The sequence below is a fragment of the Klebsiella scottii genome (assembly GCF_036561945.1).
In the GTDB taxonomy this organism is placed as follows: domain Bacteria; phylum Pseudomonadota; class Gammaproteobacteria; order Enterobacterales; family Enterobacteriaceae; genus Klebsiella; species Klebsiella scottii.
On the sequence record NZ_JARXNI010000017.1, the window covers coordinates 230,687 to 286,189 of the forward strand.

The following is a 55,503-nucleotide window of genomic DNA, read 5'->3' on the forward strand; positions in this document are numbered from 1 at the left end:
CGAAAAATGCCCGCCAGGCAATTCTGGCCTTTAAGGGTGACGTCTACACCGGGCTGCAGGCGGAAACCTTCGGCGAGGCGGATTTCGATTTCGCTCAGCAGCATTTGCGCATGCTCTCCGGCCTGTACGGCGTGCTGCGCCCGCTGGATCTGATGCAGCCCTATCGTCTGGAGATGGGAATTAAGCTGGAAAACGCCAAAGGCAAGGATCTCTATCAGTTCTGGGGGGAGACGATTACCGATACGCTGAATCAGGCGCTGAAGGCGCAGGGTGACGATGTGGTGATTAACCTCGCCTCCGACGAATACTTCCGGTCGGTCAAAACAAAACGGCTGCAGGGTCAGATTATTAAGCCGGTGTTCCTCGATGAGAAAAACGGCCAGTTTAAGGTGATCAGCTTCTACGCCAAGAAAGCGCGCGGCTTGATGAGCCGCTATATCATTGAGAACCGCTTAACCCAGCCGGAGCAGCTCGCGCGTTTCGACAGCGACGGGTACTTCTTTGACGCCGACGCTTCCGATAAAGGCGAGATGGTCTTTAAACGTCACGAGCGCTAACCCGCTTCCCGGCCGCCAGCCTGCCGGCCGGGAACGTCGCTTAGCGGTGGTGCCAGTCGCGATCCGGACCGTGGTCGCGATCGTCGCGATCGCGCTGGTGATAACGGCGATCGTCATGCGGATGCCAGCGATCGTCGCGCCAGTCGTAATGGCGTCCCCACCACTCACGATCGCGCCAGTGGCCACCGTCCCAATAGTTGCCGGAGTTATCGCGATCGCCGATCTGCAGTTTTACGGCCGGAATCAGCGTAATTTCAGCGGCGTGGACGGCCGCAGGAGCCACCAGCAGCATCGAAAGCGCAAGGATCACAGATTTCAGCTTTGACATAGGTTTCCCCTTTGTTAACAGTGCCCGTGATGGGTCGATAGCCAAAGGTTAACCCTGCGCAACGGCGCTTGTTATTCTCCGCAATCCTATTCTTCAGCCCCCGGCATTTATTGATAATTCATGCATAATTTCTCCTTTTTTGGCCGTAAAAAAACCGGGCGCCCTGGCCCGGTTTGAGAAATAAACAACGTCTGTAGCCGCCGTTACGCTTTCGCCATCATCAGCTCGCGCAGCGCCGCATAGTCCGCAGGCAGGTTATGCGACAGCAGCGGCAGATCGGCGCGATCGGCCAGCTCTTTCGGCAGCGGCAGCGTCTCCTGCAGGATCTCTTCGACGCTCTCCTTGAACTTCGCCGGATGCGCGGTACCGAGGAACAGGCCATATTCGCCCGGCTGCAGCTGGTCGCGCAGCGCGCGCCAGGCGATTGCCGCATGCGGCTCCGAGGTGTAGCCGATGGCTTTCAGCTCACGCATCGCCTCTTTGGTCGTCTCGTCGTCCACGGTCGCATAGCCCAGCTCGTTCAGGCGCCAGGTTTTGCGGCGGAACAGCTCTTCGACGCGCGGCCAGTTGTTAGGCTGGCTGACGTCCATAGCGTTGGACAGCGTCGCCTGAGTGACCTTCGGCGCCCAGTTGCCATCCTGCAGGAAGCGAGGAACGGTATCGTTGGCGTTGGTGGCCGCGATAAAGCGTTTAACCGGCAGGCCCAAAGACTTCGCCAGCAGGCCGGCGGTCAGGTCGCCGAAGTTGCCGCTGGGGACCGAAATCACCAGCTGATTACGCGCTTCCTGAGGCAGCTGCGCGACCGCTTCGAAGTAGTAGCAAATCTGCGCCAGAAGACGGCTGATGTTAATCGAGTTGGCGGAGTTCAGGCCCAGCGCAGCTTTCAGCTCTTCGTCGTCAAAGGCCTGTTTAACCAGCGCCTGGCAGGCGTCAAAGTCGCCGTCGATGGCCACGGTTTCAATGTTGCCGCCCAGGGTGCAGAACAGCTTCTCCTGCAGCGGGCTAATCTTGCCGCGCGGATAGAGAATCACCACCTTCACGTTTGGCAGACCGTAGAACGCGTGGGCTACCGCCGCGCCGGTATCGCCGGACGTCGCCGTCAGGATAGTCACCGGTTTGTCGCCTGCGATATGGGTCAGCATCTGGGCCATGAAACGGCCGCCGAAGTCTTTAAACGCCAGCGTCGGGCCGTGGAACAGCTCAAGGCAGCCGATGTCATCCTGCACCTTGCTGACCGGCGCCGGAAAGGTGAAGGCCGCGCCGATACGCTCCTGCAGGACCGCCTGCGGGATCTCATCGGCAATAAATGCCGACAGGATCTTAGCGCTGCGGGTGACAAAATCCAGCGCCAGCATGTCATCGATTTCCGTCAGGCTAAATTCCGGCAGATCGTGCGGGAAGAACAGCCCCTGATGCTTGCCAAGCCCCTGCGTTACGGCCTGCGCAAAGCTGACCTGTTCGTTATGATCTTTTAAGTTATAGAGTTTCATTGGTTATCCCACTACTCGTGCGCCCGCCGTGTCCAGCCGGCAAATATGAACAAAGCCTTCGTGATTCTGCAGATAATGCGTACCCAGCCAGTCGGCGACGCGCTGCGCGGTTTCCGGCTTATCGCACAACGCAAACAGCGTCGGACCAGAGCCGGAGATCCCACAGGCCTGCGCGCCAATCTCCATTGCCGCCTGCCGCGCTTCGCTGAAGCCTGGCAGCAGTTTGGTGCGATAGGGTTCGGCAATCACATCTTTCATTAGTTTCGCTGCCAGCTGCGGCTGGCGGGTATAGCAGGCGTGAATAAAGCCCGCCAGATGACGGCCGTGAGCAATACAGTCCTGCCGGCGATACTGGGCCGGCAGGATGGCGCGCGCTTCCGCCGTCGAGACTTTAATACCAGGGTAGGCCAGTACCCACAGCCACTCGTCAAAACCGGGCACCTGCTGGCTGATGATGTCGTTTTCTTCGATCATCAGCTGCATTCCGCCCAGATAGCACGGCGCGACGTTGTCATAGTGAATGCTGCCGGAGATGCGCCCTTCCATCTCCCCCATTAGCGCCAGCATCCGCGTTTCGTTCAGCGGCTTGCCGCAGAATTCATTCATCGCCACCAGCGCCGCCACCACCGAACAGGCGCTGGAGCCGAGGCCGGAGCCAATCGGCATATTTTTTTCCAGCACCATCGCCACCGGAACCTTCCGGCCAATTTCTTCGCAGAAACGCTCCCAGCACTGATAAACGATATTTTCCTGCGCCGCCGCCGGCAGTTTGCTGGCAAAGCGACCCACGTTTTGCAGGCTGAAGCTTGCGGCAGCCTCAACCGAGACGTTGTCCCCCAGCAGCGTACCGTCAACCGGCGTGACCGCCGCGCCCAGGACATCAAACCCGACGCTCATATTGGCACTGGAAGCCGGGGCATATACTTTGACCATCTTAAACTCCTAACTTCCATGACAGGGTACGCAGCAGGTCGGCAAATACGCCGGCAGCCGTCACATCGTTACCCGCGCCATAGCCGCGCAGCACCAGCGGCAGCGGCTGATAATAGTGGCTGTAAAAAGCCAGCGCGTTCTCACCGTTTTTCACTTTAAACAGCGGATCGTTCCCGTCAACCGCGGCGATTTTCACGCGGCAGGTTCCATCCTCTTCGATATTGCCGACGTAACGCAAGACTTTACCTTCATCGCGCGCTTTCGCCACCCGGGAAGCAAATTCGTTATCCAGCGTTGGCAGACGCGCCATAAAGCTCTCAACGTCGCCGCTGGCATCAAACCCTTCAGGCAGAGCCGACTCAACGATAATGTCCGACAGCTCCAGCTCACGTCCGGTCTCACGGGCCAGGATCAGCAGCTTGCGGGCAACGTCGACGCCGGAGAGATCGTCGCGCGGATCCGGTTCGGTATAGCCCATATCCCGCGCCAGCGTCGTCGCCGCAGAGAGCGTCATCCCCTCGTCCAGCTTGCCGAAGATAAACGACAGCGAACCGGAGAGGATGCCGGAGAAGTGCAGCAGTTCGTCGCCGGCATTGAGCAGGTTCTGCAGGTTCTCGATAACCGGCAGGCCGGCGCCGACGTTGGTGTCGTAGAGGAATTTACGTCTTGAGCTGCTCGCCGCGTGGCGCAGCTGGTGATAGTAATCCAGCGACGAGGTGTTCGCCTTTTTATTCGGCGTCACCACGTGGAAACCTTCGCGCAGGAAATCGGCATACTGATCGGCGACCGCCTGGCTGGAGGTACAGTCAACGATCACCGGGTTCAGCAGATGATACTCTTTCACCAGGCGGATCAGGCGGCCCAGGTTAAGCGACTCTTTCGCTTCGGCCAGCTCAGCGCGCCAGTTTTCCAGATTCAGACCGTGCACGTTGGTCAGCAGAGCCTGGGAATTTGCGACGCCGCACACCCGCAGGTCGATATGCTTGTTCTTCAGCCAGCCCTGCTGACGCTTGATTTGCTCGATCAGCGCGCCGCCAACGCCGCCAACGCCGATAACGAACACCTCGATGACCTGGTCGGTGTTGAACAGCATCTGGTGGGTTACGCGTACCCCGGTGGTGGCATCGTCATTGCTGACCACCACGGAAATGGAGCGTTCGGAAGAGCCCTGGGCAATCGCCACGATATTGATATTGGCGCGAGCCAGCGCCGCGAAGAACTTGGCTGAAATACCGCGCAGGGTGCGCATACCGTCGCCGACAACGGAAATGATAGCCAGGCGATCCATGATCGACAGCGGCTCCAGCTGCCCCTCTTTCAGCTCCAGATAAAACTCCTCCTCCATCACCCGTTTTGCCCGGGCGCAGTCGCTTTGCGGCACGCAGAAGCTGATGCTGTACTCGGAAGAGGACTGGGTGATCAGGACCACAGAAATGCCGGCGCGTGACATGGTGGCGAAGACGCGGGCGGCCATGCCGACCATCCCCTTCATCCCCGGACCGGAGACGTTGAACATCGCCATATTATTAAGGTTAGAGATCCCCTTAACCGGCAGGCCGTCTTCATCAAGGCTGGCGCCGATAAGCGTACCCGGCGCCTGCGGATTGCCGGTATTTTTAATCAGGCAGGGGATCTGGAACTGAGCGATAGGCGCAATGGTGCGCGGGTGCAGAACCTTGGCGCCGAAGTAGGAGAGCTCCATCGCTTCCTGATAAGACATCGACTTCAGCAGGCGAGCATCCGGTACCTGGCGCGGATCGCAGGTGTAAACGCCGTCGACGTCGGTCCAGATTTCACAACAGTCGGCGCGCAGGCAGGCGGCGAGTACGGCGGCAGAATAGTCGGAGCCGTTACGGCCGAGAACCACCAGCTCGCCCTTTTCGTTACCGGCAGTAAAACCGGCCATCAGCACCATATGGTCTGAAGGAATCTGGCTGGCGGTAATGCGGCGGGTAGATTCGGCGATATCGACGGTGGATTCCAGATAATGACCCACGGCCAGCAGTTTTTCGACGGGATTAATCACGCTGACCTTATGACCACGCGCTTCGAGAAGGCCGGCCATAATCGCGATGGAGAGCTTTTCTCCGCGGCAAATCAGCGCAGCGTTGACGCTATCCGGGCACTGGCCAAGCAGGCTGATGCCGTGCAGCACGTGCTTTATCTGGGCAAACTCCTGCTCGACGAAGGTTTTCAGCTGCGCCAGCGCAAAACCCGGCTGAGCATCGGCGAGACCCTGCAGCAGTTCGGCAAAAATGCGTTCAGCATCAGCGATATTGGTGAGCGCGTCCTGACCGCCGATGGTTTTTTCAATCATCGCGACCAGATGGTTGGTAATTTTCGCCGGGGCAGACAGTACGGTCGCTACCTGCCCCTGCCTGGCATTGCTCTCCAGAATATCGGCAACACGCAGAAAACGTTCTGCATTTGCCACTGATGTACCGCCGAACTTCAACACGCGCATGGTTGTTACCCCTAGATTTTTTGTCGAAAAAAAAGCCCGCACTGTTCAGGTGCGGGCTTTTTTCTGTGTTTCCTGTACGCGTCAGCCCGCACCGTTACCTGTAGTAATAGTGGTGGTGATAATCGTTGTAATCATGCCGATGCGTTTCATGGATGTTGTGTACTCTGTAATTTTTATCTGTCTGTGTCCTGTGCCTATATTGGTTAAAGTATCTGCCGGCTTAAGTCAATGAATTTCTGCTTTTCGCCGGTTTTGACGCACCTGGACAATGCGCCAAAATGCACCGGTCATTCATCCCTGTTCGCACAGTCGTGCGCCTTCAATCAGCAGAAAAAACCATATCTAAAAATTATGACAGAACTTTACTCCGGAAGGTTTTTTTCAATATCGTGCAGCAAACGATGGAGCATCGCCGTATCACGCTGCTGCAAAAGTCCAATCCGCTGCTGTAGCCAATCGGTGAGTTTTACGTCTTCTGCAACGCCAAGTCGGGTCAACAGATCCAGGGTCCGCAATCGCAGCGCCTGCAGCTGGTTTTCATCGACGCTCGCGCAAACGGCGGACGCCTGCTGAACCAGGGAGGTCAGCTGATAGCAGTAGACCATCACCGACTGGCCGAGATTGAGCGACGGGTAGTCGGCGACCATCGGCACGCCGGTCAAAACGTCGGCAAGGGCCAGCTCCTCGTTGGTCAAGCCGGAATCTTCCCGGCCAAACACCAGCGCCGCGTGGTTCATCCACTGCGCCTTTTCCTCCATCAGCGGCAGGAGCTGCTGCGGGGTGGCGTAGTAATGGAAGCGCGCCCGGCTGCGGGCCGTGGTGGCGACCGTAAAATCGACATCGTGCAGCGCCTGCTCCAGCGTTGAATAAGTGCTTATATTATCGAGAATATCTCCTGAACCATGGGCGACCCAGCGCGCCGCAGGCTGCAAATGGGCATCGCTTTCAACGATCCGCATATCGCTAAAACCCATCGTTTTCATCGCTCGCGCGGCCGCGCCAACGTTCTCTGCCCGAGCCGGGGATACTAATACAATAGATACGCGCATTGTGCTTCTCTTCTACTCTCTCAGGGGGCGAAAATGAAAGCTACCCTTCATTTTACGCGGCGAAAATTTACAAATTTGCAACAAATATCACTAAAATTGCGTTCGATCACCCATAAAAAAAACTAAACTATTTCCAACCAACCGCGACACGAGGTATGTTAACAGAACGCTTTTATCCATATGTTTGCCAATGATATTTCGCGTCGGATACCGTTTCAGGCATTGGATTCAGCATATTTATCAGTTTCTCCACGCAACCATTTGAGCTGTGTAAGATTTGTAACTATAAATAGCATTTCAATACGATGATTTCACAAGACTGTTAACGTGCTACAATTGAACTTGATATATGTCAACGAAGCGTAGTTTTATTGGGTGTTCAGCCTCTCTTAGCCTGTTATATTGCTGTTAAAATGGTTAGGATGACAGCCGTTTTTGACACCGTCGGGTCCAGAGGGAAAGTACCCACGACCAAGCTAATGATGTTGTTGACGTTGATGGAAAGTGCATCAAGAACGCAATTACGTACTTTAGTCATGTTACGCCGGACATGTTAATTTGCGACATGTACCAGGCAGGTCAGGGACTTTGGTACTTCCTGTTTCGATTTAGTTGGCAATTTAGGTAGCAAACATGCAGACCCCGCACATTCTTATCGTTGAAGACGAGTTGGTAACACGCAACACGTTAAAAAGTATTTTCGAAGCAGAAGGTTATGATGTGTTCGAAGCGACCGATGGCGCGGAAATGCATCAGATCCTGTCTGAAAATGATATCAACCTGGTAATCATGGATATTAACCTGCCGGGTAAAAATGGTCTCCTGCTGGCGCGTGAACTGCGCGAACAGGCGGACGTCGCGCTGATGTTCCTTACCGGCCGCGATAATGAAGTTGATAAGATTTTGGGCCTCGAAATTGGCGCAGATGACTATATCACCAAGCCATTCAACCCACGTGAACTGACTATTCGCGCGCGCAACCTGCTCTCCCGTACCATGAATCTGGGTACCGTAAGCGAAGAACGTCGCAGCGTAGAAAGCTACAAGTTCAACGGCTGGGAACTGGATATCAACAGCCGTTCTCTGGTTAGCCCGAACGGTGAGCAGTACAAGCTGCCGCGCAGTGAATTCCGCGCAATGCTGCACTTCTGCGAAAACCCGGGCAAAATCCAGTCGCGTGCTGAACTGCTGAAGAAAATGACCGGCCGTGAGCTTAAGCCGCACGACCGTACCGTAGACGTGACCATCCGTCGCATTCGTAAGCACTTTGAATCTACTCCGGATACGCCGGAAATCATCGCTACCATTCACGGTGAAGGTTACCGCTTCTGTGGCGATCTGCAGGAATAATTAAGTATTCCCGCAGCAATAACGTAAAACGGCGCTCAAGGCGCCGTTTTTTTATTTCCAGATCCTGAGATTATCGTCACTCTCACCGTCCGGTTGCTCCGCTTTTTTCGGCTTCTGAGACGATCGCGCCTACCGGTCAAGGCGGCGGGCCAGGAGCATCAACGCACTTCACGCCAGCAGCAATGCTGCATCTTCCATCAGCGAAATACGCGTCCAGGCTAGCGCAGCAGCGTGTTGATTCATCGCGAGTGCTAACGGCGCCATGTGGCCAGCGCCTTCCCTGCTATTTATTCCACGGCATGATCGGCACGGCGCTGAGCGCATTCTTCGGCGATCCGTCGACGACCTTATCCGAATAGCTCATGTAGATCAGGGCATTGCGCTTGCTATCGTAAAAACGGACAACCTGCAGTTTTTTAAACACCAGCGAGGTGCGTTTCTGGAACACGACCTCTCCCTGAGACTTGCCGTTTTTGATTTTATCGGTCAGTTCAATCGGCCCGACCTGCTGGCAGGAGATCGCCGCGTCAGAGGTGTCTTCAGCAAGCCCCAGACCGCCCTTAATGCCGCCGGTTTTCGCCCGGCTGATATAGCAGGTGACGTTCTGCACGTCCGGATCGTCGAAGGCTTCAACGACGATCTTATGGTCCGGGCCAAAGAATTTGAAGACGGTATCCACCGAGCCAATCTGTTCCGCCTGAGCCGCCTGGCAGCCGGCCAGTAAAAGCAGTCCGATCATTAACTTCTTGTATTTCATATTGTTACCATTTTTTAGATTTTCCCCGAGCGATGATTATTGGCTCAATGGAAAAGGTTTATAGATCACAGCTTTACAAAAATAGCAGGAGTGTTCGCTGACACATCGCATTTAAAGGCAAAAAAAACACTGAATGCTAAAACATCAAAAAATGCTATTATCCGCTACCTTAGTAGCAGGCACCTAAGTTTAAGGATGAGGACATTTTATGGATCAAGCAGGGATTATTCGCGATCTCCTTAGCTGGCTGGAAGGTCACCTGGATCAGCCGCTGTCATTGGACAATGTGGCTGCGAAGGCCGGTTATTCCAAGTGGCATTTGCAAAGAATGTTCAAAGACGTGACCGGCCATGCTATAGGTGCCTATATCCGCGCACGCCGTTTATCAAAATCGGCGGTGGCGCTGCGCCTGACCGCGCGTCCGATCCTCGACATCGCGCTACAGTACCGCTTCGACTCCCAGCAGACGTTTACCCGAGCGTTTAAAAAACAGTTCTCTGTGACGCCTGCGCTCTACCGCCGCTCCCCTGACTGGAGCGCTTACGGTATGCGTCCTCCGCTGCGTCTGGGCGAATTCACCATGCCGCAGCATGAGTTTATCACCCTGAGCAATACGCCGCTGATTGGCGTGACCCAGAGCTATACCTGTAAGCTGGAGGAGATCTCTGACTTCCGTAACCAGATGCGCGTGCAGTTCTGGCGAGACTTCCTCGGCAACTCGCCGTCGATTCCGCCCACGCTCTACGGCCTGCATGAACCGCGTCCAAGTCTTGAGAAAGATGACGAGCAGGAGGTCTTCTATACCACCGCCGTGACGCCGGAGATGGCCAACGGTCACCTGCATAATTCGCATCCAATCGCCCTGGAAGGCGGTGAATATGTGATGTTCACCTATGAAGGATTAGGGACCGGGCTGCAGGAGTTTATCCTGACGGTTTACGGCACCTGCATGCCGATGCTGAACCTCACCCGCCGCAAGGGCCTGGATATCGAACGCTTCTTCCCTGAGGATGAAAGCCGGGATCAGGATACGCCGATTCAGCTACGCTGCGAGTACCTGATCCCAATCCGCCGCTAGCGCTGCAGCTCATCCATCGCGGGGGCATCAAGATGCGAAATATCCCCCGCGGTTTCAACCACCCAGCCTGAAGCCAGCCACGGGCTTTGCTGATAATCAACGCGCGAAATTGAACAGTTACGCAGGCGCAGCCGCCGCTCGGCGTGCGCAGGCAGGCCAAGAATCGTGCTGACCAGACAGCCCAACGCCATGCCGTGACTCACCAGCAGCGGACGGCTCCCTTCAGGCAGCTCCAGGCAGGATGCCAGGGCCGCGTGCATACGCTGGCTAAGCTCCTCCATCGACTCGCCTTGCGGAATACGCCCGTCCGGGGTGCCGTTAACCAGCTGACGACGCCAGTCCTCCTCCTCCGCGCTCAGCGAATCGATATGGCGTTTCTCAAGAACCCCCATATCCAGCTCGCGCAGGCGCGAATCAAGGATGACGCTACAGCCGCAGGCTTCCGCGATAATTTCTGCCGTTCGGCGCGTACGCCCTAAATCGCTGGCAATAATATGCGTAATGTCCAGCGTTCTGGCGCGTTCGCCAACCTGCCAGGCCTGACGCTCACCGTGGGCGGTTAGCGGACTGTCGGACTGGCCCTGAATACGTCGCTCGGCGTTCCACTGCGTTTCACCGTGGCGAACAAGGTGTACCTGTAACATGCTTTTTATCCGTTCTGTGCTCTTCACAATTTCGGCTACCGGGCCGGTGCCCTGCAGCGAAAACGATTTGGAGTATACTGCGATGACGTTAATTTATTCTGAGTTGTTTGATTATGCACCATGTTGTCTCAGCTACCACTAATCCCGCCAAAATTCAGGCAATTCTGCAGGCTTTTAACGAGATCTTCGGCGAAGGATCCTGCCACATTGAGTCCGTCTCCGTCGAGAGCGGCGTGCCGGAACAGCCGTTTGGTAACGACGAAACGCGCGCTGGCGCACGAAATCGGGTCACGAATGCGCGGGCTGCGCGCCCGGATGCCGATTTCTGGGTCGCCATCGAGGCTGGAATCGATGACGGCAGTACGTTTAGCTGGGTCGTCATCGAAAATAGCCTGCAGCGCGGTGAAGCGCGATCGGCCACTCTGCCGCTGCCGGCGGCGATCCTCGAACAGGTCCGCGCCGGCGCAGCCTTAGGGCCGGTGATGTCACAGCATACCGGCATCGATGAAATTGGCCGCAAGGAGGGGGCTATCGGCATCTTTACCGCCGGTAAACTTACGCGCAGCAGCGTTTATCATCAGGCGGTAGTGCTGGCGCTTAGTCCGTTTCATAACGCTATTTATCGTTAACGTTCAGCAGCGCCTGTTCCAGCCACTGTCGCAGCTCGGCGGGCGCAGATTTCAGGCTGTTAGAGCCGCGGGTGATGGTGGCAATCCCGGCACCGAGCTCGCTTTTCAGCTCGCGCTGGCTCATCTCCCCGCGCAAAAGCTCTTCAATAATCCGCACGCGGGTGCCCAGCGCTTCGCGCTCGTCGGGCGTCAGCATCAGCTGCAGCAGCGGCAGGTGCAGATCGTCGGCGTACGCCTGCTGAAGTAAGGCCACGAAGCGAAGCCACTCCTGATGACGTTGTTCGGCCACCGCCGCTGAATAAGGGGATTGTTGGGTCATGTTGCGCCGCCATGTTAAGGCCGGCGGCCCGGGCCGCCGATCGTTTGTACTCATTAACGAGTACAAAGCATAGCATACTCCGGTCAATACTCTATGGATTTCGGGCGGCATAGCAAAATGCTATGTCGCCCGCAGACCGCTCGCGTTAGTAACGCTGCTGCCACTCCGCATCGCTGAGCATTCCCGCTTTCTCTCCCATGAAGTAGCGATAGTAAGCGTCATAGGAGAGCACGTTCTTCACGTAGCCGCGCGTTTCCGAGAACGGGATGCTCTCGATAAACGCCACCGCGTCGATCCGCCCGGCGCTATTGCTCCGCCAGGTGCGCACCCGTCCAGGCCCGGCGTTATAGGCGGCGGAAGCGTAAATACGGTTATTGCCGAACTGCTGATAAACGTACTGCAGATAGCTGGTGCCAATATTGATATTGGTTTCCGGATCCAGCAGCTGCGATGGGCCGCCGTAGCCGGCAATATTAAACATCCCAACCGTATGGGTGGCGGTGCCCGGCATAATCTGCATCAGGCCGCTGGCGCCAACCGGCGAGCGGACCTTCGGGTTCCAGGCGCTCTCCTGACGGGCAATCGCCATAGCGTAGCTTTGCGTAATATCCTTGCCGCTGATATAGCGGGAGAAAAGATCGTTGTAGGCCAACGGGAAGCGCTCTTCCAGCTGATCCCACAGCTTCCCGGCGATCGTCGCCTGAACGCTAAGATCCCACCAGTGCTGGTTGAAGGCATAGCGCGCCAGCTGGGCCTGCTGATCTTTGGTCCGGCTGGTCACCAGGTTGGCCCACTCGCTGCGCGCGGTGTTGTCCATATTCCAGTACATCAGCTCGCGTACCCTGGCCATTTCCGGCCCCGAGGTCAGCGCCGAATCGAGGGTTGCGGGCGCCTTATCGATCCGGAAGGTGAACTCTTCGCCCAGCCGCTGGGCGGCAATCATCGGGTAGAAACCGCGCTGCTGCATCAGCGAACGGAGGATGGCTTTCGCTTCATCATCACGCCCGCGCTCCAGCAGCAAATCCGCCTGCCAGTAGCGCCACTCGTCTTTCTCTTTGGCCTCCATCGGCAGGCGCGCCAGCCAGGTGTTCAGGCCGTGGCGATCGCCGGTTCCCAGCGCCATGCGCACGCGGCGCTCCACCAGCGGCGTGGACTGAGAACGCATAATTGCGTCATCACGCCAGACCGCCTGCTCGTCGGTAACGTCGGTGCCCATCAGGCGCCAGGCCACGATATCCCGCAGCGCCTGGGTTTGATCGTCATTGAGCTGCTGCGCCTGGACCAACGACGGGATCATCAGCCGGGCGTTTTCGACGTCCTGGCGCGCCACGCTCTCAAAGGCCACCGCCGCCATCTGACGGGTGAAATCGGTGGCTCCGGTGGTGCGGGCAAAATTCATCACGGTATTCGGATCGTTGGCCAGCGCCACACTCGCGGAAGAGATGGTCTGATACTCAGGCGGCATCTGCTGCGCCAGCGATCGCACCAGGCTGGTGTTGCCCGCCTTCATCGCCAGACGGATGCGTTCGAGCCAGGCCAGCGGGTCCTGCTGGCCGGAAGCGCGCCAGGCGCTAAACAGCGCATCGCACGCGTTGGGCTGACTTTTACCGGTGAGCCACAACGTTTTTGCGCCGTCCCAGGCCTCCTGCGCCTGACCCACGCTCAGCTTCGCATAGTAATAATTACACTGCGCTTCGGTGCTGGTCGGCTTGTCGGGGCTAAACGCCAGCAGCCCTTGCCAGTCGCTGCGACGGGCCAGTTCATTGACGAAGCGCGATTTCAGGGAGCGGGCGGGCGGAAGCGTGGGGTTAGCCTCAATAAAATTTTTCACCACCAGCGCCGGCTGGTTCATCAGATCATCGGTTATCTGCCGGTACTGGAGGTACGGGTATAACGGATAGGTCGACAGCGTGGGCATCAGCTCATCGACGACCGACATCTGCCGGCCGTCCCACGCCTGCTTAATTTGGGCATAGCGGCTGCGCTGTTCATCCAGTGAATCCGCATGCGCCAGCTGGCTAAGCGTCAGCAGACTTACGCCGGCAGCCAGAAGGCGCCACGCCGTAGTTTTGGCCTTTTCCACAAGCTATTCCCCTATTTAAGTCCATCAGAGCAGCATCGTGCCGCTTTTAAAATATTCCGGTATCGCTTTAGATATGCTAACCAGACAACGCCAAACGCGCCACGTCCTGAACATTTTTTTACTCTTCTGTGAATCCCATCGCCTCTCTGGGATTAAAGCGCGAAAAAGGCTACACTTCGCCTTTGAAAACTATTCACTACCCTACTCAAAATCATTCCGGCTGAGGCAGCCTGAAGGGTGAAGAGTATATAAAAGAGGCGAAGTCCAACGTGGCTCAATTCGTTTATACCATGCATCGTGTCGGCAAAGTGGTTCCGCCGAAACGTCATATTTTGAAAAATATCTCCCTGAGCTTCTTCCCTGGGGCGAAGATCGGCGTTCTCGGCCTGAACGGCGCCGGTAAGTCCACCCTGCTGCGCATTATGGCCGGTATCGATACCGATATCGAAGGCGAAGCCCGCCCGCAGCCGGGCCTTAAGATTGGCTACCTGCCGCAGGAGCCGAAGCTTAACCCGGAGCAGACCGTTCGCGAGTCCGTGGAAGAAGCGGTTGCCGAAGTGGTTAACGCGCTGAAAGGCCTCGATGAGGTGTACGCTAAGTACGCTGAGCCGGATGCCGACTTCGATAAACTCGCCGCCCAGCAGGGCAAGTTTGAGGAGATTATCCAGGCGCACGACGGCCACAACCTGAACGTGCAGCTCGAGCGTGCGGCCGACGCCCTGCGCCTGCCGGACTGGGATGCCAAAATCGCTAACCTGTCCGGTGGTGAACGCCGCCGCGTGGCTCTGTGCCGCCTGCTGCTGGAAAAGCCGGACATGCTGCTGCTCGACGAACCGACCAACCACCTGGATGCCGAATCCGTGGCCTGGCTGGAACGCTTCCTGCACGACTTCGAAGGAACCGTTGTGGCCATTACCCACGACCGTTACTTCCTTGATAACGTCGCCGGCTGGATCCTCGAGCTCGACCGCGGTGAAGGCATTCCGTGGGAAGGCAACTACTCCTCCTGGCTGGAGCAGAAAGATCAGCGCCTGGCCCAGGAAGCCTCTCAGGAAGCGGCGCGCCGCAAGTCCATTGAGAAAGAGCTGGAGTGGGTCCGCCAGGGCGCGAAAGGCCGTCAGTCTAAGGGCAAAGCCCGTCTGGCGCGCTTCGAAGAGCTTAACAGCGTTGAATACCAGAAACGTAACGAAACTAACGAACTGTTTATTCCGCCTGGAGCACGTCTGGGGGATAAAGTCGTTGAAGTCACCAACCTGCGTAAATCCTACGGCGATCGCCTGCTGATTGACGACCTGAACTTCTCGGTACCGAAAGGAGCCATCGTCGGGATCATCGGGCCAAACGGCGCGGGTAAATCCACCCTGTTCCGCATGATGTCGGGTCAGGAACAGCCTGATGCCGGTTCTATCACCCTGGGTGATACCGTTAAGCTGGCCTCCGTCGATCAGTTCCGTGACGCTATGGATAACAGCAAAACCGTTTGGGAAGAGGTTTCCGGCGGGCTGGATATCATGAAGATCGGCAACACCGAGATGCCGAGCCGCGCCTACGTTGGCCGCTTTAACTTCAAAGGTGTCGATCAGGGCAAACGCGTCGGCGAGCTGTCCGGCGGTGAGCGCGGTCGTCTGCACCTGGCGAAACTGCTGCAGGTTGGCGGTAACGTTCTGCTGCTCGATGAACCAACCAACGACCTGGATATCGAAACCCTGCGCGCGTTAGAAAACGCCCTGCTGGAGTTCCCGGGCTGCGCGATGGTTATCTCGCACGACCGCTGGTTCCTTGACCGCGTAGCGACCCACATTCTGGACTACCAGGATGAAGGTAAGGTGGAGTTCTTCGAAGGTAACTTTACCGAATACGAAGAGTACAAGAAGCGCACCCTCGGCGCCGATGCGCTGGAACCGAAGCGCATCAAGTACAAACGTATCGCCAAGTAATAAGAACAGGTAATAAAAAACGGGTGGCCAGGCCACCCGTTTTTCTATCCCACGCCATCGCGGTCGTTAGCCCGGCTCGCCCATCAGCTGTTTCACCAGCTCGACGCAGCGCAGAAAGCGCGTATCGTAGTCCGCCTCTTTCACGTGCACGAAGTTTATTTCGTTCTCTTTAAGCAACGACACCAGCAGGGTCTGGAACTCCGTACGATCCACCGAGCTTCCCAGACTGCGTAAACCGTCGGCCACCCACGGCGTATTGTTCTCCAGCAGGATAACCAGGTCGAAACGGTACTCGTCGATCAGCGCCTGGACGAAGGGATGCTCGCGGCCTTCATACTTCAGACAAAATGCCTGGGTACTGACGAAATCGGTATCGATGAACGCCACTTTATTGGCATATTTCACAGCGAAATCAATGTACTGAGCGTGTCCGAGCGCAATTTTATCATAGTCAGAATACTGCAGCGCCATCTCGTCGCCGCCCAGATGCGAGAAGACGTAGTCCCGACCGTACTCCCAGGCGCTGGTGGTATTGAAGATGTTGGCCAGCTTATTGACCAGCGTCGATTTACCGCTCGATTCGCCGCCGAGGATCGCCACCGTGCGCACGAAGAACGGCTTCACTTCGGTGGGGATATATTCCCAGTAGCGGAACGGGTTTTCACGAATCTGCCCGCCGCTGATGTTCATAAAGGTTCGCTTAGGATCGATCAGTACCGTTTCGATCCCCAGCTGCTCCAGATACTGCGGCGCGTCGGACTCTTCTGAGGAATAGATCCAGTTTGGCTGAATGCCCTTCTCGTCCATAAAGGCGCGGATCCCTCGGCTCCAGACGTCCCAGCCGTGCGGATAAGGCTCCATCCCCTCTTCATTAAAGGCGTGAATGCGGATGTTTTTCTGATACTTGAACGTTTGCAGCAGCCAGCGCAGACGGTCGGGCACCGTCGGCTGCTGCGACATGGCGCTCTCTTCAAACAGCTGGCGGTCGCGGGTATCGTCATAGCCCATGATGATATGCAGCTCGTCTACCTGACTGCAGGCGCGCTGGATCAAATAGATATGGCCGGTATGCAGCGGGTAAAACTTACCAAACACCACGCCGACGCTTTTCTGCCGACGCGGGAACTCAAGGCCGAGAAAGCGGTGCAGAGCTTCCAGCTTCTGCGCGCTTGGGCTTTTAATTTTCGCATTCAGCAACTGGCTCAGATAGCCTTTGGTCATCCCGCTGGCTTCAGCCACCTGCTGCAGCGTGCAGCCTTTTTGCTTAATCGCGGTTTTGAGATAGTCGAACGATGACACAAGAGCCTCCTGCTTTAGCAATACTGAAAAAATATCCTGTGGGTTTCTGGTGGCAGGAAGGCGGCAAGCGAACGCCGCCAACACACCTGCCGCCGGAAAGACGACGGATATTTAATTATAAGTCGTCAAAAACGCTTAGCGCATCCGCAAGCTTTTTCACGCCAAAGATTTGCATCCCTTCCGGTACTTTTTTCGGCACGTTGGCGGCCGGGACGATGGCGCGGCGGAACCCGTGCTTGGCCGCCTCGGAGATGCGCTCCTGGCCGCTGGGCACCGGGCGGATCTCGCCGGACAGGCCCACTTCGCCAAACACCACCAGATCGTGCGGCAGCGGACGATCCCGCAGGCTCGACACCATCGCCAGCAGCAGCGCGAGGTCCGCGCTGGTTTCCGCCACCTTCACCCCGCCAACGACGTTGACGAAGACGTCCTGGTCGGACATCTGCAGGCCGCCGTGACGGTGCAGCACCGCCAGCAGTATCGCCAGCCGGTTCTGCTCCAGCCCCACGGCCACCCGGCGCGGGTTGGACATCATCGAGTGATCGACCAGCGCCTGAATCTCCACCAGCAGCGGACGGGTGCCTTCCCAGACCACCATCACCGAACTACCGGAAGTGACCTCATCGCCGCGGCTGAGGAAAATAGCCGAAGGGTTGCTGATTTCGCGCAGCCCCTGCTCGGTCATCGCGAAGACCCCCAGCTCATTCACCGCACCGAAGCGGTTTTTATGGCTGCGCAGGGTGCGAAAGCGGGAATCGGCGTCGCCATCCAGCAGTACCGAGCAGTCAATACAGTGTTCGAGCACCTTCGGCCCGGCCAGCGAGCCGTCTTTGGTGACGTGACCCACCATAATAATCGCCACGTCGCGGGTTTTCGCAAACCGCGTCAGGTAAGCGGCGGTCTCACGCACCTGGGCCACGCTGCCCGGCGAGGACTGCACGTCGGCCATATGCATCACCTGGATGGAGTCGATAACCATCAGCTGCGGCTTTTCTTCGTCGGCGATCTGGCAAATTTGCTCAATGCTGGTTTCGGAGAGCATGTTGAGATTGGCCGTTGGCAGCCCCAGACGATGCGCGCGCATCGCCACCTGCTGCAGAGACTCTTCCCCGGTGACGTACAGCGTTTTCATTCCTTCCGCCAGCCGGCACAGCGTCTGGAGCAGCAGCGTCGATTTCCCCGCACCCGGGCTGCCGCCAATCAGAATCGCGCTCCCCGGCACCACGCCGCCGCCAAGCACGCGGTCAAACTCTTTAAAGCCGGTGGAAAAGCGCGGCAGCGCCTCAAGGCTGATCTCCGACAGCTTTTGCACCTTCGACACGCCGGCATTACCGGCATAGCCCGTCAGGCGCTCGTTTCTCGCCACCTGCGGCGAAGCGGCAATACGCACCTCGGTGATGGTATTCCAGGCATGACAGGCGCTGCACTGCCCCTGCCAGCGGGGGTAATCCGCACCACATTCATTACAGACAAATGCGCGTTTTGGAGCTTTCGCCACGTTAACCTCTTACTTTTGGTTCATGCTGCCCGAGAGAATACAGAATACCCCCATCAGGTCAGCGTGGCGGATCGTTACTTCCGCCAGCTCGTTCACTTTCGGTTTCGCATGATAGGCGATACCGAGGCCCGCGGCCTTGATCATCGGCAGATCGTTGGCGCCGTCGCCGATCGCCACAGTTTGCGCCGGCGGAATTTCATATTTTTCCGCCAGCTTGCGCAGCGTCGCGGCTTTGTATTTAGCATCGACGATATCACCAATCACGTTGCCGGTTAGCCTGCCGTCCATGATTTCCAGCTCATTAGCGAACACGGCGTCAAGATGCAGCTTGTCGCGCAGGTATTCCGCAAAGAACGTGAAGCCGCCGGAGGCGATAGCCACCTTCCAGCCCAGCGCTTCCAGTTTCAGCACCAGCTGAGTCAGCCCCGGCATCAGCGGCAGCGCTTCACGCACCTGCAGCAAAATATTGGCATCGGCATCTTTCAGCGTCGCCACCCGCTGGCGCAGGCTGGCGGTAAAGTCCAGCTCACCGCGCATCGCGCGTTCGGTCACTTCCGATACCAGCTCGCCGGTTCCCGCGAGCTTCGCAATTTCATCGATACACTCAATCTGAATGGCGGTGGAGTCCATATCCATCACCAGCAGCCCCGGCGAGCGCAGGTGCGGGATCTTACCCAGCGGCGCGACGTCCAGCCCGGCTTCGTGCGCCAGTCGGGTCGCGCGCAGGGTCAGAGAGCCGGCCAGACGAATAACCTGATAGTCTTCAACGACCCAGGAGGCGACGATAACCAGCGCCGCGCCCAGCTCACGCTGCCAGTCCGTTAAACGGCGCTTATCAAGGCCCCGGCCGTAAAGCAGCCAGCCGCTGCGTCCGGCATGATAATCCAGCGGCATGACCTCATCACCGCTCAGCGAAAGCGGTAATCCAGGCCACAGGGAAACATCTTCGGGCAGATCGCACCAGGTCAAACTGTTCGGCATTACGGCTCCAGATTTCTTCATTCAGGCGAGGAAAATAACGCATGAGGCTACCTTGTAACCAGCGCTTCTGGCAACATTAAGCTGCAAATATTAAAGGTGGAATATGGTACGCGCAAAACTGAAATTCCGACTGCATCGCGCCGTCATCGTTCTGATCTGTCTGGCGCTTCTCGTCGCTCTGATGCAGGGAGCCTCGTGGTTCAGCCAGAACAGCCAAAAACAGCGTAACCCGCAGCTGGAAGAACTGGCCCGCACGCTTGCCCAGCAGGTTTCGCTAAATCTTGCGCCGATGATGCGCAGCGAAACGCCCGATGAGAAGCGCATCAGTCAGCTGCTGGAGCAGCTTACGCAACGCAGCCGTATCCTGGATGCCGGCGTCTATGACGACCAGGGCGACCTGGTGGCGCGCTCCGGCGAAGGCGTCAACGTCCGCGACAGGCTCGCCCTCGACGGTAAAAAGGCCGGCGGCTACTTTAATCAGCAAATCGTCGAACCTGTCCAGGGGAAAAACGGTCCGCTCGGCTACCTGCGCCTGACGCTGGATACCCATACGTTAGCGACCGAGGCAAAACAGGTGGATAATACCACCAATATTCTCCGCCTGATGCTGCTGCTGTCGCTGGCTATTGGCGTCGTGCTGACCCGCACCCTGCTGCAGGGTAAACGCACCCGCTGGCAGCAGTCGCCATTCCTGCTTACCGCCAATAAGCCGGTGGAAGATGAAGAAGAAGATAAAAAAGGAACCCCCTGATGCCGACGCTACGCCTGCTGCTCTCCGACTCCTACGATCCGTGGTTCAACCTCGCGGTTGAGGAGTCTATTTTCCGCCAGATGCCGGCAACCCAGAGAGTGCTGTTTCTGTGGCGCAACGCCGATACGGTGGTTATTGGCCGGGCGCAAAACCCGTGGAAAGAGTGCAACACCCGCCGGATGGAGGAGGACAACGTGCGTCTGGCGCGCCGCAGCAGCGGCGGCGGCGCCGTTTTTCACGATCTGGGCAACACCTGCTTTACCTTTATGGCGGGCAAGCCCGAGTACGATAAAACCGTCTCCACGCGTATCGTCCTCGAGGCGCTCAACGCGCTGGGCGTCGCGGCGGAAGCCTCCGGGCGCAACGATCTGGTGGTGAAAACCGCCGAAGGCGATCGCAAGGTCTCCGGCTCCGCCTACCGTGAAACGATGGATCGCGGCTTTCATCACGGCACGCTGCTGCTGAACGCCGATTTAAGCCGTCTCGCCAACTACCTCAATCCGGACCCAAAAAAGCTGCAGGCCAAGGGGATAACCTCGGTACGCGGCCGGGTTGCCAATCTGGTGGAGCTGCTGCCTGGCATTACGCACCGTCAGGTTTGCGCCGCCATTGAAGAGGCTTTTTTCAAACATTACGGCGAGCGCGTGGAAGCCGAAGTCATTTCGCCGGATAACACGCCGGACCTGCCGAATTTTGCCGAAACCTTCGCTCGCCAGAGCAGCTGGGAGTGGAATTTTGGCCAGGCGCCGGCCTTCTCTCATCTGCTGGATGAGCGCTTTCGCTGGGGAGGCGTCGAGCTGCATTTCGACGTCGAGAAGGGGCATATCACCCGCACGCAGGTGTTTACCGACAGCCTGAACCCGGCGCCGCTGGAAGCGCTGGCCGCGCGGTTGCAGGGCTGTGCGTATCGCGCCGAGGCGCTGCAGCAGGCGTGCGAGGCGTTACGGGTCGATTTCCCCGAGCAGGAACAGGAGCTAGGTGAGCTGTCCGCATGGATAGCGGGTGCGGTGCGCTAATGGCCGGAGGTTGGCATCCGGCCGCGGCGTTCGTGCCTTAGCCGGAAACTGAGGCCCTCCCCGCATCGGGGGAGAGCCGCTCATCTTACTCTTGATCGCCCAGCAGAACGGATTCCAGCGCGATTTTGATCATATCGTTGAAGGTGGTCTGACGCTCGGCAGCGGTGGTCTGCTCGTGCGTACGGATATGATCGGACACGGTACAGATGGTCAGCGCTTTTGCACCGAACTCCGCCGCCACGCCGTAGATACCGGCCGCTTCCATTTCCACGCCCAGAATGCCGTATTTTTCCATCACGTCAAACATGGACGGGTCCGGCGTATAGAACAGATCGGCGGAGAAGATGTTACCGACGCGCGCGTCAACGCCCAGCGCTTTCGCGGCATCAACGGCGTTGCGCACCATGCCGAAGTCAGCAATAGCGGCAAAGTCATGGTCTTTAAAACGCAGACGGTTCACTTTGGAATCGGTGCAGGCGCCCATACCGATAACCACGTCACGCAGCTTCACGTCAGCGCGTACCGCGCCGCAGGAACCGACGCGAATGATTTTCTTCACGCCGAAATCGGTGATCAGCTCTTTGGTATAGATGGAGCAGGATGGGATACCCATTCCGTGGCCCATAACGGAGATTTTGCGGCCTTTGTAGGTCCCGGTGAAGCCCAGCATGCCGCGCACGTTGTTAACTTCACGCACATCTTCAAGGAAGGTTTCCGCAATGTGCTTCGCGCGCAGCGGGTCGCCCGGCATCAGAACAACATCAGCGAAATCACCCATCTCGGCGTTAATATGTGGAGTTGCCATCGTTTTATCCTTTTATATTTAAATGCATGAAGGGCGGGAAGTTCCCGCCCAAATCCATCAGAACATAGCTTTGCCGTAGTCCATCGCGGAAGTACCGAAGTAGCTCGCCAGCGTTTGGCCGATATCCGCGAAGGTTTCGCGGTGGCCAAGCGAACCTGGTTTAACCTTCGGACCGTAAACCAGTACCGGAATATGTTCCCGGGTATGGTCGGTGCCCTGCCAGCTTGGGTCACAGCCGTGGTCGGCGGTCAGGATCAGAATGTCATCTTCCCCGACCAGCGCCATCAGTTCAGGCAGACGGCGGTCGAACAGCTCCAGACCCGCGGCGTAGCCGGCGATATCGCGACGGTGGCCCCATGAAGAGTCGAAATCGACGAAGTTGGTGAAGACGATTGTCTTGTCGCCCGCTTCTTTCATCTCTTTGATGGTCGCGTCAAACAGCGCGTCCAGGCCGGTCGCCTTCACTTTTTTAGTGATCCCGCAGTTCGCATAGATGTCGGCGATTTTACCCACCGACACCACGTGGCCGTCTTTCTCATCCACCAGCTTCTGCAACACGGTGGCGGCAGGCGGCTCAACGGCGAGGTCATGACGGTTACCGGTGCGCTGGAAGCTACCCGCCTTGTCGCCGATAAACGGACGCGCAATCACGCGGCCGATGTTGTAACCGCCTTCAGTCAGCTCTTCGCGCGCGATTTCGCACAGCTCATACAGCTTATCGAGACCATAGGTTTCTTCATGACAGGCAATCTGGAACACCGAGTCAGCGGAGGTATAGAAAATCGGCTTGCCGGTTTTCATATGCTCTTCGCCGAGCTGATCCAGAATGACGGTACCGGAAGAGTGGCAGTTGCCGAGGTAGCCCGGCAGGTTTGCGCGTTTAACCAGCTTGTCCAGCAGCTCCTGCGGGAAGCTGTTCTCGTGTTCCGGGAAGTAGCCCCAGTCGAACAGCACCGGCACGCCGGCGATTTCCCAGTGGCCTGACGGCGTATCTTTACCGGAAGAGAGTTCGTGCGCCCACGCATAGGCGCCGACAACTTCCGCATTTCCATCCATTCCTGCCGCGATGGAACCCGTAGAACCTTCATGCGCTTTTACCAGACCGAGACGGGTCAGGTTTGGCAAATTCAGCGGGCCTTTGCGGCCGGTGTCGGCTTCCCCGTTTGCGCACGCTTGCGCAATATGTCCGAGGGTGTCTGCGCCAACGTCGCCAAAGCGAGCAGCATCTTCAGTCGCACCGATGCCGAAGGAGTCCAGCACCATAATAAATGCACGTTTCATATTATTCTCCGTACCTTTTGCGCTGCAAAAAAGCGATCAGATCAGTATACAGCTATTCAGTAATGCGACGATAGACCGTCGGCGTTTCTTTCGGTGCGGTATCGTCCAGTTTAATTGCCGCTTTCACGGCTTTGGCGGCGTCCTGCCAGCTGGATTCATCTTTCGCATGAATCACCGCCAGCGGCCGCTGCCCGTCAACGCTATCGCCCAGGCGAGCCATATCGGTAAAGCCGACGCTATAGTCAATCGGGTCGGATGCCTGGCGACGGCCGCCGCCCATCGACACCACCGCCATACCCAGCGCCCGGGTGTCCATTTCAGCGACAAAGCCTTCGCCATCAGCGTAGACCGCTTTGCTCAACATCGCGGTCGGCAGATATTTATCATAGTTTTCAACGAAATCGTTCGGGCCTTTCTGCGCCGCTACCATTCGACCAAAGACCTCGGCCGCTTTACCGTTATACAGCACCGCCTGCAGCTTCGCCCGCGCGTCGGCGTCGTCCTGGGCCAGCTTGCCGGAAATCAGCATTTCGACGCACAGCGCCATCGTCACGTCAAACAGACGCGGATTGCGGTATTCGCCGGTCAGGAACTGCACCGCTTCGCGAACCTCCACGGCGTTACCGGCGCTGGAAGCCAGCACCTGATTCATATCGGTCAGCAGCGCGGTGGTACGCACGCCCGCGCCGTTGGAGACGCCAACGATCGCTTCGGCCAGCGCCGCAGAGAGCTCGTAGGTCGGCATAAAGGCGCCGCTGCCGACTTTCACGTCCATCACCAGCGCATCCAGGCCTTCAGCCAGCTTTTTCGCCAGAATAGAGGCGGTGATCAGCGGAATCGAGTCCACCGTCGCGGTAATATCGCGGGTGGCGTAGAAGCGCTTGTCGGCAGGCGCCAGCGAGCTGGTCTGTCCGATGATAGCCACGCCGACATCCTTAATGATGTCGCGGAAACGGCCGTCATCCGGGAAAATATCGAAGCCTGGGATCGCTTCCAGCTTGTCGAGCGTTCCGCCGGTATGCCCCAGTCCACGACCGGAGATCATCGGCACATAGCCGCCGCATGCGGCGACCATCGGGCCAAGCATCAGCGACGTGACGTCGCCCACGCCGCCGGTGGAGTGCTTATCCACGATCGGCCCGTTAAGATTGAGGCTTTTCCAGTTCAGTACGGTTCCTGAATCCCGCATCGCCATCGTCAGCGAAACGCGTTCTGGCATAGTCATATCGTGGAAAAAAATGGTCATCGCCAGCGCGGCTATCTGCCCTTCGGAAACGGTATTATCGCGAATACCGTTGATGAAAAAGCGAATTTCATCATCGCTCAGCGCGTGACCATCACGTTTTTTACGAATAATTTCTTGTGCGAGAAACAAGGTAACCCCCTGAGGAATAAGGTCAAACACGACGGGCGGCGTTATCTGCGCCCGTGCTAAAATCCTGAAGCCCGGCCGCACCTCGCGGCGCCGGGGATCTCCCGGCGTCGGCGCTGCCGCGCCTCGTCCGGGATACGGTTATGTCACCGTTACGTCTTAGTAGCTGCTGGCGCTCTTACCGTCGCCGTGACCCAGCGCTTTCAGCAGGCTAGCCAGCAGGCTTGACGCGCCAAAACGGTAGTGACGTGAGTCAGCCCACTGTGCGCCGAACAGCTCATCGGCAATCGCCAGGAACTGCTGTGCGTCTTCCGCGCTGCGTACGCCGCCCGCTGGCTTAAAGCCTACGGTTTCCTGTACGCCCATATCGCGGATAACTTCCAGCATGATGCGCGCGCTTTCAGGCGTGGCGTTTACCGGCACTTTCCCCGTCGAGGTTTTGATGAAATCCGCGCCCGCTTTGATGGAAATTTCGGAGGCTTTGCGGATCAGCGCTTCTTCTTTCAGCTCACCGGTTTCGATGATCACTTTGAGCAGAACGTTAGCCGCCGCACAGGCCTCTTTGCAGGCTTTAACCAGGTCGAATCCAACCTGCTCATTGCCGGCAATCAGCGCCCGGTACGGGAATACCACGTCAACTTCATCGGCGCCGTAGGCGATCGCGGCGCGGGTTTCCGCCAGGGCGATATCGATATCGTCATTACCGTGCGGGAAGTTGGTCACCGTGGCGATATGGATATCCGGAGTGCCTTGCTCATTCAAGGTTTTACGAGCAATCGGAATAAAGCGAGGGTAGATGCAGATAGCGGCCGTGTTACCTACCGGCGTTTTTGCCTGATGACACAGCGCAATCACCTTCTCATTGGTGTCGTCGTCATTCAGGGTGGTCAGGTCCATCAGTTTCAATGCGCGCAGGCTGCTTGCAGATAAATCAGTCATTTCATACTCCGACGGCTTATTGCCGGTTGAATAGTTTGTCACCTTGCGAGTCTGTTACTATTGTAACATCACCTCGCCGCTACACTTCGACATCCATCACAGTTAATGAAAACTAATTACTAACTTGCATAACCATAATGAGATGTAAATCACATAAAAATGCCAGTACTCACCATCTCAGCGACAAGTTTTCTTTAAGCATAATCAGAATTCCTCATCGTGCGATAATGTTATTATTATAACATACCAGCGCTGAATAACTCGACCGCAGCGCGCACACATTGTGCTCAAGAAAGGTGAATTTATAGTTATCCATTGAAAAATAGATACTTTATTTAACGTTAGGGAATGATGGAATTTTCACAAAAAAGGGGCGGTAGCGTACGTTTTGCCACGGCGGCGGCGGAGAGGACAGGTTTAGGCTGTTTAGCGAGGATTTACAGCGTGCCGAACAACGCTTTGGTGTTGCTCAGAAGAGCGTGCGCGATAACATCAGCCGGCTCCTGGCGCAGCTCGCACAGCGTGGCAAAAACCCGAGCCGCCTGCTCCGGGCGATTTGGCTGTCCCTGAAAACCGTTTAGCGGCATATCCGGGGCATCCGTTTCCAGCAGCAGCGCCGATAGCGGCAGACGCGACATGACCTCGCGCGTTTTGCTGGCGCGGGGATAGGTGATGGTTCCGCCAACGCCAATTTTGTATCCTGACTGCACGAAACGCTCCGCCTGCTGAAGGCTGCCGGCAAAACCATGCACCACGCCGGTACGCGCCAGAGCATGCTTTTTCAGCAGCATCGCCAGCTTATCGTGCGTGCGTCGCGAATGGAGGATCACCGGCAAATCATAACGTTTTGCCAGCCGCAGCTGCGCCTCAAGCAGCGCCTGCTGCCGATCAAACTGCGGGTCCTCGCGATAGAGATCGAGGCCAATTTCACCAATTGCCACCACCTTCGCGCTGCGCTGCTGCAGGCAGGCTTCAAGCCGCTGAAGGCTGCTCTCGTCATGACGCTCAATAACTATCGGATGCAAGCCCAGCGCGGCATACAGCGCATCATGCTGCGAGGCCAGGGCCAGCACGCGGGGAAAATTATCCGCCTCGGTGGCGGGGACAATAATCTGCGTCACGCCTTCACGCGCGGCCCGGGCAATGCTCTCCACTTCATCATGCGCAAACGGTGGAAAATCGAAATGACAGTGGGTATCAATAAATTGCAGCATCACGCCAGGTCCTCATTATCGAAGCTGGCATCGTTGGCCTGGGCGGCGTCGATCAGGGTTGCCTGATGCGCATCGTTGGCAACGGAAGCCGGCGGCACCACCACCGGCGCAGGCACCGCGAGACGCGGCATATGGCGCAGCAGCGGCGGACGATCGGCCAGCAGCCTGCCCACCGTTGCCAGAAAATAGCGGCCGCACTGGCGCCCGGTTTTATAGTCCTCCAGCAGCGCCGGCAGCCGGCTCCCCAGGGCCATACTTTTTAGCGGCTTCTGCGGGAAAATTTCGAGGATCCGCAGCTTACCCGGCGGCTTCTCAATAAACTGCTGGGTCGCGCGGTAGGTGGCCTCATGGTGCTGGACCAGATTCACAAACGGCTGCAGGCTGCTTTCACCGAGCCAGCGCTCCATACGTTTGAACCACTGCGGGGTATAGTACATCTGCGACGGGACCGTGCGGATCACCACAATCGTCTGCGCGCCGCGTTTTGCCGCCTCCTGCACCGGAATCGCATCGCTGACGCCGCCGTCGAGATAGCTGATGCCGTCAAGCATCACGCCGCTGCGATAAAAACCGGGGATCGCGCTGGAGGCGCGGATCTGATCGAGCCACGTGGACTGCGTCGGGGAAAAGTAGTTTGGCGTATAGTCATCGCCGCGGCAGGCGCACATCCACAGCTCTTTGCCCTGTGAAAATCGCTCTTCGGCATAGCTCATCGCCAGAGGCATTTTTTGCGCCGTGGTTCCCACCAGCCAGTCGAGATCGATAAGATTCCCGCCGCGCACGAAACGCATCGGGTCAAAAAACTCGCGGGAGGTGGTATAACGCGTGATGACCTTACGCGCGTAGCCCTGCTGGTTGCACATATAGGCTGACAGATTTTGCGCCCCGGCGGAGGTACCGAGCATAATGTCAAAAGGGTTGAATCCGGCGCGCATGAACTCATCCAGCACCCCGGCGGTAAAGATCCCCCTTTGTCCACCCCCCTCGCACACCAGACCAAGCTTGCCCGGCTGAAAAGGTTTAACCGATAACGGCGCAATATTGCCAAGCGTTACGGGAATTCGATGCCCCACTCTGCTTTCCTGTTTGCTTATTCTATAACAACAAAGTAACGCAAGTTTTATACCCCTGATACAGCAAAAGCCAGTCATATAGACTGGCTTTATGTAAAACACTATTTCATCAATGCGCTTAAAGCCGTTCTGGCCTTTGCATCTATGGGCGTCGACGCCCGGTAAACAGACTGACCAGGAACAGAATAATACCGACGACAAAGACAATTTTCGCCGCCCAGGCTGCCGTACCCGCCAGGCTACCGAATCCTAAAGCGGCGGCAATTAAGGCGATGACCAGAAAAATAATGCCCCATCGAAACATAATGCTCTCCTTACCATAGTGGATAACGGTCGCTTTTCTACGCGCTCAGGTCGCGCAGGCACCAACCCTGTCGTGCTCTGATTCAACGGCAGTAGCCGAAAAAATATGTTTAGTGAACGGTGTTATTGAACTTTGAGGTCGTTTTTTACGGTTTTTACGCCAGTCACGGCTTTAGCGATCCCGGCGGCGCGATCCGCCTGCTGACGAGACCCAACCGTCCCGGACAGACGCACGGTGCCGGAGCTGGTTTCAACCGTCACCTTCCGCGAAGGGACAATATCATCGGCCAGCAGCTTGGCTTTAATTTCGCTGGTAATTGCCGTATCGCCAGCGTAGCCCTTCAGGCTTGCAGGCTGCTGATTGGCCACGCTCAGCTCATCGTTAACCGCCGAGACGCCCTTAATCTCTTTCGCTATCCTGACCGCCTGCTCTTTCTGCCCGGAGCTCTCCACCGAGCCGCTCAGGGTGACCGTTTTATTCTCGGTTTTCACCGAGATATCCGTACTGCGGATGCTTTTATCATCGATTAGCGCCGCCTTAACTCTGGCAGTAATCGTGCTGTCGTCCATAAAGTCGCCGACTTTATTCATCGAGCTATCGACAGCCTGCCCGGCGCTGTTAGCAACGGACTTTGCGCTGTCCGTCGTTGAGTTATCCGCATATGCCGAGGCGCTGATCATGGCCGAGCCTAAGAAGAGCGCCAGCAGCGTGCTGGTATTCTTTAGTCTTGTCATGGTGATCTCCTCGTTATTTCTATATCGGTAAAGCAAAATAAGTAGTTTATTAAGCCAGCGTTTTGAAAATTGCTTATTAAATATAGTAGAAGGTCGCAAGGAGGGCGGGAAATATGCATAAAAAAACGGGACAACAGAAAAATTTAAGAACTTTCTTTAGCGGCGGGAACGGCGGGAAAATTGAGTAGAGCGCGGCTAAAGCCGCGCTCCAGAAGGAATTAGTGCTCGCGTGTTTTACGGAACATGACCTCAGGATAACGCTCCTGAGTCAGGTTGAGGTTTACCATCGTCGGGGCGATATAGGTCAAATTATCACCACCGTCGAGGGCCAGCTGAATTTCGTTTTTACGCTTAAACTCTTCGAATTTCTTCACGTCGGTCGACTCGACCCAGCGGGCGGTCGCCACGTTTACCGATTCGTAAATCGCTTCCACGTTATATTCGCTCTTCAGGCGCGCAACCACCACGTCAAACTGCAGCACCCCAACGGCCCCAACGATCAGATCGTTATTGGCGATCGGACGGAAGACCTGTACCGCGCCCTCTTCAGAGAGCTGAACCAGCCCTTTAAGCAGCTGTTTCTGCTTCAGCGGATCCTTCAGGCGGATACGACGGAACAGCTCCGGCGCGAAGTTCGGAATGCCGGTGAACTTCATCATCTCTCCCTGGGTAAAGGTATCGCCAATCTGAATGGTACCGTGGTTATGTAATCCGATAATATCGCCGGGATAGGCTTCTTCAACGTGTGAACGGTCGCCCGCCATAAAGGTTAGCGCGTCGGAAATCACCACGTCTTTGCCAATCCGCACCTGACGCAGCTTCATGCCCTTTTCGTACTGTCCGGAAACCACGCGCATAAAGGCGACGCGGTCGCGGTGTTTCGGGTCCATGTTGGCCTGAATTTTAAACACAAAGCCGGTGAACTTCTCTTCTTCCGCTCGAACTTCGCGCGTATCGGTCTTACGCGGCATCGGCGCTGGCGCCCACTCCACCAGACCATCCAGCATATGATCGACGCCGAAGTTACCTAAAGCCGTTCCGAAGAAGACCGGGGTAATTTCCCCTGCCAGGAACAGATCTTTATCGAATTCGTTAGAAGCGCCCTGCACCAGCTCCAGCTCATCGCGCAGCTGCTGCGCGAGGTCTTCACCGACCGCGCTGTCGAGATCCGGGTTATTCAGGCCCTTAATAATGCGGACTTCCTGAATGGTGTGGCCCTTACCGGTCTGATAGAGATACGTCTCATCTTTATAGAGATGATACACGCCCTTAAACAGCTTCCCGCAGCCAATCGGCCAGGTGATCGGCGCGCAGGCGATGCGCAGCTCGTTTTCAACTTCGTCCAGCAGCTCCATCGGATCGCGAATATCGCGGTCGAGCTTGTTCATAAACGTCAGGATCGGCGTGTCGCGCAGACGGGTAACTTCCATCAGCTTACGGGTACGATCTTCGACGCCTTTGGCCGCATCGATAACCATCAGGCAGCAGTCCACCGCCGTCAGCGTACGATAGGTATCTTCAGAGAAGTCTTCGTGGCCCGGGGTATCCAGCAGGTTAACCAGGCTACCGTGATACGGGAACTGCATCACCGACGTGGTAATAGAGATACCACGCTGCTTTTCCATCTCCATCCAGTCCGATTTGGCGTGCTGGTTGGAGCCGCGGCCCTTAACGGTACCGGCGGTTTGAATCGCCTGTCCGAACAGCAGCACCTTTTCGGTGATGGTAGTTTTACCGGCATCCGGGTGAGAAATAATGGCAAAAGTGCGGCGCTTCGCCACCTCTTGCAGATAAGGAGACAACGTCATAATTGAATCTTCTTAGTAAACGCGGCAACCGGCCACGCATGTTAAATACGAAAAATTGCGGCTATTTTACCCATCAACGGGGGGGAGGCAATCAGTGTTTACACAGGAGCTGCTCCAGTTCGCTTAACGAGGTTACCGTCCAGTCCGGCCGGAGATCCGCAGGCAGCTCGCGCTGATGGGCGTTGAGCCAGCAGGTCGCAAGGCCGGCGTTGACGCCGCCGCGGATATCAGACTCCGCGGTGTCCCCCACCATCAGCACGCGGGAACGATCCGCAACGCCCGCCTGCGCCAGCGCGTAATCAAAGATCCGCGCATCCGGTTTTGCGACGCCCACTTCTTCAGAAATAATCAATAAATCAAAGTGATCGCGCAAACCGGTTCGTTCCAGACGGATCTGCTGCAGCGAAGTGAAGCCGTTGGTAATAATCCCCATCTTCACCTTGCCCTGCAGCGCATTCAGCAGCGATACCGCACCAGGAAGCGGCGAACAAATCTCGGCCATCGCGTTCATGAACGCATCGTTAAGCTCGCCCGGCGGCACGCTCAGGCGGCTGGCCCAGCTATCAAAACGCTGGTGCTGCAGCTGAAGCGAGGTGATAGCGCCGTTTTGATAATCCACCCACAGCGGTTTATTCACGGCCTGATAGTCCTGAAAATCTTCAGCGGTAAACGTCACGCTATAGTCGAGGAACATCCGCTGTAAACCGGTGAAGGAGTCAAACGTAAACAGCGTTTCATCGGCATCAAAGAAAATCCAGTCCCACTTCATCGTATCACCTTGTCTTACATGCTTAGCGGTAGAGCCATAATGATTGCATCCTCACGACCGTCGGCCGTAGGGTAGTAGTTGCGGCGGATGGTCGCCTCGTTAAAGCCTAAGCTTTCATACAGCGCAATGGCCGCAGCGTTAGACGCGCGAACCTCCAGCCACAGCGTGACGACGCCGCGTTGTTCGACCTCGTCAATAACCCGCTCCAGCAGCTCTCGCCCGAGGCCGCGCCGCTGGAAAGCCGGATCGACGGCGATGTTAAACAGGGTCGCCTCGTCCAGCACAATTTGCGTAATGGCAAAGGCCGCCATTTTACCATCGACCGCCAGCTGGAGATTCAGGTAGCGTTCGCCCTGATTGCTGGCGAAGGTTTGCTCACTCCACGGAAAAGCGTGGGCGAGAGTTTCTATTTGCCAGGCTCGGGGCAAATCAGCCGCGTTGAGGGTAGAAATCGTGTTCATGTGCGCAGATTTGTTGCCAGAGCGCCATACGGGCAGGCGCGCTGGTCTGGAGTTCATCGAAAGCGGGCGAAGTTACCTGTGCGCCCGCCAGCAGCAACGGTGCGTCTGTGCCTAACCGCCAGCTGTTACAGCGGCTGTTCGGCGGCAGCATGGCCACGCGGTCTGGGGTCAGCTGCAGCACCTGATCCGGCGTCAGCGCCAGCGCGCGTAGAACATCGCCGATTAGCGGTTCGCTGAGCGGCGGCAGATTCTCCGCCACCATCACCAGACGAATATGCCCGGCCAGTGAGATAGCGATTTCGCCCTGCAACGCCCCGGGGCGACGTAGCGACCACTGGGTAATGCCCAGCTGCTGTAATTGCCAGTCTCGTCGGGATGTCATAGCGAAACACTCCTGTTAATCAAGCGCGCAATATAGCAAATCCGTCGTATTTGCGCCAACAAACTCCGCCCCCGTCGACGGCAGAATACGGCGATGCGCGCAGGGGAAGCCAACAAAGAGGCAGCGCTAAGGATAACGTGTATAATCGGCGCCAGTCTTAATGAAGGAGTGTTTCATGTCTGCTTTTACCCCGGCAAGTGAAGTCTTGCTGCGCCACAGTGATGATTTCGAGTCCGCCCGCGTTCTGTTTGCCGGTGACCTGCAGGATGACCTGCCCGCACGCCTGGAGACCGCATCCAGCCGCGTCCACACCCAGCAGTTTCACCACTGGCAGGTGCTGAGCCGCCAGATGGGCGATAATGCCAGCTTTGGCCTGGTGGCGCAGGCCAGCGACGTCGCCGATTGCGATACGCTGATTTACTACTGGCCAAAGAACAAGCCGGAAGCCCAGTTCCAGCTGATGAACCTGCTTTCGCTGCTGCCGACCGGTATCGATATTTTCGTGGTCGGTGAAAACCGCAGCGGCGTACGCAGCGCCGAGCAGATGCTGGCCGACTACGCGCCGCTGAACAAAGTCGACAGCGCCCGCCGCTGTGGGCTGTATCACGGCCGTCTGGAAAAACAGCCAACCTTCGATCCAGAGCAGTACTGGGGCGAATATCCGCTGGAAAATCTGACGATTAAAACCCTGCCTGGCGTATTCAGCCGCGATGGGCTTGACGTCGGTAGCCAGCTGCTGCTCTCAACGCTGACGCCGCATACCAAGGGCAAAGTGCTCGACGTCGGCTGCGGCGCGGGCGTGCTGGCGACCGTACTGGCAAGCCACTCGCCGAAGGTGCGCTTAACCCTCTGTGACGTCAGCGCCCCGGCGGTAGAAGCCAGCCGCGCAACCCTCGCCGCCAACGGCATCGAAGGTGAAGTGTTCGCCAGCAACGTCTTCTCCGAAGTTAACGGCCGGTTTGACATGATCATTTCCAACCCGCCGTTCCATGACGGCCTGCAGACCAGCCAGGAAGCGGCGCAAACTCTGATTCGCGGGGCGGTACGTCACCTCGGCAGCGGCGGCGAGCTGCGCATTGTCGCTAACGCCTTCCTGCCCTATCCGGACGTGCTTGACGAAGTCTTCGGCTTCCACGAAGTCCTCGCTCAGACCGGTCGCTTTAAGGTCTACCGCACCGTGATGACCCGTCAGGCGAAGAAATAGCTCCTCGCTACCGTCCGGCGACGAAACCGCGCGTCGCCGGCGTTTTACCGCTGCCCGGCGCGCATTTTTGCAACAATCAATTCAGCCCGGACAATTAACTATTGACGAATAGCTGAAAACCACTAGAATGCGCCTCCGTGGTAACGATACTTTCATAGTGTCGATGGTATGCGAAGGTGGCGGAATTGGTAGACGCGCTAGCTTCAGGTGTTAGTGTCCTTACGGACGTGGGGGTTCAAGTCCCCCCCCTCGCACCATAAACCACGCAGATATCGCTCGCACTGTGCGAAGGTGGCGGAATTGGTAGACGCGCTAGCTTCAGGTGTTAGTGTTCTTACGGACGTGGGGGTTCAAGTCCCCCCCCTCGCACCAACGAGGCGATATCAAAATTAAGAATACTGTGCGAAGGTGGCGGAATTGGTAGACGCGCTAGCTTCAGGTGTTAGTGTCCTTACGGACGTGGGGGTTCAAGTCCCCCCCCTCGCACCAATATTCTTAACTCCTCCCTGAATCACCCTATCAGCCTTAAATTCAAAGTCATCAGCATAATCCCGCTGACCAATGCCACGCATGACGGTAGTAAAACGAAATGACGCAGCTGTCGGTGCCAGATCATCACCGCAGACATCAGCAGCCCCAGGGTCACCAACCCGCGCCAGGCATCCAGCGACAAATCAGCAAATCCAAGAGCAGCAATGACTGCGCCAGGAAGCAGTACGCCCCACCCGCTGCCTAAAGTCCGCTGCAACATGTTTTCACCTCTCATAACGATAATGATAACCAATATCATATGATAGCTTTTATCATTTGTCATGTTAACCATAGCGGTAACTTTATTCTTTACGTTTGCGGTAATGACATACATTCATGAAGGTGATAAATTAAGCGCGAAACGCTTATATATTAAAACATTTGATTATTTCGCAAAAACCTTATATTGCGCATTGCTTTTTATTGTTCATTTTTGGCAGCCATCATTTTGAAATTTAACGACTAATAATGATATCCCCCATATGACTGCACAATCCTGGCGAGCTCATTACGAAAAAAAATATCAGTATTCCTTACGGCTTTTTTTAGTCCTTAATTTGATTTCAGCATTCTTATCCCTGGTTAGCCCACTCTTTGCTATCGTGAGCTTTACCCTGCCCTGCGCCCTGATCTTCGCCGGTAGCACCGTTTTATTGCTATGGCACTGGAGATTCTCGCATCGCATAATAAATATTTCCTTTATTTCTCTGATATTTGGCCTTCTATGGGCGTGGCACGTTTGCGAAAAATCATTAATGATGCCGCCACCGCATTTTAACTTTCTGGTGATCGCCCTGTTAAGCGTGCTATTTATTGGCGCGATCGCTTTTTCCAATAATATCATTGCCTTTACCCTGCACTCCTTCCCCACTTTTGCTGCCTGCCTGATCCTTGCTGAAGGCGAGCAGTGGCTGCGTATGCTCTACTGCTTTGTGCTTCCCATTGTGGGCATCACGATACAAAACCTGATTCAGAAACGCAGCGATACCTTTACCCAAGGCCTGATGGATAAGCTGTTGAAGGAGCGAAATACGCTCAATGACCTGAGTATGCTCGACCCTCTTACCGGGCTGTACAATCGCCGCGGATTGCAAAACCGGCTGGATACCCTGCTGGCTTTGGATAGTAATGGCCATCATGTGCTGCTGCTGGATATCGATCACTTCAAAGCCTACAACGATCACTACGGGCATATGATGGGTGACCAGGCGCTGATTCAGGTTTCCGCCGCGATCCGCAACGCCGTTCGCTCACGCGATATTGTGGCCCGTTTTGGCGGAGAGGAGTTTATGGTGCTGCTGACCAACAGCACGGCGGAGACCGCTCAACAGGCAGCAGAACGTATCCGCCAGCGGGTCTACGATTTGAAAATCGCCCATATGTTTAATGAAAGCGTCGCCACCAACGTCACGATCAGCATCGGGATGACGCCGCTGATCGATGCCGATATCGACGGAGCCCTGAAACGAGCCGACAGCGCGCTCTACGAAGCGAAAAACCTCGGCCGTAATATTATTCTCGCCAGCTAATCCCATCGCCGCGCCGCCAGGGAAGCGCTGCGCGGACAAAAATCTTGCCATCCTTTACGCAAGCAACTAGTATCAGAAATCATTATCATTTAGATTTGTATCTGGCGCTCTGATGGCTTACCGTTCAATCCCATTCAGCAATGACGTTATCTGGCAGGCCCCGTTTCAGCCGGCTAAGCATGCGCTGGCGGATGCAATACGGGAAAAAATCACCGCCTTGCGTCCGCATCTGCTGGATTTTCTTCGTCTGGATGAAGAAGCCCCGTCCTGCGCGCTGACGCTTGCCGAGTGGTCCTCGCCGGTTACGCTGAGCTCCCTGCTGGCTACCTACTCCGATCATATCTACCGCAATCAGCCAACGCTGCCGCGCGAGCAAAAACCGCTGCTCTCGCTGTGGGCACAATGGTATATCGGCCTGCTTGTACCGCCTCTGATGCTGGCCCTGTTAAGCGAAGAGCAAACCATCAGCCTGGCGCCGGAACATTTCCGCGTAGAGTTCCATGAAACCGGCCGCGCGGCCTGCTTTTGGATCGACGTCCACTCTGCCGCCGCCAGCAGTGGGCAGTCGCCGCAGTCGCGGATCGAAACGCTGGTCAATGATGCCCTGCAGCCGGTGATTCAGGCGCTGGAAGCGACCGGCGATATCAACGCGAAGCTTATCTGGAGCAATACCGGCTATTTGATTAACTGGTATCTGGGTGAGATGAAGACGCTGCTGGGAGAGGAACGGGCGGCGGCTCTGCGCCAGCACTGTTTCTTTGAAAAGCAGTTTGCCGATGGCCGGGATAACCCGCTGTGGCGTACGGTCGTTGTACGTGAAGGAGCGCTGGTGCGGCGTACCTGCTGCCAGCGCTACCGCCTGCCGGATGTCCAGCAGTGCGGAGACTGCACGTTAAAATAATCCGCTTTTTCACGCGGGCGGCCCTAACGCCGCCCGCCTGCTTTTATGCCGTTTGCTGGCTCTCTTCAGCCACGCGCTGGGCCTCTTCCGCCTCCTGCTCTAACAGCTGTTTCTCGTATACCTTAAAGAACGGGAAATAGATGATGGCTGAAACGCAGGCCAGAAGAATCACCAGGATCGCCGCCCGGAAATCCCAGCCCAGCGCCCATGCGGCACCAATTGGCGCCGGAGCCGTCCAGGGTACCACTGAGATAACCCGGCCAATCAGATCCAGCTTCATTGCCGCCCAGGCGAGCACGGCGTTAACCATCGGTGACAGCAGGAACGGAATAAAGAATACCGGGTTCATAACGATTGGCGTGCCGAAAATGACCGGTTCGTTAATGTTAAACAGGCTCGGTACCACGCTCAGACGGCCAATAGACCGCAGGTGGGCTGAGCGGCTGCGCAGGTAGCAGATAACCAGCCCCATCGTGGCGCCAGACCCGCCTATCACAATGAAGAACGTCCAGAACGCCTCCATAAAGATGTGCGGTAACGGTGCGCCCTGTGCCAGAGCCTGCTGGTTCATGCCCAGGTTGGTCAGCCAGAACATCTGCAGCATACCGGAGACGATTGCCGCCCCGTGGATCCCTGCGAACCACAGCAGATGGCCAATCAGTACCGCCAGTAAAATTGCCGGCAATGAATCAGCGGCGGAAACCAACGGTTTAAAGACGGACATAATGGCCTGCGGAATAAGCATGTCAAACTGATGCTGAATGAACAGGCTGAGCGGATAGAGCGTCAGCACCACCACCAGCACCGGGATCAGCAGGTCAAACGAGTTTTTAATCATCGGTGGAACCTGATCCGGCAGGCGGATCCCGATGTTATGCGCCTTCAGAAAGCGCATCATCTCAACGCAATAGATCGCGACCAGGATCGCGGTGAAGATCCCCGTCCCGCCCAGGCTATCCACCGGTAAAGTCCCGCTAGTTTTCGGGGCCGCCACCAGCAGAAAAGCCATAATTGACAGCATGCTGCACATAAAGGGATCGAGCTGGTGGGATTTTACGTAATGCTTGCCGAGGTTATAAGAAATCGCGGCACAGATATAGATAGACATGATGCCCATCGTCATATCGAACGGCGTCAGAATTCGCCCTTCAAACTCTTTTGCTAAATCCAGCCAGGTACGCGCGAACCCCCAGGTGGTATCCGGGGAAAACGGCGGGTAGGCAAAAACCAGAAGAAATGAACCGACGATCATAAACGGCATGGCCGAGATAAAGCCGTCACGAATAGCCATAACGTGGCGCTGCGACGAGATTCGCCCGGCGACAGGGCTAATATAATTTTCTACAAAGCGGAATATCAGATTAAACGCAGCATGGTTAGCAGACATAGCAGCCCTCCTGACAGGCTATAGAAACAGGCCCAACAACGATTATCTTGCCGTTGTGATGAAACATGTTCTGTGAGCGAAAAACCACATCAGCCATTCGCCCAGCTATACTGCTCAAGTCAGCACGATTCATACACGGCTCTTTGTTATAAGTGACGCAGGGAAGTTACCCATTCAGTATTCATCTGAGCGACCGTAACCGCAACCGGTTACAGTAACCGGTTGCGGTGATTGTGAAGAAGATCCAGAAATTGGAAAAATTCTCGATTATCAGCCGGCAATATTTACACTCCGCCAGGCTTATGCCAGATTAAAACGGGCATTAATCAGGAGATCCTAATGAGTCTGCAGTCCGTACGGCAGTTTTTTGCCGAACACGCCCCCGATATCGAAATCATCGAGCTCGCTCAAAGCACCGCAACCGTGGCTCTCGCCGCCGCGGCGCATCACGTTGAACCGGGACAAATCGCCAGAACCCTGTCGTTAAAGGTAAAAGACCGGGTGATACTCGTCGTCTCTCGTGGCGATGTGCGTCTGGATAATAAAAAGCTGAAGGAAGCGTTTGGGGCGAAGGCCCGTATGCTAAGCAGCGATGAGGTCGTCACGCTAACCGGGCATCCCGTTGGCGGCGTATGCCCTTTCGGCCTGGAAAACCCGCTGACGGTCTATTGCGATATTTCACTGAAGCAGTATCAGGAAGTCCTGCCTGCGGCCGGCGCCATCCACAGCGCGGTTCGCATTTCTCCTGACCGGATGGCCCAGCTCACCGATGCAACCTGGGTTGACGTTTGCCTGTAAAAACTTGCAGCAGGGTTACTCAAGGCACTCCTCCGCCGCATCTTCGTCGAGGGCCGATAAATGCATCAGGATATCGGCCGCGCTCAGCAGGCCGATATCTGAACTGACGCCGAGTTTAGTCATGGCGTTGAATTTATGGGCGCGGATGGTTTTGATATTACGATCCAGCTGAGCGGCTATTTCTGGTAACGAATAGCCGTAGGTCATATAGCGAAGAATATGCTGTTCCGTTGGGCTCAGAATTTGGCTGCCGAGGCCAGAATTTGGGTTGAGCGGCGCCTCGTCCGCCTGCAGCGTCTGGTTAACCAGCTGAATGAGCTGTTCCTGCAACCGTACGCGGCAGATCGATTTATTCAGCACGCCGTGCAGGTTGGACGGCGTCAGCTGGCTGACCAAACACGCTTCAGCGCTATTATTCGCTAAAACGATGCGCCGTATCTCAGGACTGGAACAGGCGATTTCATGAAGAAAAAGCAGGCTTTCCATGCGAAAGAGGCGATTGCTAAAAAGTGAAAAAATAACGGCAATCACTTTTTTAGACTGCAGCATCCGGCGCAGCGCTTGGGTATCTTTAAAAAACCGCACAATATAATTACCCGCTCCCGCGCTGGTTAATATATGACGCAGCGCCAGCTCGGTCAGCATGCATTTTTCTACGACAGCGACATATCGAGGTGAGTTGTTTTTTTCCATTGCTTTTGTTCTCCAAAAGCGGCGTAGATATTCAGCTCCTTCATTCCCTGAGCGCTATTAATCCAGGCGTACATTTCCGCATTGCTGCGCAAAGAGAGGCGACGCATAGCGCTATTTTTCTGCGCGCTAATTGTTTTATTACTCTTTTTCAACAGCGCGGCAATTTGGTTAATTCCCCAGCCTTTCGCCAGCAAACGTAAAACTTTACGTTCAGATAGCGTCAGAAAAATCGCCGTTGGCTGATTCTCTTCGCTATTCCCTAACGCGGAGGATAATAGCGTCTGGCTTATTCTCTCCCGCGCCGTAGCGTCCGCGTGGATAACCTCAACCAGGTGTTTTAGCGACTCATGGCTGGAAATGAGCGTGCTTTCCGCACAGACTAATATCTCCATAGTCTGGAGATCGCAGGAATGGCCAATCATATAGACCCAATGAATGTCTCTATATTGGATCATCAACGAGTGATAGTCCTCACACACCTCACGGGGCTGATGGATTTCGTCTGATAAATCAGCGACCACCAGCACCGCCTGCCGCAGCTGAAGCAGAGTCAGCTCCTCCAGAGAGCCGCAGACGCAGAAGGCATATTCGGGGAGATGCTCCTCGGCTATCGCCTTCAGTCCATGCTGCATAACCGGTATTTTACTGATAATAATGCCGTATTTACCCTGTCCCGGTAACATAAACCCTCCGCTTCCCATCGAAGACTCGCGCCTTTAATAATAAAGATGAATAATTTGGCGGTAGCTATATTACTGTGCCAGATAAATCTTTATTGGTCTGGCGAGGAATTTAGCCTGACCTTGCCAACCATGAACGCTAACACAGGCAATAACGCTCAATAAGTTAGAAAAATTTAAAATGAAATTTAGGAAAAATAATTTATTGCGGGACAGAATAACGGTATCTCATTTGATGCTGTTCCTGAATGCCTTTGGCGACACGCCGCTATAGCGCCGGAAAAATCGGGAGAAGTAGGTGGAATCGGAAAAACCCAAATAATCAGACAGTTGGGCTACCGTCATCCGGGTATACTGCAGATTCCGCCGCGCTTCAAGCATCAGCCGGTGGTGCAAAACCCCTAACGCGCTGCGGCCGTGGAATTCACGACACAAATAGTTAAGGTGCGTAGCCGAAATACCCACCCGCCTGGCGTACTCCGCCAGCGGGATATGTTCGCGATAGTGGCTCTCAATAAGACGAGAAAAGTGACGCATAGCGCTGCGCTTCCTTTCCGCTCTGTCTGCCGTTACCGGTGCCGGAAGACAGCGTCGGTTCAGCCATACCAGCAGCGCGCCAAGCAGCGAATGGAGCATCATTTCGCGCGCATCAAGCTCTTCGCAGTACTCCTCGCGCAACGCCGTAAACAGCGCCCGAACATGGCCTCGGGAGCGCCTGACCGGCACGCACTGCGGCTGGCTGAGCACATCGAGCTGGCGACCAAACTGGTTTTCAAAACGGCTGAGCAGCGGTAGCGCCAGCGAGAGCACGTACCCTTGAGTGCCCGGTGAAAAGCGAAATCCGTGAACGCACAGCGCCGGTACCACCTGGATGCAGGCTTCCGTCATCACGGTCGTCACGCCCTCAATCTCGATCTCAGCTCTTCCCTTATGGAGATACAGCAGCTGCACCAGCTCGGCGTGCTGATGCATGCGGATATGCCACTCGTACAGGCTGCTGCGCTGCAAAATCGACTCGCAGTGCAGGAGATCCGGCGTCGGCCAGTCTCGTTCTTCCCCATATAGCTTAAACACGGGAACGCTATTCGCTGCCTGCATGACGACTCCTGCCGTTTTCAACGCTACGCCACGCGCTCCATTGGCAGACCGACATAGTTTTCCGCAATGGTGGTCAGCCCGGCACGTGAGCCAAGATAATAGCGGCGATCGGCCGCCTGCATTTTTTTATCAAACTCGCTCTGCTGCGGGAAATCATGCAGCAGGCGGGTCATAAACCAGCTGAATCGTTCGCCTTTCCACACCCGATCCAGCGCGAAACGCGAGTAGCTCGCCAGCAGGTCGGCGCGATTATGGTGATAATATTCGCGCAGGATCCGCCATAAATAGTTCACGTCAGAGGCGGCCAGGTTCAGCCCTTTCGCCCCGGTTGGCGGCACGATATGCGCCGCGTCCCCGACCAGGAAAAGCCTTCCGTACTGCATCGGCTCCACCACGTAGCTGCGCAGAGGTGCGATGCTTTTCTCAAGTGAGTGACCAGTCACTAACTTTGTAGATAGCTCATCCGGCAGGCGGTTCTTCAGCTCTTCCCAGAAGCGCGCATCCGACCACTGCTCCACCTTATCGCTAAGCGGTACCTGTAAATAGTAGCGGCTACGAGTTAGTGAGCGCTGACTACAGAGAACAAATCCGCGTTCATGATGGGCATAAATCAGCTCGGGATTAACCGGCGGCGTATCGGCCAGCATCCCCAACCAGCCAAACGGCCAGACGCTTTCATACTCTTTAAGGAGCTCACGCGGAATGCTTTGCCGCGACACGCCGTGAAAGCCATCGCAGCCGGCGATGAAATCACAGCTGAGGCGGTGCGTTTCCCCGCCGCTGACGAAGGTGATTGCCGGCCGATCGCTTTTTGCATCGTGAATCACCACGTCGCTGACGCCGTAAACGATCGGCGCCCCGCAGCTGGCGCGGGCCACCATTAAATCCCGGGTCACCTCGGTCTGGCCGTACACCATCACGCTTTTCCCCCCGCTAAGCTCCGTAAGGGCGACCGGGACGCGCTGCCCCTCAAACAAAAACTCAACGCCGTGATGCACCAGCCCCTCTGCGTCCATCCGCTGCGCCACGCCCGCCTCACGGAGCAGATCGACGGTGCCGCTTTCAAGAATACCTGCCCGGATGCGCCCGAGGACGTATTCAGGCGTCTGTCGTTCGAGGATAACGGTCCGAATCCCCGCATTATGCAACAGCTGCCCCAGCAGCAGCCCTGAGGGACCAGCACCGATTATCGCGACCTGAGTTTTCATAGGGCTATCTCGCTCTCGAATGGTTAATTATTTGTTTGTTTTTTGTTTATTAAAAGTTCTCAGGTGCATTTTTGATAACTCAGGTGGGAAAAAGAAGGCAATAACGGCGGCAAAAACTGCACTTTTCAACAGTTTTATAAAAGTGTGGTGCGGTTCAAAATTTATCCATCCGGCCCGGAGGCGGCTTTTTGCACATTATTTGATCCCGACCCCCTCAGGCAAATCGAGAGTTCAGGTTAAAGTAGCGACGGACACTACGGCATCGGGCGTTACTGACAGCAGGTATTTATGCAAGCAGATCGGACAGTTCAGCGCACAATTACGCGATTGTGCATTCAGTGTGGTCTTTTCTTACTGCAACACGGGGCGGAAAGCGCGCTGGTTGAGGAGCTTTCTACTCGCCTGGGGCGGGCGTTAGGCATGGACAGCGTGGAAAGCGCCATTTCATCGAATGCGATTGTCCTCACCACCATCAAAGACGGCGAATGCCTGACCTCCACGCGTAAGAATATCGATCGCGGAATTAATATGCATGTGGTGACCGAAGTGCAGCATATAGTGATCCTTGCCGAGCATAAGCTGCTGGATTATAAAGATGTGGAAAAGCGCTTTACCCAGATTAAGCCGCTGCGCTACCCGCGCTGGCTGCTGGTGCTGATGGTTGGGCTCTCCTGCGCCTGCTTTTGCAAATTAAACAACGGCGGCTGGGACGGCGCGCTGGTCACCTTCTGCGCCAGCACCATCGCAATGTATATCCGCCAGCTGCTGACTCACCGCTCGATGCATCCGCAGATCAACTTTTGCATTACCGCCTTTGTCGCCACCACCATCTCCGGGCTGATGCTACGTTTACCGGCGTTTGCCAGCACGCCAACCGTCGCGATGGCCGCCAGCGTGCTGCTGCTGGTACCCGGTTTTCCGCTGATAAACGCCGTGGCGGATATGTTCAAAGGACATATTAACACCGGCCTTGCGCGCTGGGCGCTCGCCAGCCTGCTGACCCTTGCCACCTGCATTGGCGTGGTGATGGCGATGACCATGTGGGGGCTGCGCGGATGGGCATAATCACGTATCTGTTTGCTCTGGCTCAGGACATGGCGCTGGCGGCCATCCCTGCCGTTGGGTTCGCGATGGTATTTAACGTCCCGCAGCGGGCGCTGCGCTGGTGCGCGCTGCTGGGCGCCATTGGCCACGGTTCACGTATGGTGATGATGACGGCGGGCTTTAATATCGAGTGGGCAACCTTCCTTGCCGCCCTGCTGATTGGCAGTATCGGCATTCAGTGGTCCCGCTGGTACCTGGCCCACCCGAAGATCTTTACCGTTGCCGCAGTGATCCCCATGTTCCCGGGCATCTCCGCCTATACGGCGATGATCTCGGCGGTAAAAATCAGTCATTTTGGTTATTCTGAAGAGATGATGATTATGCTGTTAAGCAACTTTTTAAAGGCATCGTCTATCGTTGGTGCGCTATCTATCGGTCTTTCTATTCCTGGCCTGTGGCTGTACCGCAAGCGTCCGCGGGTATAGCGAGCCGCGCCGCCGGGATCGGTCAGTCGCTCCATCCCGGCCGGGCGCTGTGCTACTATGTGTGCTATTCCCCCACTCTATCGTTGTTCAGAGTTGAGATAGTGTTATGTCTTCGCGAATTTTAACTACCGATTTTAGCGGCCTGGATGATTTCATTCAGGATCCTGCGGCCATTCTCGCAAAATCGGCCAACGGTGCCGTTGCCGTTTTTGCCAACAATACTCCTGCCTTCTATGCGCTGACGCCGGAACGTCTGGCCCAGCTGCTTGAGCTGGAGAGTAAACTGGCACGCCCCGGCAGCGACATCGCGCTTGATACGCAGTTCTTTGACGAGCCGGCCGCCGCGCCAGCCGCGATCCCTATGGGAAAATTCGCCATGTACGCCGACTGGCAGCCGGACGCGGATTTTCAGCGCCTCGCGGCGCTGTGGGGTATCGCCCTGAGCCAGGCGGTCACGCCGGAAGAGCTGGCGGCATTCGTTGCCTACTGGCAGGCGGAAGGCAAAGTCTTTCATCACGTGCAGTGGCAGCAAAAGCTGGCGCGTAGCGTGCAAATCGGTCGCGCCGGCAACGGCGGCCAGCCGCGTCGTGATGTGAATACGGTCAGCGAGCCGGATAACCATATTCCACGAGGGTTCAGAGGATGAGCATGAAAAACGTTGGCGAGCTGATGAAGCGCCTGCAAAAAATGATGCCTGCTCATATCGAACCGGCGTTTAAAACCGGTGAAGAGCTGCTGGCATGGCAGAAAGAGCAGGGCAAGCTGCGTTCTGAAGCCCTTGAGCGGGAGAACCGGGCGATGAAAATGCAGCGGACGTTTAACCGCTCCGGCATCCGCCCGCTGCACCAGAACTGCTCGTTTGAGAACTACCGGGTTGAGTGCGAAGGCCAGATGAACGCGCTGTCCAGAGCGCGCCAGTACGTTGAAGAGTTCGACGGCAACATCGCCAGCTTTATCTTTTCCGGCAAGCCCGGCACCGGTAAAAACCACCTTGCGGCCGCCATTTGTAACGAGCTGCTGCTGCGCGGTAAATCGGTGCTGATCATTACCGTCGCCGACATCATGTCGGCAATGAAAGACACCTTCGGCAACCGGGAAATCAGCGAAGAGCAGCTGCTGAACGATCTCAGCAGGGTCGATCTGCTGGTGATCGATGAGATCGGTATGCAAACCGAATCCCGCTATGAAAAAGTGATCATCAATCAGATCGTCGATCGCCGCTCCTCATCAAAGCGCCCGACCGGAATGTTAACCAACAGCAACATGGACGAGATGAACAAGCTGCTCGGCGAGCGCGTGATGGATCGTATGCGCCTCGGCAATAGCCTGTGGGTGATTTTCAACTGGGATAGCTATCGTCACCGGGTCACCGGCAAAGAGTATTAAGACATTTCCGAACTCAGGCGGGGTTATACTGCGGAAATACTTCAGTAACCACGATGAGTAAACTTATGAAATCTGCACAATCCTTGTTCCGCACTCTGATGATTGCCGGCGCCTTTTTCGCAGCCGGCGCACAGGCCGCCTCCTGGCAGGACTCCCTCTCCAGCGCCGCCAGCGAGCTCAGCAGCCAAAGCGGTTCGCAGCAAAGCGGCGCGCTGTCGCTCTCCTCGCTGACCGGCCTGCTGAACGGAGGGAGCCAGTCGCTAACCTCCAGCAGCATGAACAATGCCGCCGGCATTATGTCCTACTGCGCGAAACAAAAGCTCTCCTCGGTGACCAATACCGAAAACATCAAAAACCAGGTTCTGGATAAACTCGGCCTCGGCACCGCGGAAAAACAGAAAGAGGATACCGGCTATCTTGAAGGTTTACAGGGCCTGCTGAACAGCAATAACGGCCAGCAGCTGAACCTGAGCACCCTCGGCAGCAGCCCGCTGGCGGAAAAAGTGAAAACCAAAGCCTGCGATCTGGTCCTCAAGCAGGGCGCGAAATTCCTCTCCTGAGGCTCTCCCCAGATGCCGCGTTTGGCGCCTTAGCCTGGACAACGCGGCCGCAACGCCGTTTTTTAACATTGATGGTCTCATTTTTCCCCGCCGGGAAGGATGAGACGTTGATCAAAAATGGCGACTTATAAACCAATTCTGAACCACAGCACAGTTTCATGACTCTACAATTGCAGCAATATGGCGCTGCCATTACAGTATATCGTGGAAACCGATCTATTTTGCCAGCGGTCAGCTGGCGCTAATGAGGGTAAGCTGTGTCAGAGTTGTTATCCATCGCCCTGTTTCTCACCTCGGTGGTGATTTATGCCTTGAAAGCCGGTCGCAATACCTGGTGGTTTGCCGCTACGCTGACGGTACTGGGCCTGTTTGTCGTCCTGAACATCACCCTCTACGCCAGCGATTATTTCACCGGCGACGGCATTAATGACGCGGTGCTTTATACCCTGACCAACAGCCTGACCGGCGCGGGCGTCGGCAAATATATCCTGCCCGGCGCCGGAATTATCGTGGCGCTGGTGAGCGTTTTCAGCGCCCTTGGCTGGATACTGCGCCGACGCCGTCATCATCCACACCACTTTGGCTACAGCCTGCTGGCGCTGGTTCTCGCGCTGGCCTCCGTTGACGCCAGTCCGGCGTTCCGCCAAATTAGCGAGCTGGTGAAATCGCAGTCCCGCGACGGCGATCCAGATTTTGTCGCCTACTATAAAGAGCCGTCGAAAAGCATCGCCAACCCTCAGCTCAACCTGGTCTATATCTACGGCGAAAGCCTTGAACGCACCTATTTTGATAACGACGCGTTTCCCGATCTGGCGCCCGAGCTTGGCAAACTGAAAAACGAAGGCCTCGATTTCAGCAACACCGCGCAGCTGCCGGGTACCGACTACACCATCGCCGGGATGGTCGCCTCGCAGTGCGGTATTCCCCTGTTTGCACCGTTTGAAGGCAACGCCTCGGCCTCGGTGTCCAGCTTCTTCCCGCAGAATATCTGCCTCGGCGACATTCTGAAAAACTCCGGCTACGAAAACTATTTTGTACAGGGCGCCAACCTGCGTTTCGCCGGGAAAGACGTGTTCCTGAAGTCCCACGGCTTCGATCATCTGTACGGCGCTGAAGAGCTGAAAACCACGGTGGCCGACCCCGCCTATCGCAACGACTGGGGCTTCTACGACGATACCGTGCTGGATGAAACCTGGAAAAAATTCGAACAGCTTTCGCAATCCGGTAAACGCTTCTCGCTCTTTGCGCTGACGGTGGATACCCACCATCCTGACGGCTTTATTTCCCGCACCTGCCAGCGAAAAAGCTATGAAATGGGCGGTAAAAAGAACCTCTCCTTTAGCGCGGTAAGCTGCAGCCAGGAGCATATCGCGGCGCTTATCGAGAAGATCAAAGCCTCGCCCTATTTCAAAAACACGGTGATCGTGGTCTCTTCCGATCACCTGGCGATGAAAAACACCGCCTGGGAATACCTGAACAAGCAGGATCGCAGCAACCTGTTCTTTGTGCTGCGCGGCGACCAGCCGCAGCAGGATACGCTGGCGGTGAAGCGTAATACTATGGACAACGGCGCCACGGTGCTGGATATCCTCGGCGGCGATAACTACATCGGCCTCGGCCGCAGCAGCCTCTCCGGGCAGTCGCTTTCCGGCATCTTCCTCAATATGAAAGATAAGGTGCTGGCCTGGAAGCCTGACGTCATCCGCCTGTGGAACTTCCCGAAAGAGATGAAAAACTTCACCGTGGACGCGCAGAAAAGCATGGTCTCCTTCTCCGGCAGCCACTTCCGTCTGCCGCTGCTGCTACGGGTCTCCGATAAACGCGTCGAGCCGCTGCCGGAGAGCGAATACTCCGCGCCGCTGCGCTACCAGCTGGCCGATTTTGCCCCGCGCGATAACTTTGTCTGGATCGACCGCTGCTACAAGATGGGCCAGCTGTGGTCCAGCGAGCTGGCGCTCTCCACCGACTGGTGCGTATCGCAGGGCCAGCTCGGCGGCGAGCAGACCGTCCAGCGCGTAGATAAGGCCCTGTGGCAGGGGAAAACGGCGTTTAAAGATACCCTCATCGATATGGAGCGCTACAAAGGCAACGTCGACACGCTGAAAATTGTCGATAACGATATTCGCTACAAGGCCGACAGCTTCGTGTTTAACGTCGCCGGCGCGCCGGAGGAGGTCAGGCAGTTTAGCGGCATCTCCCGGCCGGAATCCTGGGGCCGCTGGTCCAACGCGCAGCTGGGGAGCGAAGTCAAAATCGAGTTTAAGAACCCGCTGCCGGAGAAATTCGATCTGGTGATCACCGCCAAAGCCTACGGGCCCAACGCCAATAAGCCGATCCCGGTTCGCGTTGGGGATAGCGAACAGACGCTGACGCTGGCGAATGACGTCTCCACCACCACGCTGCATTTCGACAACCCGTCGCGCAGCGATACGCTGATTATCGTTCCGCCGGACCCGCAGTCCACCAACGAAGGCAATATTCTCGGCCACGCGCCGCGCCAGCTGGGAATTGGCATGGTGGATATAAAAATCGTCAAACGCGAAGGCTAAACCCGCCCGTCCGGCTCTCTGCGGGCCGGACGGCGCGACGCAAAACCGCCTGATCCCCTATCTTACCGCCCGGCAGAAGCCGCAGCAGGGAACTCCACGCTCATTTCATACTGCTGCAGCGCCAGGGCCGCATACCCCGCCGCGCTGAACAGCGGCGTAAACGACTCCGGAACGGTGACCGAGGTGCCAAGACCGGGGAACTGCCGGGCAAGGGCAATAAGCAGCTCGCGCGCCAGGCCGCGGCCGCGGGCGGCAGGTTCGACCCACAGCAGCTGGAGCTGCGGCTTTGCGGTGAGCGTCGCCAACACCGCGAACGCCTGCTGATTAAGCGTCAACGCGCGGCACGGCAGCGTATTGAAGGTCATTGGGTCCATCAGCCACGGCAGCCGACCGTTGATTTCCGCCCCCGCCCTGCGCGTCAGCGCCAGCACATCGCACTGCTCCAGCACCGGCGCGCTCTCGCCCTCCGTCCGCGAGCTCAGATAGCCGCAAAGCCCGTGACGAACGCTAAAGCCCAGCGATTGATACAGCGCAACCGCGGCATGATTATCGCGAATCACCTCCAGCCACATCCGCCGCACGCCCTGGGCCTGTAGCGAGGCCATCAGCGATACCATCAGCGAGCGGCCGGTTCCTTTTCCCCGCCAGGCCGGCCGCACGGCAAACGCCGCCAGCCTGGCCGCATCGCCGCGACGGGTGATAATGGCGATTGCCGCCGGCGTGTCCCCCGCCAGCCAGACGCAAGAATCCAGCAGGCTCAGCCCTTCAGAGCTGAAGCGATGCACAAACACCTCTACCGACAGCGCAACGGGCACCAGATAATCTTCGAAGCAGTCGCTGAGGATCGTCGTCAGCTGTTCGCTGCTAAAGCAGGTGGCGGGGACGGCGGTCAATTCCATATGTTTCTCCCAAAGGTGCTATGCTGAAGCGATGAAAAATAACACTATAACTGCCGAAGTGACATTGCGCCTGACCGAGGAGAGCGATATCCCTCGTCTGCCCGCCGTTGAGCGCTCGGCAGCGCAGGCTTTTCGTCAGATCCCCGCTCTCGCCTGGCTGGCAGATAGCGCCGTCATCAGCGCCCGGGAGCATTATCAGTATCTCGAAACGGACCACAGCCTGCTGGCCATCGGCGGCGGAGAGCCCGTTGGCTTCCTGCTGAGCGAACCGCTCGATGATGCGCTGTTTATCGTGGAAATCGCCGTCCGTCAGGAGTGGCAAGGGCGCGGAATTGGCCGGATGATGCTGGCGCAGGTTACCGACACCGCGCGCAGCATGGGCTATCCGGCGCTGACCCTCACCACCTTCCGCGAAGTCCCGTGGAACGCCCCGTTCTACACCCGCCTGGGATTCTGCATGCTCGATGAACAGCGCCTGCCATCCGGGCTGGCGGCTAAAAGGGAGCGGGAAACAAGCCACGGCCTGCTGCCGGAGACCCGCTGCGCCATGCGCCTCGCGCTGTAGCCCACATCGCCGCTTCGGCGCTGCTTTTTCTGCCCTGAATATGGTACAAAGTATCATTACACATTTAGCGACTGATACCCGTATGGCCTACTCGATTGATATCATCTCCTGCATCACCGATCGCTTCCTCGAGCTGACCGTTACCGAAAAGCGGATAGCCCAGTTTATTCTCGACGATGTCGCCGCAGCGGCCGAGCTGCCGATCGCCGAAATTGCCCGCCTGACCAGCACCAGCCAGGCCTCCGTCACCCGCTTTGCGCGGGCGCTGGGGTGCAAAGACGTCCGCGAACTGAAAATGAAGCTCGCGCAGTCGCTGGCCGTCGGGCAGCGCTTTATTCTGGATGTCCCGGATCTGGAGGGCGTACAGGGGATCTACGAGTCAATTATTGGCGTCCTGGAGACCAACCGCCGGGCGCTGGATATTAACGCGCTGAAGCGCGCCGTCTCCTGGCTTAGCGATGCCCGGCAAATACTGGCGCTCGGCATGGGCGGCGGCTCGACCATCTGCGCGCAGGAGATTCAGTATCGCCTGTTCCGCCTCGGCCTGCCGGTCGTCAGCCAGAACGACGGCCTGCTGGTGCGCATGATGAGCTCGGCCGTAACGCCGAAGGACGTGGTCATCGTGCTGTCGCTGGGGGGATATACCAAAGAGATCATTGAAAGCGCGGCTATCGCCAGGCAGTACGGGGCGAAGGTAATTGCCATCGCTCCGGCGGGTACGCCGCTGGCGGAGCAGGCGGATCTGCTGCTGCCGCTACTGGTGCGCGAAAACGACTATATTTTCAAACCCAGCACCTCGCGTTACGCCATGCTGGCGATGGTCGATGTGCTGGCCACCGAACTGGCGATGGCCAACAAGCCGCAGGCGAAAGACCGCCTGCGGCGCATCAAGCTGGCGCTCGACAGCCACCGCGGCGGCGTCGACCGCCAGCCGCTAGGCGACTAGCTCCCGGCCGGCGGCAATAAAGCGCTCCGCCTGTTCGCGGGTGCGCGTCGGCGTCTGCCCGGCGCGGTACAGATCGCTCCCCAGCCCCGCGCCGGCGCATCCGGCCCGCACCCAGACGGCGAGGTTATCCGGCGTGACGCCCCCCACCGCCAGCACCGGCACCTCCGGGGGCAGCACCGCCTTCAGAGCCCGAATGTAGTCCGGGCCAAAAGCGGAGGAGGGAAAGATTTTCAGCCACTGCGCGCCGGCCTCCAGGGCGTTAAACGCCTCCGTCGCGGTGGCGCATCCGGCGCAGACCAGCATCCCCTGCGCCACCGCCCGGCGGATCACCGCCGGCTGGGTATTGGGCGTCACCACCAGCTTCGCCCCCGACGCGGCAAGAAAATCCACCTGTTCGACGTTAAGTACCGTCCCTGCGCCAATCACCGCCCGATCGGCAAAGCGGCTGACCATCTGCGGAATACTGTGCCGCCAGTCCGGTGAATTTAGCGGGATTTCAATATAGCGAAAACCGGCGCCAATCAGCGTCTCAACGTGTTCCGCCGCCTCTGCGGGGCCAATACCGCGCAAAATCGCGATCAGCTTAACTGCGTTCATCTATTATCCTCGCCATACCGCTCAAAAATGCCTCATCGCCGCCACAGCTCTGCACCACCCGACCTTGCGCCGACATCGCGCGTCGGTAGCGGGCAGTCAGCGCCGGGTCCCCCACCAGGGTGACGGCGGCGGTACGATAGCGATCGCAAAAGGCCGCAGCCTCCGCGCCAATCAGCAGCCCGGAGAGATAGTCGCTGACCGAAGCCGGCGCCAGCGCCCCCAGCAGCCGTGCTGCGCGGGCGCCGAACAGCTCGGCTGCCAGCGGCGACGTCATGCCTTTTTCCAGGCCCAGCTCAAAAGCGGCGTCGTCCGGTCGCTGTTCAGGAAGATGCCTGCCAATCAGCGACTGGCTAAGCAGCAGGTGATGCAGCTCGCCGGTCATGGCGGTGGAGAAATGGCGTACGACTCCGCGCTCTACCCGCACCCACTTACTGTGGGTGCCCGGCATGATGTAGCAATCGGCGGGGGCGATTTGCCCGGCGCCCAGCAGCTGGGTCTCTTCACCGCGCATCACGCCGTAGTCCCCGGCCTGTTCGACCTTGAGACCGGGCACAATCCACACGTTTTCAGCGACGCTGAACAGCTGGCGGCCCGGCGCGTCGATGGCGGCGGGGCAGGCCAGATACGGCACCGGGTACCAGCCGGCGTCGCTGCCGATCATCCCGGCCATCACCACCGGCAGCGCCCGATCGCCGCGCCAGGGCGCCAGATGCTGGCGGAATATATCCGCCGGCGCCTGCCCGTTAAGCCGGGAAATCCCCAACGGCAGCTGTTTCGTTTCAACGCACTCCCCGTCGCGTATCAGCCAGCCGCGCAGCTGCGTGGAGCCCCAGTCGACGGCAATATAGTCCTGCATCTGCGTCTCCTTAGCCCTGCGACGTATTGCGTTTACCGATGGCCAGCGGCGGTGCCGCCGGGGTGCTTTCCCGCTCGCGGGTAATCATCTCCAGCGCCTCTTCACGGCTCATGCTGCTCGCAGGAGTCAGCAGCGTGACGATCACCGAGGCCGCCAGGCTGGTGAGCACCGACGGGATACACGGATTGCCCCAGAACGCCAGCCAGTCGCTGTCCATCAGCACGGCGACCGATGCGCCGGCGCCGCCGGCCAGAGCGGCCACCGCCCCCTGCCAGTTAAAGCGCGTCCAGAAGCGGCCGAGCATGGTGCAGATAAACATCCCGGACATAATCATCGAGATCATTTTGGTGATGTAGCTAATGATGTCGTTGGAGGTCAGGGCGAACACCAGCGCCAGGGCGATAACCAGCACGAGGAACATCCGCGACAGGCGAATCGCCCTCTCCGGCGCGGGCATATGGCCGGTCACCAGGGTGTAAAGGTCGCGCAGCATAATCGAGACGGCGGCGATGGCGTCGGAGCTGCCGGAGGACATGTTGGCCGACATCCCGGCGATCAGAATCGCCATCGCCAGCACCGGCGGCAGGACCTGGGTGGCAAACAGGAAGGCAAAGCCGCTGTTTTCGAGATTGGCGTTCATCGTCCACACCGCCATGCCGATAATCGCCGGCAGGAACGAAAAGCCGAGATAGAGCAGGCCGGTGATGGTGAACGACTGGCGCACGGAGGAGACGGTTTTTGCCGAGTAAATACGCTGGCGGTAGGACGGCGTTGCCAGAACCCCCACGCCAATCACCACCGCCAGAGAGAGCGCGGGAAGCACGCCGAGCTTATCGACGGCAAACAGACTCTGGGCCGCCGGGTCAACCGCCTGCTGAATATGGCTCCAGCCGCCGACGTGATGGACCGCGAGGATCGCCATTAAAATAAAGCCGACGAACAGGACAATCGATTGAATGGTGTCGATCCAGACCACCGCGGAGTAGCCGCCGATGCCGACGTAAACCACAAAAGCCAGCGCAATAATAATTTTGGCGACGTTGATATCAATTCCGCTGGCCCACGCCAGATATAGCCCGCCGCCTAATATATGGGCGCCGAGCCAGCCGATCGAGGCAATAAAAATAAGGATCGCTACCAGGTTTTTAATAATTTTACTGCCGCCGGTATAATACGACATCTCTTCGCTCATGGTCATAAAGCGAAATTTACGCACCGGGGCGAAGAGCCACGCCACCAGTAAAATACCGACCGCGCCGCCGAGGCCGTACAGCATCCCCGCCCAGCCGTTGCTGTAGCCAAAGCCCACGGCGCCTACGCTGGAGCCGGTGCCAACCATGGTGCCGACCGTCGACCCTAGCGTCAGGAACATCGGCAGGGAGCGCCCGCCCAGCAGGAAATCATCGCCGTTCTTTTGCTTGCGTGAAACGTACCAGCCTAAAGCGATCATCGCGCAGGCATAAACGGAAAACCAAATCAGGAATGACATATTATTCATTGCTCACATCCAGGCGTAATAAATAATATTCGTACCGCTGAATATTATGAGTTAATAGTAACGATGCCGAAAAAAGGCACAGCAATCCTGGTCGCGCCGGCCGACTTATTCGGCCTGACGCTACTCTCACATTGTTATGGGTCGCTCCCCGGCCAGCGGCGGGGAGCTATTATTTAGACGCGGGCAGCGTTATAACAGGTCACATCCACTTCAACTTTGCAGTCCACCACCAGATCGGCCACGCAGCAGATCCGCGCCGGCGGATTATCGCCAAAGAACTCGCGGAACACTTTGTTGAAAGACTGGAAATAGCGCGAGTCGGTGAGGATCACCTTCACGTGCACCACGTCGGCAAGGGTATAGCCTGCTTCATTCATGATATCGACGCAGTTCTGAATCGCCAGCCGCGACTGATCGACAATGCCCCCCTCCACCACTTCGCCGTTTTTCATCGGCGTCTGGCCGGAAACATACAGCCAGCCGCCCGCTTCCACCGCGCGGGCAAACGGCAGATGCTGCCCGCCGGTGCCGGTTCCACCTTCCACGCCGTAACGTTTAATGCTCATACTCAACTCCTTCGTCCATCCGGCGGCGCAGGAAACGCCCCGCGCGCCCGGTAATTTTTTTATCGCTGCCGTAGCTCATGACGCCGTTCACCATCACCGCCTCAATGCCGTCCGCCGGCCGCTTCGGGTCGGAGAAGCTGGCAACGTCGCGCACCGTCTGTGGGTCAAACAGTACCAGATCGGCAAAGTAACCGATTTTAACCAGCCCACGTTCCGATAGCTGGAAGCGCGCCGCCGACAGCCCGGTCATTTTGTGAATAGCGGTGGTCAGCGGAAAAAGCTGCTCGTCGCGGCTGTAGTGCCCCAGCACCCGTGGGAAAGCGCCCCACAGCCGCGGATGCGGCATCGGATCGTTCGGCAGGCCATCGGAGCCGATCATGGTGACCGGATAGCGCATCACCCGCCGCACGTCCTGCTCATCCATGTTGTAGTAGATAGCGCCGGCCGGCATCAGCTGCGCCGCGGCGTCGTGCAGGCTCACCTGCCACTCGTCGGCGATCTGCCGGAGCGTTTTTCCCGCCTGCTCCGGCCGGGACTCGGACCAGGTGATCACGATGTCGAATTCATCGGTCACCTGCTTCATATCCAGCGTGGAGGAGCTGGCGGAATAGGGATAGCAGTCGCAGGCGATTTCCTGGCGCTGGCGCATCTCATCGAAGAAGGCCAGCGTCTCGCGCGTGCGCCCCCAGTTCTTTGCCCCGGCGCATTTATGATGAGAAACCACCACCGGCACGTTGCCGTGACGACCGATACGAAACGCTTCGTCGAGAGCCTCAAGGATAGGCTCAAATTCAGACCGCAGATGGGTGGTGTAGATCCCCTGCTCCGCCGCCAGCTCTTCCGCCAGCGCCATCACCTCTTCGGTGGTGGAGTGGAACGCGCTGGCGTAGGCCAGGCCGGTGCTCAGGCCCAGCGCCCCCTGGCGTAGCGCATCGCGCAGCTGGACGCGCATTCCGGCAATCTCCGTCTCCGTCGCCGGGCGGAACAGATCGTCCATATGGTTATTACGCAGCGCAGTATGGCCAATCAGCGTGCCGACGTTGAGCGACGGCCGGGCCGCTTCCACCGCGTGGGCATAGGCCTGCACGGTGGGATAGATAAACTGCTCCTGCTCGCCCAGCAGGTTCATCGGATCGGGCACCGCGCCGCGCATGGTCGCCATTGCCGCGCTGATCCCGCAGTTACCGACGATCACCGTCGTCACGCCCTGACTGAGCT

Annotated in this window: 57 protein-coding genes, 3 tRNA genes and 1 other annotated feature (2 of these 61 only partly in view); of the genes, 22 read left to right on the forward strand and 38 right to left on the reverse strand. The window is 57.2% G+C overall.

Annotated elements, in window-relative coordinates; genetic code table 11:
• Positions 1 to 557, forward strand: the 3' portion of a protein-coding gene (gene yaaA, locus QFI97_RS01290; protein WP_095103901.1) for a peroxide stress protein YaaA. 217 nt of this gene lie to the left of the window's left edge; only the last 557 of its 774 coding nucleotides appear in the window; its start codon lies beyond the left edge, outside the window; the stop codon is at positions 555 to 557.
• Positions 558 to 597: 40 nt separating this feature from the next.
• Here the strand turns inward: yaaA and QFI97_RS01295 are convergent, their stop codons facing one another.
• From QFI97_RS01295 to yjjY, 7 genes are all read right to left on the reverse strand, one after another.
• The gene (locus tag QFI97_RS01295; protein WP_346430428.1) at positions 598 to 885 is read right to left on the reverse strand and encodes a DUF2502 domain-containing protein; all 288 of its coding nucleotides are present in this window, start codon (positions 883 to 885) and stop codon (positions 598 to 600) included.
• 203 nt (positions 886 to 1,088) lie between these two features.
• Entirely contained in the window at positions 1,089 to 2,375 is a 1,287-nt protein-coding gene (gene thrC, locus QFI97_RS01300; protein WP_331834522.1) for a threonine synthase, read from the reverse strand.
• A gap of 3 nt (positions 2,376 to 2,378) precedes the next feature.
• Positions 2,379 to 3,308, reverse strand: coding sequence for a homoserine kinase (gene thrB, locus QFI97_RS01305; protein WP_041143968.1), 930 nt, complete (start codon positions 3,306 to 3,308; stop codon positions 2,379 to 2,381).
• A gap of 1 nt (position 3,309) precedes the next feature.
• Positions 3,310 to 5,772: a bifunctional aspartate kinase/homoserine dehydrogenase I gene (gene thrA / locus QFI97_RS01310; protein ID WP_346430429.1), complete on the reverse strand. Its 2,463-nt coding sequence runs from the start codon at positions 5,770 to 5,772 to the stop codon at positions 3,310 to 3,312.
• Between the two features lie 25 nt (positions 5,773 to 5,797).
• Positions 5,798 to 5,915: a sequence feature (Thr leader region), on the reverse strand.
• Positions 5,854 to 5,922 carry a thr operon leader peptide gene (gene thrL, locus QFI97_RS01315; RefSeq protein WP_071845000.1) on the reverse strand — a complete coding sequence of 23 codons (69 nt, stop codon included), beginning with the start codon at positions 5,920 to 5,922 and terminating at the stop codon, positions 5,854 to 5,856. (Overlaps the previous feature by 62 nt.)
• 212 nt (positions 5,923 to 6,134) lie before the next feature.
• Positions 6,135 to 6,821: a tRNA/rRNA methyltransferase gene (locus QFI97_RS01320; protein WP_095103909.1), complete on the reverse strand. Its 687-nt coding sequence runs from the start codon at positions 6,819 to 6,821 to the stop codon at positions 6,135 to 6,137.
• Positions 6,822 to 7,218: 397 nt separating this feature from the next.
• The gene (gene yjjY, locus QFI97_RS01325) at positions 7,219 to 7,359 is read right to left on the reverse strand and encodes a YjjY family protein (protein ID WP_049268126.1); all 141 of its coding nucleotides are present in this window, start codon (positions 7,357 to 7,359) and stop codon (positions 7,219 to 7,221) included.
• Positions 7,360 to 7,454: 95 nt separating this feature from the next.
• Between yjjY and arcA the strand changes: the two genes are divergently transcribed.
• Positions 7,455 to 8,171 (forward strand): two-component system response regulator ArcA, encoded by a 717-nt coding sequence (gene arcA / locus QFI97_RS01330; RefSeq protein WP_002887843.1) that lies wholly within the window; start codon positions 7,455 to 7,457, stop codon positions 8,169 to 8,171.
• 283 nt (positions 8,172 to 8,454) lie between these two features.
• On the opposite strand, the gene creA is transcribed toward arcA, so the two are convergent.
• On the reverse strand, positions 8,455 to 8,928 hold the full coding sequence (gene creA, locus QFI97_RS01335; RefSeq protein ID WP_095103911.1) for a protein CreA: 474 nt from the start codon (positions 8,926 to 8,928) through the stop codon (positions 8,455 to 8,457).
• Between the two features lie 208 nt (positions 8,929 to 9,136).
• On the opposite strand from creA, the gene robA reads away from it, so the two are divergent.
• Entirely contained in the window at positions 9,137 to 10,006 is an 870-nt protein-coding gene (gene robA / locus QFI97_RS01340; RefSeq protein WP_095103913.1) for an MDR efflux pump AcrAB transcriptional activator RobA, read from the forward strand.
• Here the strand turns inward: robA and gpmB are convergent.
• Positions 10,003 to 10,650 carry a 2,3-diphosphoglycerate-dependent phosphoglycerate mutase GpmB gene (gene gpmB, locus QFI97_RS01345; protein ID WP_095103915.1) on the reverse strand — a complete coding sequence of 216 codons (648 nt, stop codon included), beginning with the start codon at positions 10,648 to 10,650 and terminating at the stop codon, positions 10,003 to 10,005. The genes robA and gpmB overlap by 4 nt on opposite strands.
• Positions 10,651 to 10,763: 113 nt before the next feature.
• Here gpmB and yjjX point away from each other — a divergent pair, with 113 nt between their 5' ends.
• On the forward strand, positions 10,764 to 11,279 hold the full coding sequence (yjjX, locus tag QFI97_RS01350; protein WP_095103917.1) for an inosine/xanthosine triphosphatase: 516 nt from the start codon (positions 10,764 to 10,766) through the stop codon (positions 11,277 to 11,279).
• Here the strand turns inward: yjjX and trpR are convergent.
• The gene (gene trpR, locus QFI97_RS01355; protein WP_095103919.1) at positions 11,266 to 11,598 is read right to left on the reverse strand and encodes a trp operon repressor; all 333 of its coding nucleotides are present in this window, start codon (positions 11,596 to 11,598) and stop codon (positions 11,266 to 11,268) included. The two genes, yjjX and trpR, sit on opposite strands and share 14 nt — an antisense overlap.
• 145 nt (positions 11,599 to 11,743) lie before the next feature.
• Positions 11,744 to 13,681, reverse strand: a complete 1,938-nt coding sequence (gene sltY, locus QFI97_RS01360) for a murein transglycosylase (RefSeq protein WP_346430430.1) — start codon at positions 13,679 to 13,681, stop codon at positions 11,744 to 11,746.
• A 269-nt stretch (positions 13,682 to 13,950) separates the two neighbouring features.
• On the opposite strand from sltY, the gene ettA reads away from it, so the two are divergent.
• Positions 13,951 to 15,618 carry an energy-dependent translational throttle protein EttA gene (gene ettA / locus QFI97_RS01365; protein WP_041143956.1) on the forward strand — a complete coding sequence of 556 codons (1,668 nt, stop codon included), beginning with the start codon at positions 13,951 to 13,953 and terminating at the stop codon, positions 15,616 to 15,618.
• 66 nt (positions 15,619 to 15,684) lie between these two features.
• Here the strand turns inward: ettA and nadR are convergent, their stop codons facing one another.
• The 3 genes from nadR to serB all read right to left on the reverse strand — a co-directional run bounded on the left by nadR (position 15,685) and on the right by serB (position 19,396).
• Positions 15,685 to 16,917 (reverse strand): multifunctional transcriptional regulator/nicotinamide-nucleotide adenylyltransferase/ribosylnicotinamide kinase NadR, encoded by a 1,233-nt coding sequence (gene nadR, locus QFI97_RS01370; RefSeq protein WP_095103923.1) that lies wholly within the window; start codon positions 16,915 to 16,917, stop codon positions 15,685 to 15,687.
• Between the two features lie 115 nt (positions 16,918 to 17,032).
• On the reverse strand, positions 17,033 to 18,415 hold the full coding sequence (gene radA, locus QFI97_RS01375; RefSeq protein WP_159871278.1) for a DNA repair protein RadA: 1,383 nt from the start codon (positions 18,413 to 18,415) through the stop codon (positions 17,033 to 17,035).
• Positions 18,416 to 18,424: 9 nt separating this feature from the next.
• Entirely contained in the window at positions 18,425 to 19,396 is a 972-nt protein-coding gene (serB, locus tag QFI97_RS01380; RefSeq protein ID WP_095103927.1) for a phosphoserine phosphatase, read from the reverse strand.
• 103 nt (positions 19,397 to 19,499) lie between these two features.
• On the opposite strand from serB, the gene QFI97_RS01385 reads away from it, so the two are divergent.
• Both QFI97_RS01385 and lplA read left to right on the forward strand, forming a co-directional pair.
• Entirely contained in the window at positions 19,500 to 20,147 is a 648-nt protein-coding gene (locus tag QFI97_RS01385) for a YtjB family periplasmic protein (protein WP_346430431.1), read from the forward strand.
• A complete protein-coding gene (gene lplA / locus QFI97_RS01390; protein WP_346430432.1) occupies positions 20,147 to 21,163 on the forward strand; it encodes a lipoate--protein ligase in 1,017 nt (338 codons plus the stop codon). The genes QFI97_RS01385 and lplA overlap by 1 nt, the downstream gene beginning before the upstream one ends.
• 85 nt (positions 21,164 to 21,248) lie before the next feature.
• Here the strand turns inward: lplA and deoD are convergent, their stop codons facing one another.
• From deoD to QFI97_RS01450, 12 genes are all read right to left on the reverse strand, one after another.
• The gene (gene deoD, locus QFI97_RS01395; RefSeq protein ID WP_041143950.1) at positions 21,249 to 21,968 is read right to left on the reverse strand and encodes a purine-nucleoside phosphorylase; all 720 of its coding nucleotides are present in this window, start codon (positions 21,966 to 21,968) and stop codon (positions 21,249 to 21,251) included.
• A 57-nt stretch (positions 21,969 to 22,025) separates the two neighbouring features.
• Positions 22,026 to 23,249, reverse strand: a complete 1,224-nt coding sequence (gene deoB / locus QFI97_RS01400) for a phosphopentomutase (RefSeq protein ID WP_095103933.1) — start codon at positions 23,247 to 23,249, stop codon at positions 22,026 to 22,028.
• A 52-nt stretch (positions 23,250 to 23,301) separates the two neighbouring features.
• Positions 23,302 to 24,624 (reverse strand): thymidine phosphorylase, encoded by a 1,323-nt coding sequence (gene deoA / locus QFI97_RS01405; protein ID WP_346430433.1) that lies wholly within the window; start codon positions 24,622 to 24,624, stop codon positions 23,302 to 23,304.
• Positions 24,625 to 24,780: 156 nt separating this feature from the next.
• The gene (gene deoC, locus QFI97_RS01410) at positions 24,781 to 25,560 is read right to left on the reverse strand and encodes a deoxyribose-phosphate aldolase (protein ID WP_159237547.1); all 780 of its coding nucleotides are present in this window, start codon (positions 25,558 to 25,560) and stop codon (positions 24,781 to 24,783) included.
• Between the two features lie 437 nt (positions 25,561 to 25,997).
• The gene (locus QFI97_RS01415; protein ID WP_095103937.1) at positions 25,998 to 26,777 is read right to left on the reverse strand and encodes a TatD family hydrolase; all 780 of its coding nucleotides are present in this window, start codon (positions 26,775 to 26,777) and stop codon (positions 25,998 to 26,000) included.
• Positions 26,774 to 27,847 carry a patatin-like phospholipase family protein gene (locus QFI97_RS01420; protein ID WP_095103939.1) on the reverse strand — a complete coding sequence of 358 codons (1,074 nt, stop codon included), beginning with the start codon at positions 27,845 to 27,847 and terminating at the stop codon, positions 26,774 to 26,776. The genes QFI97_RS01415 and QFI97_RS01420 overlap by 4 nt, the downstream gene beginning before the upstream one ends.
• 142 nt (positions 27,848 to 27,989) lie before the next feature.
• Positions 27,990 to 28,151, reverse strand: coding sequence for a DUF1328 domain-containing protein (locus QFI97_RS01425; protein WP_004857650.1), 162 nt, complete (start codon positions 28,149 to 28,151; stop codon positions 27,990 to 27,992).
• 122 nt (positions 28,152 to 28,273) lie between these two features.
• On the reverse strand, positions 28,274 to 28,885 hold the full coding sequence (gene osmY, locus QFI97_RS01430; RefSeq protein WP_346430434.1) for a molecular chaperone OsmY: 612 nt from the start codon (positions 28,883 to 28,885) through the stop codon (positions 28,274 to 28,276).
• A gap of 218 nt (positions 28,886 to 29,103) precedes the next feature.
• Entirely contained in the window at positions 29,104 to 30,693 is a 1,590-nt protein-coding gene (gene prfC, locus QFI97_RS01435) for a peptide chain release factor 3 (RefSeq protein ID WP_095103943.1), read from the reverse strand.
• 91 nt (positions 30,694 to 30,784) lie between these two features.
• Positions 30,785 to 31,462 carry a pyrimidine 5'-nucleotidase gene (gene yjjG, locus QFI97_RS01440; protein ID WP_095103945.1) on the reverse strand — a complete coding sequence of 226 codons (678 nt, stop codon included), beginning with the start codon at positions 31,460 to 31,462 and terminating at the stop codon, positions 30,785 to 30,787.
• Positions 31,463 to 31,476: 14 nt separating this feature from the next.
• A complete protein-coding gene (rimI, locus tag QFI97_RS01445; protein ID WP_095103947.1) occupies positions 31,477 to 31,923 on the reverse strand; it encodes a ribosomal protein S18-alanine N-acetyltransferase in 447 nt (148 codons plus the stop codon).
• Positions 31,892 to 32,305 (reverse strand): DNA polymerase III subunit psi, encoded by a 414-nt coding sequence (locus QFI97_RS01450; RefSeq protein WP_095103949.1) that lies wholly within the window; start codon positions 32,303 to 32,305, stop codon positions 31,892 to 31,894. The genes rimI and QFI97_RS01450 overlap by 32 nt, the downstream gene beginning before the upstream one ends.
• 175 nt (positions 32,306 to 32,480) lie before the next feature.
• Here QFI97_RS01450 and rsmC point away from each other — a divergent pair, with 175 nt between their 5' ends.
• From rsmC to QFI97_RS01470, 4 genes are all read left to right on the forward strand, one after another.
• Complete coding sequence (gene rsmC / locus QFI97_RS01455; protein ID WP_095103951.1) at positions 32,481 to 33,509, forward strand: 16S rRNA (guanine(1207)-N(2))-methyltransferase RsmC; 1,029 nt, start codon at positions 32,481 to 32,483, stop codon at positions 33,507 to 33,509.
• 170 nt (positions 33,510 to 33,679) lie between these two features.
• Positions 33,680 to 33,766 (forward strand) — tRNA-Leu (locus QFI97_RS01460).
• Between the two features lie 28 nt (positions 33,767 to 33,794).
• Positions 33,795 to 33,881, forward strand: a tRNA-Leu gene (locus QFI97_RS01465).
• A 30-nt stretch (positions 33,882 to 33,911) separates the two neighbouring features.
• Positions 33,912 to 33,998, forward strand: a tRNA-Leu gene (locus QFI97_RS01470).
• Positions 33,999 to 34,020: 22 nt separating this feature from the next.
• Here the strand turns inward: QFI97_RS01470 and QFI97_RS01475 are convergent.
• Positions 34,021 to 34,260, reverse strand: a complete 240-nt coding sequence (locus QFI97_RS01475) for a DUF1435 domain-containing protein (protein ID WP_095104115.1) — start codon at positions 34,258 to 34,260, stop codon at positions 34,021 to 34,023.
• A gap of 262 nt (positions 34,261 to 34,522) precedes the next feature.
• On the opposite strand from QFI97_RS01475, the gene QFI97_RS01480 reads away from it, so the two are divergent.
• Together QFI97_RS01480 and fhuF are read left to right on the forward strand one after the other, a co-directional pair.
• Positions 34,523 to 35,569, forward strand: a complete 1,047-nt coding sequence (locus QFI97_RS01480; RefSeq protein WP_095103953.1) for a GGDEF domain-containing protein — start codon at positions 34,523 to 34,525, stop codon at positions 35,567 to 35,569.
• 112 nt (positions 35,570 to 35,681) lie between these two features.
• Positions 35,682 to 36,470, forward strand: a complete 789-nt coding sequence (gene fhuF, locus QFI97_RS01485; RefSeq protein WP_095103955.1) for a siderophore-iron reductase FhuF — start codon at positions 35,682 to 35,684, stop codon at positions 36,468 to 36,470.
• Between the two features lie 43 nt (positions 36,471 to 36,513).
• Here the strand turns inward: fhuF and QFI97_RS01490 are convergent, their stop codons facing one another.
• Positions 36,514 to 37,857, reverse strand: coding sequence for a PTS sugar transporter subunit IIC (locus QFI97_RS01490; RefSeq protein ID WP_045860100.1), 1,344 nt, complete (start codon positions 37,855 to 37,857; stop codon positions 36,514 to 36,516).
• A gap of 339 nt (positions 37,858 to 38,196) precedes the next feature.
• Between QFI97_RS01490 and QFI97_RS01495 the strand changes: the two genes are divergently transcribed.
• Complete coding sequence (locus QFI97_RS01495; protein WP_095103957.1) at positions 38,197 to 38,655, forward strand: YbaK/EbsC family protein; 459 nt, start codon at positions 38,197 to 38,199, stop codon at positions 38,653 to 38,655.
• 15 nt (positions 38,656 to 38,670) lie between these two features.
• Here QFI97_RS01495 and bglJ read toward each other — a convergent pair whose 3' ends face one another.
• From bglJ to pobA, 4 genes are all read right to left on the reverse strand, one after another.
• Positions 38,671 to 39,348 (reverse strand): DNA-binding transcriptional activator BglJ, encoded by a 678-nt coding sequence (gene bglJ / locus QFI97_RS01500; protein ID WP_346430435.1) that lies wholly within the window; start codon positions 39,346 to 39,348, stop codon positions 38,671 to 38,673.
• A complete protein-coding gene (locus QFI97_RS01505; RefSeq protein WP_095104117.1) occupies positions 39,309 to 40,031 on the reverse strand; it encodes a helix-turn-helix domain-containing protein in 723 nt (240 codons plus the stop codon). The genes bglJ and QFI97_RS01505 overlap by 40 nt, the downstream gene beginning before the upstream one ends.
• A gap of 225 nt (positions 40,032 to 40,256) precedes the next feature.
• Positions 40,257 to 41,126, reverse strand: coding sequence for a helix-turn-helix domain-containing protein (locus QFI97_RS01510; RefSeq protein WP_095103961.1), 870 nt, complete (start codon positions 41,124 to 41,126; stop codon positions 40,257 to 40,259).
• A gap of 23 nt (positions 41,127 to 41,149) precedes the next feature.
• Positions 41,150 to 42,334, reverse strand: a complete 1,185-nt coding sequence (gene pobA, locus QFI97_RS01515) for a 4-hydroxybenzoate 3-monooxygenase (RefSeq protein ID WP_346430436.1) — start codon at positions 42,332 to 42,334, stop codon at positions 41,150 to 41,152.
• Positions 42,335 to 42,622: 288 nt separating this feature from the next.
• Here pobA and QFI97_RS01520 point away from each other — a divergent pair, with 288 nt between their 5' ends.
• The 6 genes from QFI97_RS01520 to opgB all read left to right on the forward strand — a co-directional run bounded on the left by QFI97_RS01520 (position 42,623) and on the right by opgB (position 48,358).
• Positions 42,623 to 43,399 (forward strand): threonine/serine exporter family protein, encoded by a 777-nt coding sequence (locus QFI97_RS01520; RefSeq protein WP_095103965.1) that lies wholly within the window; start codon positions 42,623 to 42,625, stop codon positions 43,397 to 43,399.
• On the forward strand, positions 43,390 to 43,863 hold the full coding sequence (locus tag QFI97_RS01525; RefSeq protein ID WP_095103967.1) for a threonine/serine exporter: 474 nt from the start codon (positions 43,390 to 43,392) through the stop codon (positions 43,861 to 43,863). The genes QFI97_RS01520 and QFI97_RS01525 overlap by 10 nt, the downstream gene beginning before the upstream one ends.
• A 106-nt stretch (positions 43,864 to 43,969) precedes the next feature.
• On the forward strand, positions 43,970 to 44,509 hold the full coding sequence (gene dnaT, locus QFI97_RS01530) for a primosomal protein DnaT (protein ID WP_346430437.1): 540 nt from the start codon (positions 43,970 to 43,972) through the stop codon (positions 44,507 to 44,509).
• A gap of 2 nt (positions 44,510 to 44,511) precedes the next feature.
• Positions 44,512 to 45,249, forward strand: a complete 738-nt coding sequence (gene dnaC, locus QFI97_RS01535) for a replicative helicase loader DnaC (RefSeq protein ID WP_095103971.1) — start codon at positions 44,512 to 44,514, stop codon at positions 45,247 to 45,249.
• A gap of 65 nt (positions 45,250 to 45,314) precedes the next feature.
• Positions 45,315 to 45,809 (forward strand): YjjA family protein, encoded by a 495-nt coding sequence (locus QFI97_RS01540; RefSeq protein ID WP_346430438.1) that lies wholly within the window; start codon positions 45,315 to 45,317, stop codon positions 45,807 to 45,809.
• A 257-nt stretch (positions 45,810 to 46,066) separates the two neighbouring features.
• Complete coding sequence (opgB, locus tag QFI97_RS01545) at positions 46,067 to 48,358, forward strand: phosphatidylglycerol--membrane-oligosaccharide glycerophosphotransferase (protein ID WP_346430439.1); 2,292 nt, start codon at positions 46,067 to 46,069, stop codon at positions 48,356 to 48,358.
• 62 nt (positions 48,359 to 48,420) lie between these two features.
• Here the strand turns inward: opgB and QFI97_RS01550 are convergent, their stop codons facing one another.
• Complete coding sequence (locus QFI97_RS01550; RefSeq protein ID WP_346430440.1) at positions 48,421 to 49,257, reverse strand: GNAT family N-acetyltransferase; 837 nt, start codon at positions 49,255 to 49,257, stop codon at positions 48,421 to 48,423.
• 31 nt (positions 49,258 to 49,288) lie between these two features.
• Here QFI97_RS01550 and QFI97_RS01555 point away from each other — a divergent pair, with 31 nt between their 5' ends.
• The gene (locus QFI97_RS01555; protein WP_095103977.1) at positions 49,289 to 49,822 is read left to right on the forward strand and encodes a GNAT family N-acetyltransferase; all 534 of its coding nucleotides are present in this window, start codon (positions 49,289 to 49,291) and stop codon (positions 49,820 to 49,822) included.
• An 82-nt stretch (positions 49,823 to 49,904) separates the two neighbouring features.
• Positions 49,905 to 50,768, forward strand: a complete 864-nt coding sequence (locus QFI97_RS01560) for a MurR/RpiR family transcriptional regulator (protein ID WP_045860118.1) — start codon at positions 49,905 to 49,907, stop codon at positions 50,766 to 50,768.
• On the opposite strand, the gene QFI97_RS01565 is transcribed toward QFI97_RS01560, so the two are convergent.
• From QFI97_RS01565 to QFI97_RS01585, 5 genes are all read right to left on the reverse strand, one after another.
• Positions 50,757 to 51,365, reverse strand: a complete 609-nt coding sequence (locus QFI97_RS01565; RefSeq protein ID WP_095103979.1) for a 2-dehydro-3-deoxy-6-phosphogalactonate aldolase — start codon at positions 51,363 to 51,365, stop codon at positions 50,757 to 50,759. The two genes, QFI97_RS01560 and QFI97_RS01565, sit on opposite strands and share 12 nt — an antisense overlap.
• On the reverse strand, positions 51,352 to 52,221 hold the full coding sequence (locus QFI97_RS01570; protein WP_346430441.1) for a 2-dehydro-3-deoxygalactonokinase: 870 nt from the start codon (positions 52,219 to 52,221) through the stop codon (positions 51,352 to 51,354). Before QFI97_RS01570 ends, QFI97_RS01565 begins: the two co-directional genes overlap by 14 nt.
• Before the next feature lie 10 nt (positions 52,222 to 52,231).
• The gene (locus QFI97_RS01575) at positions 52,232 to 53,719 is read right to left on the reverse strand and encodes a sodium:solute symporter family protein (RefSeq protein ID WP_346430442.1); all 1,488 of its coding nucleotides are present in this window, start codon (positions 53,717 to 53,719) and stop codon (positions 52,232 to 52,234) included.
• Positions 53,720 to 53,892: 173 nt separating this feature from the next.
• Positions 53,893 to 54,285, reverse strand: a complete 393-nt coding sequence (locus QFI97_RS01580; RefSeq protein WP_095103985.1) for a RidA family protein — start codon at positions 54,283 to 54,285, stop codon at positions 53,893 to 53,895.
• A protein-coding gene (locus tag QFI97_RS01585; protein ID WP_346430443.1) for an N-acyl-D-amino-acid deacylase family protein crosses the window boundary here: on the reverse strand, positions 54,275 to 55,503 show its 3' portion. 232 nt of this gene lie beyond the right edge of the window; only the last 1,229 of its 1,461 coding nucleotides appear in the window; the start codon falls outside the window, past its right edge; the stop codon is at positions 54,275 to 54,277. Before QFI97_RS01585 ends, QFI97_RS01580 begins: the two co-directional genes overlap by 11 nt.

Bases quoted from the DNA above. Each gene is read 5' to 3' on its own strand.
- QFI97_RS01295 (WP_346430428.1), bottom strand. From the start codon at position 885: ATGTCAAAGCTGAAATCTGTGATCCTTGCGCTTTCGATGCTGCTGGTG.
- thrC (WP_331834522.1), bottom strand. From the start codon at position 2,375: ATGAAACTCTATAACTTAAAAGATCATAACGAACAGGTCAGCTTTGCG.
- thrB (WP_041143968.1), bottom strand. From the start codon at position 3,308: ATGGTCAAAGTATATGCCCCGGCTTCCAGTGCCAATATGAGCGTCGGG.
- thrA (WP_346430429.1), bottom strand. From the start codon at position 5,772: ATGCGCGTGTTGAAGTTCGGCGGTACATCAGTGGCAAATGCAGAACGT.
- QFI97_RS01320 (WP_095103909.1), bottom strand. From the start codon at position 6,821: ATGCGCGTATCTATTGTATTAGTATCCCCGGCTCGGGCAGAGAACGTT.
- yjjY (WP_049268126.1), bottom strand. From the start codon at position 7,359: ATGACTAAAGTACGTAATTGCGTTCTTGATGCACTTTCCATCAACGTC.
- arcA (WP_002887843.1), top strand. From the start codon at position 7,455: ATGCAGACCCCGCACATTCTTATCGTTGAAGACGAGTTGGTAACACGC.
- creA (WP_095103911.1), bottom strand. From the start codon at position 8,928: ATGAAATACAAGAAGTTAATGATCGGACTGCTTTTACTGGCCGGCTGC.
- robA (WP_095103913.1), top strand. From the start codon at position 9,137: ATGGATCAAGCAGGGATTATTCGCGATCTCCTTAGCTGGCTGGAAGGT.
- gpmB (WP_095103915.1), bottom strand. From the start codon at position 10,650: ATGTTACAGGTACACCTTGTTCGCCACGGTGAAACGCAGTGGAACGCC.
- yjjX (WP_095103917.1), top strand. From the start codon at position 10,764: ATGCACCATGTTGTCTCAGCTACCACTAATCCCGCCAAAATTCAGGCA.
- trpR (WP_095103919.1), bottom strand. From the start codon at position 11,598: ATGACCCAACAATCCCCTTATTCAGCGGCGGTGGCCGAACAACGTCAT.
- serB (WP_095103927.1), bottom strand. From the start codon at position 19,396: ATGCCGAACAGTTTGACCTGGTGCGATCTGCCCGAAGATGTTTCCCTG.
- QFI97_RS01385 (WP_346430431.1), top strand. From the start codon at position 19,500: ATGGTACGCGCAAAACTGAAATTCCGACTGCATCGCGCCGTCATCGTT.
- lplA (WP_346430432.1), top strand. From the start codon at position 20,147: ATGCCGACGCTACGCCTGCTGCTCTCCGACTCCTACGATCCGTGGTTC.
- deoD (WP_041143950.1), bottom strand. From the start codon at position 21,968: ATGGCAACTCCACATATTAACGCCGAGATGGGTGATTTCGCTGATGTT.
- deoB (WP_095103933.1), bottom strand. From the start codon at position 23,249: ATGAAACGTGCATTTATTATGGTGCTGGACTCCTTCGGCATCGGTGCG.
- deoC (WP_159237547.1), bottom strand. From the start codon at position 25,560: ATGACTGATTTATCTGCAAGCAGCCTGCGCGCATTGAAACTGATGGAC.
- QFI97_RS01425 (WP_004857650.1), bottom strand. From the start codon at position 28,151: ATGTTTCGATGGGGCATTATTTTTCTGGTCATCGCCTTAATTGCCGCC.
- osmY (WP_346430434.1), bottom strand. From the start codon at position 28,885: ATGACAAGACTAAAGAATACCAGCACGCTGCTGGCGCTCTTCTTAGGC.
- prfC (WP_095103943.1), bottom strand. From the start codon at position 30,693: ATGACGTTGTCTCCTTATCTGCAAGAGGTGGCGAAGCGCCGCACTTTT.
- yjjG (WP_095103945.1), bottom strand. From the start codon at position 31,462: ATGAAGTGGGACTGGATTTTCTTTGATGCCGATGAAACGCTGTTTACG.
- rimI (WP_095103947.1), bottom strand. From the start codon at position 31,923: ATGAACACGATTTCTACCCTCAACGCGGCTGATTTGCCCCGAGCCTGG.
- QFI97_RS01450 (WP_095103949.1), bottom strand. From the start codon at position 32,305: ATGACATCCCGACGAGACTGGCAATTACAGCAGCTGGGCATTACCCAG.
- rsmC (WP_095103951.1), top strand. From the start codon at position 32,481: ATGTCTGCTTTTACCCCGGCAAGTGAAGTCTTGCTGCGCCACAGTGAT.
- QFI97_RS01475 (WP_095104115.1), bottom strand. From the start codon at position 34,260: ATGTTGCAGCGGACTTTAGGCAGCGGGTGGGGCGTACTGCTTCCTGGC.
- QFI97_RS01480 (WP_095103953.1), top strand. From the start codon at position 34,523: ATGACTGCACAATCCTGGCGAGCTCATTACGAAAAAAAATATCAGTAT.
- fhuF (WP_095103955.1), top strand. From the start codon at position 35,682: ATGGCTTACCGTTCAATCCCATTCAGCAATGACGTTATCTGGCAGGCC.
- QFI97_RS01490 (WP_045860100.1), bottom strand. From the start codon at position 37,857: ATGTCTGCTAACCATGCTGCGTTTAATCTGATATTCCGCTTTGTAGAA.
- QFI97_RS01495 (WP_095103957.1), top strand. From the start codon at position 38,197: ATGAGTCTGCAGTCCGTACGGCAGTTTTTTGCCGAACACGCCCCCGAT.
- bglJ (WP_346430435.1), bottom strand. From the start codon at position 39,348: ATGGAAAAAAACAACTCACCTCGATATGTCGCTGTCGTAGAAAAATGC.
- QFI97_RS01505 (WP_095104117.1), bottom strand. From the start codon at position 40,031: ATGTTACCGGGACAGGGTAAATACGGCATTATTATCAGTAAAATACCG.
- QFI97_RS01510 (WP_095103961.1), bottom strand. From the start codon at position 41,126: ATGCAGGCAGCGAATAGCGTTCCCGTGTTTAAGCTATATGGGGAAGAA.
- pobA (WP_346430436.1), bottom strand. From the start codon at position 42,334: ATGAAAACTCAGGTCGCGATAATCGGTGCTGGTCCCTCAGGGCTGCTG.
- QFI97_RS01520 (WP_095103965.1), top strand. From the start codon at position 42,623: ATGCAAGCAGATCGGACAGTTCAGCGCACAATTACGCGATTGTGCATT.
- QFI97_RS01525 (WP_095103967.1), top strand. From the start codon at position 43,390: ATGGGCATAATCACGTATCTGTTTGCTCTGGCTCAGGACATGGCGCTG.
- dnaT (WP_346430437.1), top strand. From the start codon at position 43,970: ATGTCTTCGCGAATTTTAACTACCGATTTTAGCGGCCTGGATGATTTC.
- dnaC (WP_095103971.1), top strand. From the start codon at position 44,512: ATGAAAAACGTTGGCGAGCTGATGAAGCGCCTGCAAAAAATGATGCCT.
- QFI97_RS01540 (WP_346430438.1), top strand. From the start codon at position 45,315: ATGAAATCTGCACAATCCTTGTTCCGCACTCTGATGATTGCCGGCGCC.
- QFI97_RS01550 (WP_346430440.1), bottom strand. From the start codon at position 49,257: ATGGAATTGACCGCCGTCCCCGCCACCTGCTTTAGCAGCGAACAGCTG.
- QFI97_RS01555 (WP_095103977.1), top strand. From the start codon at position 49,289: ATGAAAAATAACACTATAACTGCCGAAGTGACATTGCGCCTGACCGAG.
- QFI97_RS01560 (WP_045860118.1), top strand. From the start codon at position 49,905: ATGGCCTACTCGATTGATATCATCTCCTGCATCACCGATCGCTTCCTC.
- QFI97_RS01565 (WP_095103979.1), bottom strand. From the start codon at position 51,365: ATGAACGCAGTTAAGCTGATCGCGATTTTGCGCGGTATTGGCCCCGCA.
- QFI97_RS01570 (WP_346430441.1), bottom strand. From the start codon at position 52,221: ATGCAGGACTATATTGCCGTCGACTGGGGCTCCACGCAGCTGCGCGGC.
- QFI97_RS01575 (WP_346430442.1), bottom strand. From the start codon at position 53,719: ATGAATAATATGTCATTCCTGATTTGGTTTTCCGTTTATGCCTGCGCG.
- QFI97_RS01580 (WP_095103985.1), bottom strand. From the start codon at position 54,285: ATGAGCATTAAACGTTACGGCGTGGAAGGTGGAACCGGCACCGGCGGG.